Origin of the sequence: Mesorhizobium salmacidum (SeqCode) (assembly GCF_037179605.1) — a bacterium.
Classification (GTDB): Bacteria; Pseudomonadota; Alphaproteobacteria; order Rhizobiales; family Rhizobiaceae; genus Mesorhizobium; species Mesorhizobium salmacidum.
This window is the reverse complement of the sequence record NZ_JAPYKS010000014.1, coordinates 1-55,949: the sequence shown is the minus strand read 5'-3', so window position 1 is coordinate 55,949 and position 55,949 is coordinate 1. Positions and strand designations below refer to the sequence as shown.

Sequence of the window (55,949 nt, the reverse complement as noted above, 5' to 3'; positions counted from 1 at the left end):
GCCGCTGGTCGAGGAAATCCCGCGCGGGCCGGGCCAGCGCGAGGACCGCTACGTGCATCTCCTCGCTGGTCCGGTCGACGTCGCCGCTCTATCGGCGCACCGGAGTGCGCCGACTATCCCCGCCTCCGACCTGGAAGCGAGGATGGAGGCGCTGGAGCAGGAAGTCGCGGCCCTGCGTGCCCGGCTTGATGCGCTGGGCGGTTGAGGCCGCCAATACCAAATGTTGGCGGGACAGCGCCTCCTCTGTCCTGCCGGACATCTCCCCCAAGAGGGGGGATATTGGATGCCGCGACCGTTTTCGCCAATCTCCGCTGCAGAAACGCCGGCCCTGGGGCCGGCGTTTGTCATTTCAGGCCAGGCTCATCAGCCAAGCCTGGCGTCGAGCGAAACCTTGATCGCGCCGAGCGCCTGGGAAACCGGGCATTCGGCCTTGGCCTTCTCGGCCAATTCCTTGAATTTCGTAGCATCGATGCCGGGCACCTTGCCGACCAGCGTGATCGCGCTGCCGGTGATGCCTGTGCCTGGAACCAGCGTCACCACGGCCTTGGCGTCGAGTTCGGCCGCTGGCGTGCCGTTCTCGGCCAGGAAATGCGAGAGCTGCATGGCGTAGCAGCCGGCGTGCGCGGCGGCGATCAGTTCTTCCGGATTGGTGCCGGATTTGCCGCTTTCGTCCTCGAAGCGCGCCTTGAACGAATAGGGCGTGCCTTTCAGGGTTCCGCTCTGGGTGTCGAGCGTGCCCTTGCCCTCTTTCAGATTGCCTTTCCAGACGGCGTTTGCGGTGCGGTCCATGGAGTCCTCCTGGGTTGATTGGGTAAGCCTGTCGATCAGCGTCCGGTCAACTATAGCGCGGGCAGACGCGAAGGCCACTGCGCTCTTTCGACGAGGTGCCGGCTGAGGCGTTCGCATTTTATTTCTGAAAAAAATGTGCGTGCAAAAATGTCGAATTGCATCTGCCTCGGCCGTCCTGCGGGCGGCCACGGATTTCGTGGCGGATGGAGGTTCACATGAACAATCTATTTTCTGCTCACTGGACAAGCACCGGCCTCCAGGCAGGTGAACCAGAAATCGACTGGTTGCGGCAGCCGGCGTCCGGCTTTGGCCGGCTGCTTGTGGCGGTCGCCATCATCGGGGTCGGGGTGTGCTTCCTCGATCACGCGGCGGACAAAGGCCCGGCTGACAAGTTGATCGCCTCATCCTATGGTTTGTCACGATAAGGGAGATGGACATGCAGTACGTTTGCCTGGTCTACGGCGAAGAGAAAGATCTCCATGCCATGACGACAGAGCGGTTGGCCAAGCTCGACGCCGATTCGATGGCCCATGACCGGTCATTGGACCAACGCGGTATGCTGATTATCGCGCAGGCGCTGCAATCGGTGAAAACCTCGAAAACCGTCCGCAGACGCAAGGGCAAGAGACTTGTCACCGACGGCCCGTTCGCGGAAACCAAGGAGCAGTTGCTCGGGTTCGTCATGATCGAAGCGAAGGATCTCGACGAGGCGCTGGACATCGCCGGCGAGATTCCGCTGGCCGAAATCGGCACCGTCGAGGTGCGCGCGATCTACAACGTGCCGGGGTCATAACCCCTGTCATGCGTTGCGGTCACCTGGAACCCGAGGGCGTTCGATTGAGCGAACGTCCTGTTTTGCCGGGCTCAGCTCTTGCGTGTTGAAGCGAGCCACGAGTTCTCCTATCGTCGCCCAAGACTTTGGGGGGATTTGGACATGCCGTTCCTGATTGCTGTCCTTGGCGTGCTCGGAGCGGCGGCGCTTTGGTGGTACCGGATGAAGGCCATGAACGACGCCGCGCGCGAGGTCGCCGACGTCGTCGGGCGCGTGCAAGGCAACATCAGGCGCAAGAAGCTGCGTAAGCAGGCCGCACTCTCGCCGCTGACGGCGATCGATGATCCGGTGGTGGCCGCCGCGACGCTGATTGCATCTATCGTCTCCGAGAACGGTCCTATCCTGCCGCAGCGCGAGGCTGTCATCCGGTCGGTGATTTCCGAGATCGCCAACAAGAAGAAGACGGATGAGGCGGTGATCTATGCCAAGTGGGCGGCGTCGCAGATCGACGATGCCACTGTCGTGATCGACAAGCTGGCGCCATTCCTGCGCGAGCGTCTCGACGTCGCGGAACGAAACGATCTGCTGCAGATGGTGAACCGCGTCGCCCAGGGCGGCGAGCAGCGCCTGCAGATATCCGACCAGAGGATATTGCGCTTGCGCCAGAAGCTCGGCTTCGAGGTCAACTAGCCCGCGACAGGCGATCAGATCGCCTCGCCTTTCAATAGCCGCGGCGTGCCGGCCGAAAGCCCCGACGCCTGGCGGATGAAGAACTCCTTCAGCCGTGGCATGCGTTCGACGAGGCCGAGGCCGATGTCGCGAATGGTGCGCAGCGGGGTGATGTCGTTGGAAAACAGGCGGTTCAGCACATCGGTCGTGATGCCCATCTGCACCGTGTCGAAGCGGCGCCATTGCTGGTAGCGTTCCAGCACGTCGAGCGCGCCGATGTCCTGGCCGAGCCGGTCGGCTTCCACGATAACCTCGGCAAATGCGGCCACATCCTTGAAGCCGAGATTGAGGCCCTGTCCGGCGATCGGATGGATGCCGTGGGCGGCATCGCCGGCAAGCGCGATGCGCGGCGCGACGAAGGCGCGCGCGATAGTCAGGCCGAGCGGCCAGGCGCGCGGCTTGTCGGCGACGCGGATTTCTCCAAGCTTGAGGCCGAAGCGCTGTTCGAGTTCATGTTCGAAGACGAGATCGTCGCCTTCCACGAGTGCTTTCGCGTCTTCCGCCCGTTCGACCCAGACGATCGACGAACGGTTGGTGCCATCCTCGTCGGGTTTCAGCGGCAGCGTGGCGAAGGGGCCAGCGGGAAGGAAATGTTCTTCGGCGCGGCCATTGTGTGGGCGTTCATGTGCCACGGTGCAGACGATGCCGGACTGGCCGTATTCCCACTTGACCGTCTTGATGCCAGCCATGTCGCGCAGTTTCGAATTGACACCGTCGGCGGCAACCAGCAGCCGCGCCGTCAACGTGGCGCCGTCGGCCAGATGCACCGTGATGCCGGCGCCATTGGTCTCAAAACCTTGCACCGCCACGCCTTCGATGATGTCGACACCGAGCCTTTCGGCCTTGAGCCGCAAGGCGCCGTTCAACGCCCTGTTGGCGACCATGTGGGCGAAGGGTTCGCCCGGCGCCACCTCGCCGCCGAAGGTCAGGAAGACCGGGCGCACCGGATCGGCGCTGCGTGAATCGGTGATGATCATCTCGGTGATCGCCTGCGCCCGTGGCGCGATCTCGGCCCAGACGCCGAGCTGGTCGAGCATGCGGCAGGCGGCCGCGGCGATGGCCGAGGCGCGGCCATCCCTTTGCCAGGAACCGGCGGGCGCCGCATCGACCAGCGCCACGGCAAGGCCCGGTCGGGCCTGCTTCAGCGAGACGGCGGCGGCCAGGCCGACATAGCCGGCGCCGGCGACGAGGACATCGAGCCCGGATCTGGTCCTTGCGTCCGCCTTGCGTTCCATTGTCCTGGCTCCTTGCGCGCCGACCGGGGCCCTGCGCCCTTGACGGCTCGTTCTTCCTGTCGGAAACCGCCATAGCAATTTTGCGGCGAGGTCACAAAACATGACGGCGGCGATCGACGAGCTTCTGCGCATTCTCGACCTCGAGAGGCTGGAACACAATCTGTATCGTGGTCGCAGCCCCCAGGTGGAATGGCAGCGCGTGTTCGGCGGCCAGACGATCGCGCAGGCGCTGGTGGCGGCGCAGCGAACGGTCGAGCCGGACCGTTTCGTACATTCGCTGCATGGCTATTTCATGCGGCCGGGCGACATCAAGGTGCCGATCATCTACGAGGTCGACCGCATCCGCGACGGCGGTTCCTTCACCACGCGGCGCGTGCTGGCGATCCAGCACGGACAGGCGATCTTTTCGCTGGAAGCTTCGTTCCAGGTCGACGAGAAGGGGCTCGAGCACCAGTTCGCGCTGCCCGACGACGTGCCGCCGCCGGAAGGGTTGAAGACGCAGCGCGAGCTGCTCGAAACCGCCGACCGGGTGCCGGAGGCGGTGCGCCGCTTCTGGGCGCGCGAGCGGCCGCTCGAACTGCGGCCCGTCAATCTCCAGCACTATGAAAGCCGCGACAAGCTGCCGCCCCGGCAGAATGTCTGGATCCGCCTTGCCGGCCCGGTTCCCGACGACCGCGCGCTGCAGTCGGTGCTGCTCGCCTATCTCTCCGACATGACGCTGCTCGATACTTCGACCTTCGCGCACGGGCGCGGCCTTTTCGATCCCGACATCCAGGCCGCCAGCCTCGATCATTCGATGTGGTTCCACCGGCCGCATTCGCTCGACGGCTGGTTGCTCTATGCACAGGACAGTCCCTCCAGCTCTGGATCTCGCGGTTTCAGCCGCGGCACACTCTATGCCCGTGACGGCACGCTGATCGCTTCGATGGCCCAGGAAGGCCTGATCCGGCTCAAGCGTTGAGCATCGCGAGTCTTGTTTGAGCAAGATCCTTTCCGAAAGCCGGTTCCGTAGTTTGTAGTCATGCCCAAAGCCGGCAAAGTAGGCAATTTCGCAAAAATGCCTATTTTTTAATCAGATGGTGCGCCGCACACGCAGGCACCTGCCGGCCTCGGCCGCTCCCATCCCTTTGTTTACAATGGGTTAACACCCTGCTTCGGCAGTTGGCACGGAGCTTGAATCCTTGGGAGCACTCTCCGGCTCTTTGGGATCGGTGAAGGTGTGCAAACGCGGGGGACCCGCAACAGCAAAGGGTGAAACCTTATGAAAATCGTGATGGCAATCATCAAGCCGTTCAAGCTGGACGAGGTACGCGAAGCGCTTACCGCCGTCGGCATCCAGGGCCTGACCGTCACCGAAGTCAAAGGCTACGGGCGTCAGAAGGGACATACTGAAATCTATCGCGGGGCGGAATACGCGGTCTCCTTCCTGCCGAAGATCAAGATCGAAGTCGCGGTCCCGGCAGACATGGTCGACAAGGCCGTCGAAGCCATCACCGCCGCGGCCAAGACCGGCCAGATCGGCGACGGCAAGATCTTCGTCTTCGGCATCGACCAGGCGGTGCGCATCCGTACCGGCGAAACAGACACCGACGCGCTCTGAGCGGCGAATACGTATTCCAATGGAGAGTTCAATGAATATTCCTTCCACCTTGAAGACGACGGGAAGGGCGGCCCTGCTGGGCTCGCTCGCTCTTGCAGCGTTGGGCAGCGTCGCCGCCTTCGCGCAGGAAGCCGCACCCGCTGCCGCGGCTGCCGCGCCGGCCGCCACTCCGGCCCCGGTGCTCGATACCGGCAACACCGCCTGGATGCTGACCTCGACGGCGCTGGTGCTGATGATGACCATCCCGGGCCTGGCGCTGTTTTACGGCGGCATGGTGCGCAAGAAGAACGTACTCGCCACCATCATGCAGAGCTTCGCCATCACCTGCCTGGTGACGGTGCTGTGGTTCATGTTCGGCTATTCGCTGGCCTTTTCAGACGGCGGCGGCATGAATGCCTATCTCGGCGGCACTTCGAAATTCTTCCACCACGGCATCACCACGGCCAGCCTGTGGCTGCCGGGTGTGGCCAACATCCCTGAATTCGTCTTCTCGATGTTCCAGATGACCTTCGCCATCATCACGCCGGCGCTGATTGCCGGCGCCTTCGCCGAGCGCTTCAAGTTCTCGGCACTGCTGATCTTCATGGCGCTGTGGCTGCTGGTCGTCTACGTGCCGATCGCGCATTGGGTCTGGGGCGGCGGCTTCCTCGGTACGGCTGGCGTTCTCGACTTCGCCGGCGGCACGGTCGTCCACATCAATGCCGGTGTCGCGGGCCTCGTCTGCGCGCTGGTGCTCGGCAAGCGCGAAGGCTATGGCACCACCAACATGGCGCCGCATAACCTGGTCTATTCGGTCATCGGCGCATCGCTGCTGTGGGTCGGCTGGTTCGGCTTCAACGCCGGTTCGGAACTGGCGGCCGACGGCCTTGCCGGTGCCGCCATGCTCAACACCCAGGTTGCCACCGCCGCTGCGGCATTGGCCTGGATGTTCGCCGAATGGATCATCGCCAAGAAGCCTTCCGTGCTCGGCATCATCTCGGGCGCCGTCGCCGGCCTCGTCGCGGTGACGCCGGCTTCCGGCTTCGTCAACCCGACCGGTGCCTTCATCGTCGGTATCGTAGCTGGCGTCGTCTGCTACCTCTCGGCGGTCAAGGTGAAGCACATGTTCGGCTATGACGACTCGCTCGATGCCTTCGGCGTGCATGGCGTCGGCGGCGTGGTCGGCGCCCTGCTGACCGGCGTGCTTGCCGACCCGGCGATAAACAGCCTCTCGTCGGGCGCTTCGCTCGGCAAGCAGATCTACGGTGTCGCCGTCACCATTATTTGGACGGCGGTCGCCACCTTCGTCATCCTCTACGTCGTCAAGGCGCTGGTCGGCCTGCGTCCGTCGACCCAGGAAGAGGTCGAAGGCCTCGACATCTCCCAGCATGGCGAAGTGGTGCCGTAAGGCATCCTTGCCAAGGGACCGGCGGAAACCTCCTCCCGCCGGTCCCTTATCTCCACGCAACTCCGAACGGAAAACCGCGAAAGCACTTTTCCTGGAATTGTTTTGAAAAAGCATCCCGTCGTGACGCTCCCACAAGGAGTTCACGCCTTGAGGCCCGGATCGCTCCGGGCCTCTTTTTTGGCAATTCCTTCTGGTGAAGATCAACTTCGCGCAATCACGTTCGCGTGAAGCAGATTTTCGAGGAAACATCGACCAGCCTGTCTCCGAACTGTGGAGGCGACCGTCGTTCTGACGCTCGCGTTTTGAAACACAGGGAAGGAATTTTCTCATGAACCTCAAGAATATCTGCCTCGGGGCACTCGCGCTTTCCATGGTCAGCGGCTTTGCATTTGCCGGCGCACTGGACGAGCCGGACAACATGGCGCCGTTCTTCACCGATTCCAGCATGAAAACCATGAAGCCGATGGCGGAATTCAAGACAGCTTTCATGGCCATGCCGAAGGAGAAGCAGGAGGCCATGATGAAGGAATGCCAGGATGCGGCGATGAGCAAGCCGCACGCCGAGTTCTGCGCCAATGTGAAGATGCTCGGCGGCGCCAACAAGTAACACGCTGCCCGACCCGACGAATGGATGGCGGGCCAGGGCGCCCGCCATTTTCATATGGTGCGGACACTGGAGGTATCGATGTCAAAAGGACGGTCGCCGCAGCCTTATAGTTAATGCGCCCTTAACCTTCCCACGCCTAGTCTGGCATCCGAATCTGCCGGAGTGCGTCTGCGCTCGGGCCAGGCAATCACTGACGGGGAAGAGCATGCGTTCAGGGGCTTCAGCACCGCTCGCGCTGACCGATACGGGGCACGGCATCCAGGCATTCGCGCGGCGCCAGGTCGGCCGTCTGGTCGGCGCCGGCCTGTTCGCGTTCACCGCCTTCGCCGTCGCAAGCCTCGCGACCTGGAACGTCGCCGACCCGAGCTTCTCGCACGCAACCGCCAACATCGTCACCAACGCCATGGGTTATGCCGGCGCCGTCTTCTCCGACCTCGCCATGCAGTTCTTCGGCCTTGCCGCGGTCGCCGCGCTGGTTCCTGCCGTTATCTGGGGCTATCTCCTGTTTTCGGCGCGCGGCGTCGACAGGCTGCCCAAGCGCGGGCTGTTCTGGTTCGGTTTCGCGCTGCTCGCCGCCGCGATCGCGGGCTGTATCGTTCCGCCCAAGACCTGGCCGCTGCCCACCGGCCTCGGCGGCGTCTTCGGTGACATGGTGCTCAAGATTCCCGGTGTCCTCATCGGCGGATATCCGACCGGGCTGATCGCCAGCGTGCTCGCCATATTGCTGGCGGCACCCGCGCTCTGGCTGTTCGCCTATGGCGCGGCGCTGATCGGGCGCAAGAACGGCTTCGCCGTGATGGAAGAACCGGCCGCCGCGGACCCGCGCGAGGACGAGCTTCTGTTCGACAATGACGAGGACGAGGGCGACGAAGGCATACTGGCGCTCGGCGCGATCACCCATTGGTGGCTTTCGTTCCGCGCCTGGATGCATCGTCGCGCTGTGCGCCGCAGGCAGGAGCGCGACGAGTTCGAACCGGAGATGGAGCCGCGCGCCAGCGCCTGGCGCCGTGCCGCCGAACGAGTCGAGTCGGCCGAATTCGCCGAATCCCGCATGAGCCAGGACGGCCGCGCCCGTGTCGAGCCGGAATTCTTCGCCGCCATGGTCAACGACCGCGGTGTTTCCGTCGATCCGGCCGACGACGATGTCTTCGGCCGTGACGACGAGGACATGGATTTTGACGACGAGCCCGTCGCCCAGCGGCGTGCCCCGACGGCCAAGGTCCAGCAGTTCCGTTCCGATGCCGCCACCCGGGTCGAGGCGCCCGCGGCGCGACCCGTGCCGGGCGCCCGCGTCCAGCGCGAGGCGCAGACCTCGCTGATCGGCTCGGACACGTTCGAAATGCCGTCGCTGCATTTCCTGTCCGAACCGAAGAATGTCGCGCGCGACCCAAGTCTTTCCAAGGACGCGCTGGAACAGAACGCGCGCCTGCTCGAAGGCGTGCTTGAGGATTTCGGCGTCAAGGGCGAAATCATTGCCGTTCGCCCGGGTCCGGTGGTCACCCTCTACGAGCTCGAACCGGCGCCGGGCATCAAGTCGTCGCGGGTCATCGGCCTCTCCGACGACATCGCCCGCTCGATGAGCGCGATTGCCTGCCGCGTCGCCGTCGTACCGGGCCGCAACGCCATCGGCATCGAACTGCCAAACGCCAAGCGCGAGACCGTTTATCTCAGGGAGATCATGGCCAGCCGCGACTTCGAGACCACCAAGGCCAAGCTGGCGCTGGCGCTGGGCAAGACCATCAATGGCGAGGCGGTCATCGTCGACATCGCCAAGATGCCGCACGTGCTGGTCGCCGGCACCACCGGTTCGGGCAAGTCGGTCGCCATCAACACCATGATCCTCTCGCTGCTCTACCGGCTCACCCCGCAGGAATGCCGGCTGATCATGATCGACCCGAAAATGCTCGAACTCTCCGTCTATGACGGCATTCCGCATCTTTTGACGCCGGTCGTGACCGACCCGAAAAAGGCGGTGGTGGCGCTGAAATGGACCGTGCGCGAGATGGAGGACCGCTACCGAAAGATGTCCAAGGTCGGCGTGCGCAACATCGATGGTTTCAACGCGCGCGTGCAGCAGGCCGAGAAGAAGGGCGAAAAGATATCGCGCACCGTGCAGACCGGATTCGACCGCCAGACCGGCGAGGCGATCTACGAGACCGAGAATCTCGATCTCGAGCCGATGCCTTACATTGTCGTCATCATCGACGAAATGGCCGACCTGATGATGGTCGCCGGCAAGGACATCGAAGGCGCCGTCCAGCGCTTGGCGCAGATGGCGCGCGCCGCCGGCATCCATGTCATCATGGCGACGCAACGTCCCTCGGTCGACGTCATCACCGGCACCATCAAGGCCAATTTCCCGACCCGCATCTCCTTCCAGGTGACGTCGAAGATCGACAGCCGCACCATTTTGGGAGAGCAGGGCGCCGAGCAGCTGCTCGGCATGGGCGACATGCTCTACATGGCCGGCGGCGGCCGCATCCAGCGCGTGCACGGGCCGTTCGTCTCCGATGACGAGGTCGAAAAGATCGTCGGGCACCTGAAGCTGCAGGGCGTGCCGGAATATCTCGACGCCATCACCGAAGATGACGGCGAGGACGACGACGAGCCGTCCGGCAAGGGCGGTTCCGGCGGCGGAGGCGGTGGCAATTTCGAGGATTCCGATGATCCCTACGATCAGGCGGTGTCGGTGGTGCTGCGCGACGGCAAGGCCTCGACCAGCTACATCCAGCGGCGTCTGGGCATCGGCTACAATCGTGCCGCCTCGATCATCGAGAAGATGGAAAAGGAAGGCATTGTCGGTCCGGCCAACCATGCCGGAAAACGCGAAATCCTGGTGCCGACCGAGGACGACAAATTCTGACAGTGGAGAGTTCGCGGCAACTTCGAACCTTCTGGCGCGTTCAACCGGCTGAGCAGCGATCGCCTCGCCAAACTTCAGCCCAACTGGGGGTTCACGACAGCGACCAAATCAGGAATCAGACGAGAGTGACCGATATGAAACACGATCTTTCAGCGCTGAGCGATTTTGCCCCGACCCGCCGCCAGCTGCTTGGCCTCGGCCTGGTGTTCGCGGGTGCCGCCGCGCTCAACGTGGTGCCCGGATTCGAGCTGCTCGCCTCAGCGCAGGCGGCCGTGCCCGCGGCGGCGCAAAAGATCGCCGACCATTTCTCAGCGGTCAAATCGATGAGCGGCGAATTCGTCCAGTTCGGCCCCAAGGGCGAGCAGACCGGCGGCAAATTCTTCCTGGAACGGCCGGGCAAGATCCGCTTCAACTATGACGGGGCTTCGAATTTCCGGGTGATTTCCGACGGCAGATCGGTTGCCATCCTCAACAAGAGACTGAACACGTCGGATCTTTATCCGCTATCGAAGACGCCGCTGAAGCTGCTGCTCGACGACCGCATCGACCTCTCGGGCAACCGCGTCAAGAGCGTCAAGGAAGAAGACGACCTCACCACCATCCAGCTTTCCGACAAGTCGGTTTTCGGCAATGCGCGAATCACCATGATGTTCGACCCGAAAACCTATGATCTGCGGCAGTGGACGATTACCGACGCGCAGGGCAAGGACACGACGGTGATGATCTTCAACACCAAGGAAGGCGTCAGTTTCGCGCCCGACACCTTCGCCATCGACTATACGGCCAATCGCGAGCTGAACACCAAGACACGGTAGTCTTCGTCGCCTCGCTTGTTTTTCCGGCGTGTGGCTGGCAGTAGTTCGGCGATCTATCGCCGGACCTTGCCGCATGCCCTTTTCGATCGCCACCTGGAACATCAACTCCGTGCGCCTGCGCATGCCGATCATCGAACGCCTGCTCGATGAGTACGCGCCCGATGTGCTCTGCCTGCAGGAAACCAAGGTCCCGGACGAGCTCTTTCCCGAAAAGGCCTTTCGCAAGATCGGCTATCCCTACATCGCCTTCCATGGCCAGAAGGGCTATCACGGCGTGGCGACGGTGGCGCGGCGGCCGATCGAGGTGGTCGAGAGGCGCCGCTTCTGCGACATCGAGGACAGCCGGCATCTGTCGGTGACCGTGCGGGCCGGCGGCAAGACGATCCTGGTGCACAATTTCTACGTTCCGGCGGGTGGCGACGAACCGGACCCCGAGATCAACAGGAAGTTCAGGCACAAGCTCGATTTCGTCGCCGAGATGAACGCCATCCGGGCCGAACACGGCGAGGTGTCGGCCTCGGTGCTGGTCGGAGACCTCAACATCGCGCCGCTGGAGCATGACGTCTGGTCGCACAAGCAACTGCTCAACGTGGTCAGCCACACGCCAGTCGAGACCGAAAGCTTCGAGGCGATGCGGCTGGCCGGCGGCTGGGTCGACCTGATGCGGCTCAACGTGCCATCGGAACAGAAGCTTTATACCTGGTGGAGCTATCGCGCGCAGGATTGGGAGGCGTCCAATCGTGGCCGACGGCTCGACCATGTCTGGTCGTCGCCAAACCTGGTGCCTGATTTTGCCGGCTACGAAATCCTGAGGGCGGCGCGCGGTTGGGACCGGCCGTCGGACCATGTGCCGGTCATTGCCCGGTTCGACTTGGATTAGCGGAGTCGTCGATAAAAAGGCGTTCGTCGCGATCCTTCGCGCCAAGCATCGAGTTCTCTCGCGGCAACGGCCTCACCCCGAAAAGCGCGGGGCCAGTTCCTCGATGCGGCGGATCATGTCGTGGAATTCCTCGGAGATGCGCTGGTGGAGTTTCACCGCCAGTTCCGGATACTCCTCCAGGATGCGCCGGAACATCTTGCGGCTCAGCCTTATCACCTCCGAATCGATTTCGGCCGAGGCGCTGGTCAGCCGGTTGGTGTCGGCGATCAGCGCCAGTTCGCTGAGCATCGTGCCGGGACCGACTTTGCCGATCGGGATGCGCTCGCCATTCTGCTCGCGATAGAGCACGATACGCCCGCTGACCACGACATAGGCCGAATCGGCCACGTCGTCCTCGCGATAAAGCTTGTGGTCCGCCTGCACGAGAGTGGTCTCGGCTCCGAAGGCGAGCAGGCGCAGCTGTTCCTGCGTGAAGCCCTCGAAAAGCCTCACGGCGGACAGGATGCGGATGTCGTCATCCAGCGCCATCTAGCTTTGTCCCCGAACGGTCAGTCCAATCCCTCCTCTGCGGTACGGTCCCTGAATCCCCCTCCAACAGGATCGTACCCGAAAGCGGCCCCGCCCAGACCGCTCATTGGATAGTGCAATGTTTAAGGAACCAGCTTGTAGCCGCCGCTTTCTGTCACAAGAATTTCAGCATTGGAAGGATCGCGCTCGATCTTCTGGCGCAGACGGTAGACATGGGTTTCCAGCGTGTGCGTGGTGACGCCGGAATTGTATCCCCACACTTCCTCCAGCAGCACGTCACGCGTCACCACCTTCTGGTCGGCGCGATAGAGATATTTGATGATCGAGGCCTCCTTTTCCGTCAGCCGCACCTTGCCGCCGCGCGGGTCGATGAGCAGTTTCTGGCTGGGCTTGAAGGTATAGGGGCCGACCGAGAAGGTCGCGTCCTCGCTCTGCTCATGCTGGCGCAGCTGCGCCCGGATACGGGCAAGCAGCACCGCGAAGCGGAATGGCTTGGTGACATAGTCGTTGGCGCCGGCCTCGAGACCCAGAATCGTGTCCGAATCGGTGTCGTGGCCGGTCAGCATGATGATGGGCGCCTTGTAGCCGCCCTTGCGCAGGATCTTCACCGCCTCGCGGCCGTCCATGTCGGGCAAACCGACATCCATGATGAGCAGATCGATGAGCCCGCCACGCGCAGCGGTGACGCCTTTTGCCGCAGTGGATTCCTGCAGCACGTCGAATTCCTCATAGAGGGACAATTGCTCGACCAGTGTGCCGCGCAGGTCGTCATCGTCATCGACGATCAGGATGGTACGTGAGGTCATGGATCAATCCGTTGTTTTGAAAAGTGAATTCAGTTGACCGCTGCGTATTTATGCGGAAGCTTGCCGGCACAATAGCCGATCACAGTGATTTGTTCCGTGGCACGATCATACAAGAAAAAACGCGATCGCAATGCAGCCGGCGCAATTTTGGCAAAACGGCTGCGCGTGATGACCGTGCGGGCGAGGCCGGGCCACCCAAGCCAGGGCCTGCTGCAGGCCGGCAAAACGGTGTTTGCGTGCGCGCTGGGGCGTGGCGGCATCTCGTCCGGCAAGCGGGAAGGCGACGGCGCGACGCCGCTCGCTTCGATGCGCATCCTGGCGGGCTATTTCCGGGGGGATCAGTTTGCCGCCGGCCGCAGGACGCGGCTGGCGATGGCGCCGATCGGGCCGGATCTCGGCTGGTGCGAGGTCCCAGACGACCGCAATTACAACAGGCCGGTCAAGATGCCCTATGGCGCCAGCCACGAACGCATGCAGCGCGACGACCGGCTCTACGACGCCTGCCTGGTGCTCGACTGGAACATCGCGCCGCGCCGCCGCGGGCGCGGCAGCGCCATCTTCTTCCACCTGGCGCGTCCCGGCTTCACGCCGACGGAAGGTTGCGTGGCGGTCACCGCGCACACGATGGCGCGGCTTTTGCCGCTGCTGTCGGACCGGACGGTGGTGAGGGTGGTGAGATAGGGGAGTAGGGGAAGTCTTCAGGAGCAGCTGACACGCCCAAGCCGCATCATCAATGCTACTCCCTTATCCCTTCCTGTTTCGCTGCCAGCCGATGTCTAGAAGGCCCAGCCGGCCGGTCTCGCGGTCCATGGCGCGGGTGATGTCCTTGCGGGCGGCGCCGATATCGCGCAACTGGCGATCGGACAGATCCTCGACGTTCTGGTGGCCAAGATTGACCGCGACCCTGGCCTGCCGCAGCCAATCACGGACAGCCGACAGCCAGCCCGGCCGGGCGACGTATGCAGGGTGAAGAACGATGTGAGACATGATGGGATCCGTATTCTCCGGACATCAAATCCGGTTTGATGGTGTTTTGATGCCGTGATCATGCCGGATTGAAAAACAAGCGGGAAACGAGTAGTTCTTTTCTCATCATCAAGTTTTATTTGAGGATTGAGGCTCCATGGACCGCTTCGATCGGGCCGCGCGCTGATGGCAGCCCTCTTGCCTGGAACACGGGCGCTCAGGACGCTGGAGGCGGCGGCCCGGCACCTCAATTTCACCCGAGCCGCCGACGAGCTCGGCCTGACGCCCGCCGCCGTCAGCCACCAGATCAAGGAAATCGAGGATCAGCTCGGCATCGTGCTGTTCACCCGCACCAGCCGCACCATCCGGCTGACGGAAGCGGGCACGGTGCTGTACGAGGCGGCGACCGACACGCTCGACCTGCTTGGCCGGGCCGTGATGCGGGCGCGCAAATTGGCGCGCGGCACGGAATTCCTGAAGGTGACGCTGGACGCGCAGTTCGCGGCGAAATGGCTGATGCGGCGTGTCGAGAATTTCCGCAAGCAGCGGCCGGGCATCGAACTCAGGTTCGACATTGCCTATGGCTTGCGCGATTTCGATCTCGACGACGTCGATGTCGGAATCCGCTTCGGCGCCGGCAAATATCCAGGACTCTGCGCGCATCGCCTGTTCGACAACATCATTATTCCGGTGTGCAGTCCGGGCCTCCTGGCATCTGGGCCGCCCCTGCGCGAGCCGCGCGACCTGTTCAACCACACGCTTGCCCATATTGAATGGGCCCGCCAGGGCGTGACCTGGCCGAACTGGCGCATGTGGATGGCGGCGGCCGGCATCAACGATTTCGACGACAGCCGCACCGTCGTCTTCGGCACCTCCACGGATGCTGTCCAGGCGGCGCTCGACGGCAATGCCGTCGCGCTTGCCGATTTCGCCATGGTGGCGAACGACCTGTCCGAGGGCCGGCTTGTGCGGCCCTTCGAACTCAGCATCAGGGTTGCGCCGGAATTCGCCTATTTCCTGGTCTATCCCCAGGCCATGGCAGACGATCCCCGTATCGTCGCGTTCCGCGAATGGATCCTCGAGGAAGTTGCCAGGACGCGGACGGCGGACAAGGTCTAATCTCTTGTCTTATGCATTCCCTGGGGAAAGCGCTACGCGCTTTTCCCGGGAAAACCACGACGGGACTTTTTCTGGAATTGCTCCGCGCTCAGGACCGGGCGTTGTGGCCGAAGATCATCCTTGTGTATTTCTTCCATTTCCATTTCAGCTTCTTGTACAGAAGCGGGTGCTTTTTGCCGGCGACGGAAGTCTGGAAAGCGCCGTTTTCGCTGCCTTGCTCGACAATTGGCCGCTCGAACCACAGCATCTCAATGCCCAGTTTTTCGTCCATCTGCTCGATCTGGTGGTCGATCGCGGTGTATATTTTGTGCTGATCGATCCAGGCACAACGGGCTTCGGCGACCGGACGGGTGATGAGATAGGAATCCGCGCACCTGGCATGCAGTGCCGGGTAGAGCCTCTGACCCCTGCGCAATTTCCAGCTCGGCGTGTAGTAGTTGCTGCCATTGCCGAAATAGATGACGGCCTTGCGCATCGGGCTGCCGAGTTCGGCCAGCCCTTGCCGAAATTTGGCGACGAAGTCGCGCGCGAGGAAGACGTCATCCTCGAACACCAGGCAATAGGGCAGGTCGGTTTCGAGGAAGTCGCGCCAGATGCCGACATGCTTCAGCGCCAGCGAGACCTGCGCCGGGTGGACAAAATCGGGAGCGACCAATTCAGCACGAATCTCCGGGGTGATATCTGGCTTGTCCCAGTCCGTGTAAAAGTAGACGGGCACGCCGCGCCGCTCAAACTCGCGGACAATGTGGCGGCGGCGTTCGTCATAGCCATGCTTGACGTGGCAGATCCGGGTGAACACCAGGTCGCGGGGAAATCCGGATTCATCCGTCGTCGTCAAAGCGTTATCTCAGCTCGCCGCAGCGCCGAACCAGCCGATCACCGCGCCGATGATCAGCAGCACGCCCAGCCAATGACCGCCATCGATGAGGGTCAGGTCCCAGCCGAAATTCTCATAGCGATGATTGACCGACAGCGTCGTGGCGACGAAACCCAGCCAAAGCACGGAGCCGAAGATCAGGCCGGCGAGCCAGGTCGGCTCACCACCCGTCATCGCGCCGACGACCAGGGCCATGATGTAGGCCATCAGCAGCTCGGCGATGAAGGAGATGACGAAGGGCAGCGGCGATTTCTTCATCGTCGCCGGATCGAGCTTGACGGCCTTCAGCCAGGGCTTGCTCAACGCCATGTACCAGGCGGCGCCGAACAGCCATGCGACGACGGCGGCGGCAACCACCGCGATCCAGTTCACTGCTGAAAAATCCATGAGTTCCCCCTCCTGTGCGGCTTTATGGAAACGCCTGTTCGGCGATGGCGTCAAGCAGTCGCCACACGGTCGTGCGCTTGACTTCGGCATCCTCGAGCGCCCTTGTCACCGGCACCTGGTAGACGCCAAGCGGCTCCAGCCCCGATCGCGGCAGATAGGACCGGCCGGGATCGCCGATCAGGATGTCGGCGCCACGCCGTTTGAGCGCCGAAAACCACGGCATCAGCCGGTCGGCGAAGGGTTTGTCGTAGAAGACGTCGCCAGCCAGGATCACATCCCAGCCCGCATCGGTGCCGATACAGTCCATGCCGAGGAATTTGATCACGACGCCATTGGTGTCGCTGTTGAGCCGGATCGCGGTGGCGCAGAACGGGTCTATGTCGGCAGCGGTTATCTCGGCAGCCCCCGCCCTGGCGGCGGCGATGGCGACGAGCCCGGAGCCCGAGGCGAAGTCGAGCACGCGCTTGCCTCGTACTGTGTCGGGATTGTCGATGACGTAGCGGGCGAGGCCCTGGCCGCCGGCCCAGGCGAAAGCCCAGAAGGGTGGCGGCAGGCCGATCTCGACCAGTTCGTCCTCGGTCCGCTGCCAAAGATCATGCGCTTCGTCGGCGAGGTGGAGAAGAATCTCCGGTACATGCGGCGGTGCCATCAGCGCCGTGTTGTCGAGGATGAACTGCCTAGCGCTGTCGGGGGTGAGTGCCGTCACGGCGCAGGCGTCAGGCCGCCCATGCGGCAGACTTCCTTCCATTCGGCCGGGGTCACCGGCTGCACGGAAAGCCGTCCGAGCCGCACCAGCGCCATCTCGGCCAGTTTTGGATTGGCCTTGACTTCTTCCAGCGTCGGCGGGTTCGGCATGTCCCTGACAGCACGGATGTCGACACACTCCCAGCGCGGATCATCCGATGTGGTGTCGGGATGGGCCAGCGCGCAGACCTCGGCGATGCCGACCACGTTCAGCCCGTCGTTGGAATGGTAGAAGAAGCCGAGATCGCCGATCTGCATGGCCTTCATGTTGTTGCGGGCGGCGTAGTTGCGCACGCCGTCCCATTGCGTACCGGCCTTGCCCTTGGCCTTCAACGCCTCGAAGGAGAAAACCGAGGGTTCGGATTTGAACAGCCAGTAGTTCATTTTTCTCTCCTCCTTGCGGCCCGGTCGCGGGCGACCGGAAGTTAACTAGCCGCCGGCTTGTTGAACGTCCAGTTCCACTGGCGGATTTCGACGCTTTCGAACAGGCCGGCCCTGGCATAGGGGTCAGCGGCCGACAGGGCCTGTGCGCCTGCCAGATCGGGCGCCTCGACGACAACGAGGCTGCCGTTTGGCTTGCCGTCGGCGTCGAGGAACGGACCGGCAAAGGCCAGCTTCTTGTCGCTGTTCAGCCCTTCGAGGAAGGCGACATGCTCGGGCCGCGTGTCGAGGCGCACCTGCAGGCTTCCGGGCTTGTCCTTGCAAATCAGAGCAAACAGCATGGTCTTTCTCCTGGGTGGTTGGATCAGGGGATCAATCGTTGGTTTCGGTCTTCAGCGGCCGGGTCATCAGGGCCGTCACGGCCTGGCCGATGGTGATCCTGCCATCCAGTATGGCGGCCACGGCGGCGATGATCGGCGCATCGATGTTGCGCTCGGCGGCGATGCGGGCGGCGATCGCCGCGGTCGGCACGCCCTCGGCCAGCGGCAGTCCGGAAAGCGCCTTGCCTTGCCCGAGCGCCAGCCCATAGGCGAAATTGCGCGATTGCGTCGACGAGCAAGTGAGCAGCAGGTCGCCAAGGCCGGAAAGCCCCATCAGGGTTTCGGGCCTGGCGCCAAAGGCGGCACCGATGCGGCGCAGCTCGACGAAGCCGCGCGTGACCATGGCGGCCTGGGCGCTGGCGCCGAGCCCGGCACCGGTGACAGCGCCGGCGGCGATGGCGAAGACGTTCTTCAAGGCGCCGCCGATTTCGACGCCGATCAGGTCGTCGCTCGAATAGCAGCGCAGGTTTTCAGCCGAGAAACGGGCGGCAAGGTCGGCCGCTAGCGCCTCGTCGCCGGCAGCCACAACCACCGCCGTCGGCAGACCGCGGGCGACGTCGCTGGCGAAGCTTGGCCCCGACAGGGCGGCGACCGGGTTTCGCGGCAGGATTTCCGCAGCGATTGCCGACAGCAAGGCGCCTGTGTCGCGCTCGATGCCCTTGGCGCAAAGCACGAGTGGAATGCCAGCCGGCATATGATCCTTCGCGGCCGCCAGCGTCGCCCGCAACGCTTGCGCAGGCGTCACCGCCAGCACGCAATCGACCCCGGCAAGCGCTGCGGCGATGTCGCTCGTCGCGTCTATACCGGACGCGATGGCAATGTCCGGGAGATAGCGCGGGTTCTCGCCACGACCGATCGAGGCCACGGTTTCAGGGTCACGCGCGAACAGCCGTACCGAGTGGCCGGCGCGCAGCATGGCCAGTGCCAGCGCCGTGCCCCAAGCGCCGCCGCCGAGCACGGCGACACGCCAGCCGCTTTTGCCGGGGTCCGCGCTCTTCTTGGCTTGACCGGTCATGCCTTGGCTCCGCGCCGGCCGGAGCCGACCATTGGCGTCGAGACGCTATCCAGCGGCCAGCGCGAGCGTGGCACGAAATCGAAGCCGTTCTCCTGCGCCATGCCTTCGCGCAGCCGCTCGATGCCGGCCCAGGCGATCATCGCGGCATTGTCGGTGCACAATTTCAGCGGCGGCGCGACGAAGGTGAAACCATTCTCGGTACATAGCCGCTCCAGCGTCGCCTTGATGGCGCGGTTGGCGGCGACGCCGCCGGCGACGACCAGCGCCGGGTTTTTGGTGCCAGGGAATGTCTTGCGAAAGCGTGCCAGGGCGCGAGAGACGCGGTCGGCCAGCGCATCGGCGACCGCCGCCTGGAACGAGGCGCAGATGTCGGCGACATCCTGGTCGCTCAAGGGCTCGATCGCGGTTGCCGCCTGGCGCACGGCGGTCTTCAAACCGGAAAAGGAGAAATCGGACTGTGCCGAGCCTTTCATCGGCCGCGGGAACGCAAAGCGCGAGGCATTGCCCGACAGCGCCGCCTTTTCGACATTGGGACCGCCGGGATAGGGCAGGCCGAGCATTTTGGCGGTCTTGTCAAAGGCTTCGCCGAGCGCGTCGTCGATGGTGGTGGCCCAGCGCTGGTAGTCGCCGACGCCGCGCACGGCGAGGATCTGCGTGTGACCGCCGGAGACCAGCAGCAAGAGATAGGGGAATTCCAGGCTGTCGGTCAGCCGCGCCGTCAAGGCGTGGCCTTCGAGGTGATTGACGGCGATCAGCGGCTTGCCGGCCGCCGCCGCGATAGCCTTGGCCGTCATCAGGCCGACGATCAGTCCGCCGACGAGGCCCGGCCCGGCGGTCGCGGCGATCGCGTCGATATCGGCAAGCGCCACGCCCGAATCGGCGAGTGCCGCCTCGACGATGCCGTCCAGCGCCTCGACATGCGCGCGCGCGGCGATCTCCGGCACGACACCGCCGAAGGCGGCATGCTCCTCGATCTGGGAGAGCACGATATTGGACAGGATTTTCGGCGCGGCATCGCCCTCCAGCGCCACGACGCTGGCGGCGGTCTCGTCGCAACTCGTCTCAATGCCCAGAACGCGGATCAATTCGTCGCTAACCCAAGAGATTGTTTATGAGGCTATTCCCCATTAGGAAAAGGCCGGCAAGACCTCGATTTCGCTCGGGGGTTATCACGGACCGCGCGCCATGCAAACTTTGAAAATCGGAACACGGAAAATCGGAACACGCGGCAGCCCGCTGGCGCTCGCCCAGGCGCATGAGACGCGCGTGCGGCTGATGAAAGCGCATGGCCTTCCCGAGCAGGCGTTTGAAGTGGTGCCCATCTCGACCAGCGGCGACCGTATTCAGGACCGGCCACTGTCGGAGGCCGGCGGCAAGGGCCTGTTCACCAAGGAAATCGAGGAAGCGCTGCTCGATGGTCGTATAGACATCGCCGTGCATTCGTCGAAGGACATGCCGACGGTGCTTCCTGACGGACTGGAGCTCTCCACTTTCCTGCCGCGCGAAGACGCGCGCGATGCTTTCATAGGCAAGGGGGTCAAGCGGATCGCCGATCTGCCGCATGGCGCCAAGGTCGGATCGTCGTCGCTCCGTCGCCAGGCGCTGATCCGCCGGATGCGGCCGGATTTCGAGGTGGTGATGTTCCGCGGCAATGTGCAGACGAGGCTGCGCAAGCTGGACGAGGGCATCGCCGAGGGCACCATCCTCGCCTATGCCGGGCTGAAGCGGCTCGGGCTCGAAGGCGTGATCACCGACCTGATGCCGCTGGAGGATTTTCCGCCGGCGCCGGGACAAGGCGCGATCGGCATCGAAACGCGCGTCGGCGACAGTGATATCGAGAATATGCTTGCGGCGATCCATCACGCGCCGACCGGCCAGGCCTTGGCCTGCGAGCGTGCGTTTCTCGCCGCGCTCGACGGCTCGTGCCGCACACCGATCGCCGGCCATGCGAAGGTATCAGGCGGGAAACTGTCCTTTGCCGGGCTGATCATCTCGCCCGACGGCACGGAGTGGCATGATGTCCGGCTGGAAGGCAAAGCCGCGGACGCAGCGGAAATTGGGGCTGATGCCGCACGGACAGTTCGCGCCAGGGCCGGCGAAAAGTTCTTCGACGGTTGGCTCTGAAAATGCTCCGCGTCCTGGTCACCAGACCGGAGCCGGGTGCGTCGCGCACGGCGCGAAAGCTGGAAGAGATGGGTTTTGAGCCTATTCTCCTGCCATTGACGGAGACGATGGCATTGCCGGTCGATGCCAAGGCGGTTTCGGACGACGTGGCCGCCGTGGCCATCACCAGCGCCAATGCGGTGCGCCATGCCCCTGGAGATCTGATGGCGGTGCTGTCCAACCTGCCTTGCCATGCTGTCGGCAAGAGGACAGCGGAGGCGGCGCGCAAAGCAGGCTTTCTCTCGGTCAGCGAGGGGCCTGGCGATGCCGAGGCGCTGGCCGACGGCCTGGGAATAGCGTTTTCCGGTAAAGCGATCGTCTACCTCTGCGGGCGCGTGCGGTTTGCGGCCTTCGAACAGAAGTTGGAAGCTGCTCATGTCCAGGTCCATGCCGTCGAGACTTATGACACGATTGCGGTGAGCTATTCGGACGAAGCGATTCTTCCGCTGATATCAGGCCAATCCGTCGATGCGGTGCTGCTCTATTCGGCCAAGGCCGCTGTCGCGATGCAGGTCCTGGCCAGCCGGCCTGCCCTGCAAAAGGTCTTTGAAAAGACGCGGGTTTTTGTCCTTTCCGCGCGCATCGCCGCCGCCTTCGGCGACAGTGCCGGCAAAGCAATCCGCGTGGCCGCACGATCCGACGAGGAGGCGCTGCTGGCACTATTGCGGGCACGGCCCTGACCCGCGTCATCACACCGCCCCTTTTCACCGCTTGGTGATGTGCTAGACCCTTTCTGAACCATCACGCGCCGCCGGGCGTTGAGACGAAGCGAATTTTGCGGAGCCCATGCATGGTCAAGACGCCGAAGATGCGACACTCGAAAGGCCGCCGCGAGCCGGTGACCATCGACCTCGATCCGGGCGCCGTCTCACGCATCGTCGACGGGGATGCCGCCAAGGATATCGCCCAGACGGACGAGGCGAAGGCCGAGGAAGCAGCGAACGCCTCGCGGCCAGAGCCCCCGGAAGAGCCGGTGCATGCCGATCAAGCGGATCTCGAACCCTGGGAGCATGGCGATGCCACCGCCGGGCAGTCTGGCACGGATTCGCCACCGCATGCCGACGCCAAAGCCGCAGAGCCGGAAATATCCTATCCCGGTTCGGATACTCCCGCCAACCGCCCCAAGGCTTCCGACTATAATTTTGAGGATGCAACCGCCAAAACAGCCGAGACCAAGACGGCTTCCGGAAAAGCCGACGCAAGGAGCGAATCGATGACAGTGCCGCCGAAGCGGGGCGGCCTCAACGGCATCGCCGCCGGCATCATCGGTGGCGTCATCGCGCTGGTCGGTGCCGGCGGCCTGCAATTTGCCGGCCTACTCGGCGCGCCGGGATCCGCTCCCGGTGCCTCGCTCGCTGGTGTCAATGGCGAGATCGCCTCGCTGAAGAGCGAAATCGCGGACATGAGGGAAGCCGGCAACAACAATGGTGCGTCGGCCAAGGTGGATGCCCTGTCGTCGGGGCTCGACCAGGTCAAGAGCGATGTCGCGGCATTGAAATCGGCGGTCGAACAGGGCGGCGCCGGCGACAATGCCGGGCTCGCAGCACTTGGCGACAAGGTCAAGCAGATCGAAACCACGGTGGCGGCCCTCGGCAAGGCCGGCAGCACGGCACCGGTCGATCTTGGTCCGCTCAACGAAAAAATGGCGGGTCTCGATGCTCTGGTGAAGTCGACGGGCGAGGCGGCGAAGGCGCAGGAAGGCCGGCTGGCCGCGCTCGAACAGTCGGTGTCGCAGCTTTCCGGCAAGGTCGATGCACAGGCATCGCAGCCGAAGGTCGCGCTCGCCATCGCGGCTTCGGCGCTGAAGGCCGCGCTCGATCGTGGCGCGCCGTTTTCGGCCGAACTCGATACGCTGGCCGCGATTTCGCCTGATGCGCCGCAGCTCGCGACATTGCGCCCCTATGCCGAAAAAGGCGTGCCGACCCGCACCGAGATCGCCTCGCAGATGGATGCGGCCGCCAATGCCATGGTGGCAGCGGCCACGCCGGTCGACCAGAATGCCGGCTTCCTGCAGAACCTGATGTCGAGCGCCGAATCGCTGGTCAAGGTCCGGCCGATCGGCGCCGTCGAAGGCGCCGGCGCACCGGAAACCGTGGCGCGCATGGAGGTTGCGGTCACTCAGGGCGACTATGCCAAGGCACTCAGCGAATACGACACGTTGCCGCAAGCCGTGAAGGCGGCGGGCGCCGACTTTGCCGGCAAGCTGAAAGCCCGCATCGAGGTCGAAACCCAGGTCGACGCGCTGATCTCCGGCGCGATGAAGGCATGAGGGCAACACGATGATCCGCCTGCTCGCCTTCCTCATCGTCGTCTTCGCGCTCGGGCTGGGCTTTGCCTGGCTGGCCGACCGGCCGGGCGACATGGTCGTCACCTTCAACGGCTACCAGTACCAGGTGAGCCTGATGGTGGCGGCGGTGGCCGTCGTTGCCGTCGTTGCGGCGGTGATGATCGTCTGGTGGCTCATCAAGTCGCTGTGGAACAGCCCCTACACCATCTCGCGCTATTTCCGCGTGCGCCGCCGTGACCGTGGCTATCAGGCGCTGTCGACCGGCATGATCGCCGCCGGCGCCGGCGACGGGGCGCTGGCCCGCAAGAAGACCAAGGAAGCGGCCAAGCTGATCCGCTCCGACCAGGAGCCGCTAATCCATCTGCTCGAGGCGCAGGCATCGCTGCTCGAAGGCGATCATGAAGGCGCGCGCCAAAAGTTCGAGAGCATGCTCGACGACCCCGAAATGCGGCTGCTTGGCCTGCGAGGGCTTTACCTGGAGGCTGAGCGGCTGGGCGACCGCAACGCAGCCCGGCACTATGCCGGCCGCGCCGCCGCCGTGGCGCCGCAACTGGCCTGGGCAGCCGAATCGACGTTGGAGGAGCTGACCGCGCGCGGCGACTGGGACGGGGCGCTGAAACTGGTCGATGCGCAGAAGTCGACGCGGCAAATCGAACGCGACGCCGCCAACCGCCGCCGCGCCGTGCTGTTGACCGCCAAGGCGCAGTCGCTCGCCGATAGCGATCCCGCGGCTGCCAGGACAGCGGCGATCGAGGCTAACAGACTGCAGCCGGATTTCGCCCCCGCCGCCGTTGCCGCCGCCGCGGCGCTGTTCAAGCAGAACGACGTGCGCAAGGGCTCGAAGATCCTTGAAGCAGCATGGAAGGCCGAGCCGCATCCCGAAATCGCGGAGATCTATACCCATGCAAGGCCGGGTGACGCCGTGGTTGATCGGCTCAACCGGGCAAAGAAGCTGCAGGAGATGAAGAAGAACCACGCCGAATCGTCGATGACGGTGGCGCGTGCCGCGCTCGACGCGCAGGATTTGTCGACCGCCAGGCGCGAGGCCGAAGCCGCGATCCGCATGGATCGCCGCGAGGGTGCCTATCTGCTCCTTGCCGATATCGAGGAGGCCGAGACCGGCGACCAGGGCAAGGTGCGGCAGCTTCTCTCCAAGGCGGTTCGGGCCCCGCGCGATCCGGCCTGGGTGGCCGACGGCGTCGTCTCCGAGCGCTGGGCGCCGGTATCGCCGGTCACCGGCCGTCTCGACGCCTTCGAATGGCGCGCGCCGATGGAGCGGCTTGGCCAACTGATCGACAGCCGCGATGAGCCGGATGCCCCGGTAGTGGCCATCGAGGCGCCGGGCAGGCCGGAGAAGCCGGTCGACGTGATCGATCATGCCGCCTCGGGCAACGAGGCGACGGGCAAGGACGCCGAAAGCCGCGAGGATCATGTCACCCCGGTCACGGCCGCCGCCTTTGCCGCGGTGCCGGCCGATGCCGAAGCCGTCGAGCCGGCGGAAGAACTGGCGCGCCTGCCGGACGATCCAGGCGTCGATCCGGACGACGAGGCGGAAAAGTCGCCACGCCGGTTTCGGCTGTTTTGATTTTGGGCCGGCCATCGGGCCGTTTGGGAATGAATTGATGTTCGAGCGCGTTCTGTCGTTTCTCAGGGATTTGCCGGCTGGCTCCGCCAGCCATACCAGCACGGACGACCCGCGCATCGCGGCCTCGGCGCTGCTCTACCATGTGATGAATGCCGACGGCGTTCGCCAGGATGTCGAGTGGGAGCGGTTCAAGGCGGTGCTGGCGCAGAGCTATTCGATCAAAGGTGCCGAACTCGAGGCGCTGGCCGCCGCAGGCGAGCGCGCCGACAACGAGGCGATCGACCTCTACGCCTTCACCAGCGTGCTCAAGCGCCATCTCGACGCGGAGGGGCGCAAGGCCTTCATCGGCCTGATGTGGGAGATCGTCTATGCCGATGGCGAGCTGCATGAGCTCGAGGACAATACGGTGTGGCGGGTCGCCGAGCTGATCGGCGTCGAGCGCCACGACCGGATCGAGGCGCGCCGCAAGGCCGCGGCGCAGGCACCCGGCGCCACCGGAACATCAAGCGACGAATAGGATTTTCGCCTTTCCATGCCGCCCAGAACGAGCCCGAAGCCAAAGATCCTGATCATTCTACATCAGGAGAATTCGAGCCCCGGACGCGTCGGCCACATGTTGCTGGAAGAAGGCTTCGATCTCGACATCCGCCGCCCGCCGCTCGGCGACGCCCTGCCCGAAACACTGGATGGTCATGCCGGCGCGGTGGTGTTCGGCGGGCCGATGAGCGCCAATGACGAGGACGAATTCGTCCGCCGCGAGACCAACTGGCTGGAAATCCCGCTCAGGGAAAACCGGCCGCTGCTCGGCATCTGTCTTGGCGCGCAGATGCTGGCCAATCATCTCGGCGGCAAGGTCGAGGGCCACGGCGAAGGGCTGGTCGAGATCGGCTGGTATCCGCTGAAGGCGACCGAAGCCGGCAAGAAACTGATGCACTGGCCCGAAATGGTCTACCAGTTCCATCGCGAGGGCTTTTCGCTGCCGAGCGACGCGATGCTGCTGGCCACGAACGAGACCTATCCCAACCAGGCTTTCCGCTACGGCGACAATGCCTGGGGCATCCAGTTCCATGGCGAACTCACCCGGGTGATGATGCAGCGCTGGCTGGTGCGCGGCGCCCACCGCTTCGAGCTGCCCGGCGCCCAGCCTGGCCGCGACCATCTCGGCGGCCGGCTGATCTGGGACATACATTTGAGGCGCTGGCTGGACGAGTTCTTGCGCATGATTTTTGGCGGACCGGTGGCGCGGTAGAGTCGAACCGGTGGTCGGAATGGCCAAATCCGGCCGACTTCAGACCGGCGGCTTTCGGCGCGTGAAAACTAGAGCAATTCCAGGAAAAGTGCGTAGCGGTTTTCCGTCCGGAATGCGTGAAAACAAAGAGTTAGAGCGGTTCGGCGATTCCAATAAACACTGAACCGCTCTAGTCCGAAAAGCTCACGCTCACGCCGCGTTGCCGAAAATAAGCCTGCATCAACTTGCGGCCCGAGCGGTTGTTCTGCGCCAATTTTGTGGGATCGAACACCGCCTGTTTTATCCCTTCTCGTGCCAGCGCTGCCTTGAGCGTCGCGATATGTGCGTCGATGTCGGCATTGTCCGCCCGAAGAGACGCATAGATACTTTCGGTCGCCTCGGCCACAGTCGGTTCGCTCACAGGTGTTGTCCTTTGGTTGGTTGGGCGGGCGGCTTAGAGCGGTTTAGCGATCGGCAGTATCGCTGAACCGCTCTAACTCTTTGTTTTTACGCGATTCCGGACGGAAAACCGCTGCGCACTTTTCCTGGAATTGCTCTAGCACAGATTCGCGGCCCCGCCGATACCGATGAAGCCGTCAGTTTCGTCCTTTGAGGTGCCGCACCTTGCGCAGCGCCGGGAATAGATAGGCCCACAAGCCAGCAACCGCGACGGCGCCGACGCCGCCGATGACGACCGCCGGAACCGTGCCGATCAGCGCCGCCATGGTGCCGGCGCGGAATTCGCCGACCTCGTTGGAGGCGCCGACGAAGACCTGGTTGACGGCGTTGACGCGGCCGCGCACTTCGTCCGGCGTCCACAGCTGGATCAGCGTTTCCCTGATGTAGACGCTGAACATGTCGGTGGCGCCGAGGAAGACGAGCGCCGCGATCGACAGCCAGGTGAGGGTCGACAGACCGAAGAGCACGGTGAAGGCGCCGAACGCCGCCACGAAGCTCAGCATGATCTTGCCGGCGTGGTCGCGGATCGGATGCCCGGCGAGCCATACCGCGACGCAGATGGCGCCGAAGCCCGGCGCCGAGCGCAGCAGGCCGAGGCCCCAGGGGCCGAGTTGCAGAATGTCGCGCGCATAGACCGGCAGCAGTGCCGAGGCGCCGGACAAAAGCACTGCGAACAGATCGAGCGAGATGGCGCCGAGCACGATCTTCTCGCTCCAGATGTAGCGGAAGCCGGCAAATAGTGTTTCCATCGTCGGCTTATCGGTGGCGCTTTGCTGGGCGGGTTTGGGAATGGTGAAGATCAGCAGACCGGCCACCAGCATCAGCACAGAGGCGACGGCGTATGCGGCTTCGGCCGAGACGCCATAGAGCAGGCCGCCGGCGACCGGACCGACAATCGTGGCCGTCTGCCAGGCGGAGGAGTTCCAGGCAATCGCATTGCCGAAATCTTCCGGTGGCACCAGATTGGCGAACAGCGACGACGAGGCCGGTCCGTAAAAGGCGCGCGCCATGCCGAATAGCGCCAGAACGACGAAGATCGGCAGCGGACTGACGAGGCCGCGCAGCGTGAAGTACAGGAGAACGAGCGCACAGGCTGCCTCGACCACCGTTGCCAGCGCCATGATCAGCCGGCGACCGAAGCGGTCGGCGACGACGCCAGTGACCAGCACCAGCAACAGCGAAGGCAGGAACTGGACGATGCCGACAATGCCGAGATCGAACGGATCGCGCGTCAGGTCATAGATCTGCCAGCCGACGGCGACGGAAACGATCATGGTCGCGAAGGTGGTGAGAAAGCGCGCCGTCCAATAGCTGAGGAAGGCTTTGTGCCGGAAAGCGGCGTAACGCTGCTCCGGTAAAGTTTGTTCAGGTATCATGAAGGTAGGGCCCCGGTTGCTTTGGCATCGGCTGGCGGGGCACTTCCCGGATGGGCGCTGTTCCGGCCAATGGAACTTGGTAAAATTCGGCGCGGATATGCGTCAAAAACAGGCTTGGAGCAAGAGACTTTCGATCCGCGTCGTCGATCGCACGCGGAAGTTACTGCCGTAGCGCGGCCGAAATCGCGTTCAATCCGCCTCTCAATTGGGCCTCCGTCGGCCAGCCGAAGCCGACGCGGAAGAAGCGCTTTTCCATCTCGAACCAGTGGCCGGGCCCGACATAGGTGCCGTGGTCTTCCAACAGCCTGATATAGAACCGGTCTAGGTCGAAGCCGGACTCGACATCGAGGCGCGGGAAACCGACGACACCGCCCTCAGGCCGTACCCAGTCGACCAGCGGCTCGCGGTCGATCCAGGCCTGGACGATGTCGCGGCGCTTGGCCATTTCGGGAAGCAGCTTTGCCAGAAACGCGTCCCGGCGATCCAGCATGCCAAGCGCAATGCCTTCGTCGATGACGCTGCCGCAGATGCCGATCTGCTCCTTGGCGGCGAGGAATTTTTCCTGGAGGGCTGCATCCCTGGTGATCAGCCAGCCGATGCGGATGCCGGGAATGCCGAAGGCTTTTGACAGCGACGAGACGCTGATGGCCTTTTTGCTCAGGGAGGCCGCCACTGGCAGGCGCTTGTCATAGGAAAGATCGCGGTAGGTTTCGTCGACCAGCAAATGACAGCCACTGGCCTCGGCGAGCGCGACCAGCGCGTCGAGATCGGCGCGGCTCATCATGGTCCCGGTCGGGTTGTGCGGGCAAGTAACGCTGATCAGCCGGGTGTTCGGCCGCATCGCTGCCTTGATGCGCTCGACGTCGATGGCAAAGCCTTCCTCGAATGCCAGGTCGACGAAGCTGATGGCGCAGCCGATCGCCCTCGGGGTTTCAATGTTGGTGGCGTAGTTGGGCCTGATGACGACGAGGTGATCGCTTGCCGACAGCAGCGAGGTCGAGATGATGAACAGCGCGCCGGCGGCACCCGCTGTGACCAGCACATCGTCGGGCGCGATGCCGGCATCCTGCGCGGCGATCAGGTCGCGCAACGCCTTGTCGCCGCGGTGCTCGCCGTAAAAGAGCGTCAGGTCGGGCAGCGAGAGGCCGATGTCGGAGAGCTTCTGGTCGGTAATCGAGCTTTCGGAGAGATTGTAGCGGATACGCTCATAGCCGTACTCCTCCGGGGCTTCTCTCTCGATCACCATCCTGGTGTAGTTCATCGCTTCCCCTCCGGAGCGGTTCACCGTTTCACGGAAACGGCAAGAGCTCCATCCCCTTTGTCTAGACGCAATTCCGGACGGAAAACCGTTTCACACTTTTCCTGGAATTGCTCAAAGCTTGTCTGGTTCATCCAAGCCACAAAAGCATGAAGCCTGCCAAGGCGGAATCGCCGGCAGGCTTCAGACAAAACATTGGCTCAGATGAAACCGCTCAGGCCGAAACCTTGGCCTTCCTGCCCTTCGACTTGGCAGGCGCCGGCGCGACGGCCTTGCGGCCGAGCCCGATCGACTTCGCCAGTTCCGAGCGCGAAGCGGCGTAGTTGGGTGCGACCATCGGATAGTCCGACGGCAAGCCCCATTTGGCGCGGTAGGCGTCCGGCGTCAGGCCGAAATGCACGCCGATATGACGCTTCAGCGATTTGAACTTCTTGCCGTCTTCGAGGCAGATGATGAAATCCGGGGTCACCGACTTCTTCGGGTTGACGGCGGGGACCAGCGGTGCCGCCACCGGAGCGACCGGCTGGCCGAGCCCGCTGATCGAGGCGCTGACGCTGGCGATCAGTTCGGGAAGGCCGGACGCAGGCAGGCGGTTCTTCTCGACATAGGCCGATACGATATGGGCCGTCAGTTCGAGAAGGTCGAGGGTTTTGCTGGCGTGGCTGTTTTCGTCGGTCAATCTATTTTCCTCCATCCATGGCGCATGACCTCGAAAATGGGGCCGTTTTCAAAAGGGATGATGCGCAAAATTAAAGTGCGTCGTCTTTGTGCGCCGCGCGCGACGCGATGTAGTGGGGCTGACTTCCTAGTCGGCAAATCTGCACAATGCAATCTATCGGCGCGACATCACACGCCATTTTGAACAACTATACTAAACTGTAATAATATCAGACGATCAGGGCCTTGTCGCGCCACAGACGAAATCCGCCTTCGAAAGCGCGTGTGTTGTCACCGCGCCTGGAGTTGGGGGGCAATTCGTCGAGCTTGTCGACATTGCCGCCGCCGATGACGACATAGTCTGGCTGCAGGGCGGCGTGCAGCCGGTTGACGACGTCGAAGACATAGCCGCGCCACTTCTTCTTGCCGCGCTTTACCAGGCCGCGTTCGCCGACATAGTCCTCGAAACTCTGGCCTTTTCTGTAGGGGAGATGGGCGAGTTCCATCGGCTGGCCGACATTGTCGAGGACCATCGCCGCACCGAGGCCGGTTCCGAGCCCCAGGAACAGCATGCGCCCGCCCTCATAGCTGCCGAGGGCCTGCATCAGCGCATCATTGACCACCTTGACCGGCTTGCCGAACTCAGCGGCGAAGTCGAAGCCGGCCCAGCCCTTGCCGAGATTCATGGGGTCAAGCACCGGCTTGTTGTGGCGCACAGGGCCCGGATAGCCCATCGAGATGACGTCGTAGGAAAGGCCCTCGGCGAGCTTCTTCACCTTGCCGATCATCTGCCGTGGCGTCAGGTCAGGCCCGGAATCCGCCCGGCGCTCGGTGCCGCCGTCGCTGGTCAGGATCTTGAGGTGCGACCCGCCAATATCGATCGAAAGGACGACCTGCCCGGTGTACGACGCAGCCTTCTCAGCCACCTTGGCCATCCTGTCCTCTCCGTTCATGCCACCGGATCAATCCAGCCATTGGGCGGCCCGAAGCCGGCCATGGCGTCCGCCGGTCCCCACGTCTTCGGCTCGTAAAGATGCGGCGGCGTGGTGTCGCCGAGCACCGGACCGACGATGCGCCAGGCCAGTTCGGCGGCGTCCTGGCGGGTGAAGAGCTGGCCATTGCCGTTCATGGCGTCGCCGATAAGCCGTTCATAGGGCGGCATGTCGCCCTTCGAATCGTCGAGCGCGGTCAGTTCCACCTGCTCGCCGGTCATGTCGTCGCCGGGCGCCTTGCGCTGGGCGCCGATGGCGATCGTCACCTGCGGGTCGATGCGAAAACGGACGTAATTCTGGTCGGTGGGCTTGATCGGATCGAAGACGTCGAGCGGCGGCCGCTTCAGCCGCACCACCACCTCGGTGACATGCACCGGCATGTTCTTGCCGGCGCGGATGAAGAACGGCACGTCCTGCCAGCGCCAGGTGTCGACGAAGAAGCGCACCGCCGCGAAGGTCTCGACCGGCGAGTTCGGCGCCACGCCGGGCTCGGCGAGATAGCCGGTGAACTGGCCGCGCACGACATCGTCTTTCGTCAATGTCCGGATGGCGCGCAGCACCTGCACCTTCTCGTCGATCAGGTCGTCGGCGGAGCGGCCGACCGGCGGCTCCATGGCCAGGAGCAGCAGGATGTTGAGCAGATGGTTCTCGATGACGTCGCGGATAGCGCCGACATCGTCGTAGAAGCGGCCACGGCCTTCGACGCCGAAGTCCTCGGCCATGGTGATCTGCACGCTCTCGACGTAATTGCGGTTCCAGATCGGCTCGAGCAGGGCGTTGGCGAAGCGGAAATAGAGCAGGTTCTGGATCGCTTCCTTGCCGAGATAGTGGTCGATGCGGAAGATCGACTGTTCGTCGAACACGAGGTGCAGCACGCGGTTCAGCCAGCGCGCCGACTGCAGATCGTGGCCGAAGGGCTTTTCCACCATCAGCCGCGCGCCATGCGCGGTGCCCGACTGCTCCAGGCCTTGCACGACTGTCTCGAACATGGACGGCGGCACCGCCATGTAGTGCAGCGGCCGCTGGGCGCTGCCGAGTGCCGTCTTCAGCTTCTCGAACGTGGCCGGATCGCGATAGTCGCCGCTGACATAGCGCAGCAGCGACGCCAGCTTGGCGAACACCTTCTCATCGATGGCGCCGAGCGCGCTGACGATGCCGTCGCGAGCCCGGTCCTGCAATTGCCTCAAATCCCAGGCATCGAAGGCGACGCCGATCACCGGTTCGGTAAGCGTGCCCTTGGCGATCATCTGGTAAAGCGCTGGAAATATCTTCTTGTGGGCGAGGTCGCCGGTCGCTCCGAAGAGCACCAGCGTGTCGGACCGTTCCTGGCTCATGCCTGCGTCTCCCCTGCCGCCGTCACTTGCCGTCCTTCGGCTTTTCGATGTGACCGCCGAAGGCATAACGCATGGCGGACAACAGCTTGTCGGCGAATTCGGATTCGCCTTGCGAGGAGAAACGATCGAACAGGGCCGAGGACAGCACCGGCGCCGGCACGCCGGTGTCGATCGCCGCCTTCAGCGTCCAGCGTCCCTCGCCGGAATCCGAGACCCGGCCGCCGAATTGCGCCAGACCCGGATCGCTCTTCAGCGCGCCGGCGGTGAGATCGAGCAGCCAGGAGCCGATGACGCTGCCATGTCGCCACACCTCGGCCACCTGCGGCAGGTCGACGTCGAACCGGTAGTATTGCGGGTTTTCCAGCGGGCTGGTCTCGGCGTCCGCCATACGCTGCCGCTTGCCGGCATTGGCCGACTTCAGGATGTTCATGCCTTCGGCATAGGCGGCCATGACGCCATATTCGATGCCGTTGTGCACCATCTTGACGAAGTGGCCGGCGCCGCTCGGTCCGCAATGCAGGTAGCCATAGGGCGCGGTGCCGGCGGTCTTGTCCGGGGTGGGCGCGCCGGCATCGGCGCCAGGCGCCAGCGTGGCAAAGACCGAATCGAGGTGCTGCACCGCCACGTCGGGGCCGCCGATCATCAGGCAGTAGCCGCGTTCCAGGCCCCAGACACCGCCGCTGGTGCCGACATCGACAAGGTGGATGCCCTTGGCGGCCAGTTTCGCGGCCTGATCGACAGCGTCGTGATAGTAGGAATTTCCGCCGTCGATGACGATGTCGCCAGGCTCCATCAGCGCCGCGACCTGATCGATGATCTTGCCGGTGATCGCCGCCGGCAGCATCAGCCAGACGCAGCGAGGCTTGGCGAGCTTGCCGACGAATTCCGCCATCGAGGCTGCTCCGGACGCGCCGTCGCTCACCAGCGCCGCGACGCTGGCCGGATTGATGTCGTAGACGACGCATTCGTGGCCGTCGCGCATCAAGCGCCGCACCATGTTGGCGCCCATCCGGCCCAGTCCCATCATTCCGATCTGCATGGCTTCGTCCTGTTTCCTAGAGATTTGCTGGGTTTGTCGAGGAAGGATCTACTGGCTGTCCTGAGCGCCTGACATGACGGAGAAGTCGACATTCTCCCAATCGCCGGTTCCGGGCCAGAAAAAAGTGAAGATCAGCGTGCTTCCGCCGGGGAGGATGGCCGTGGGCAGATCGACAAGGTGGATGCCGAAAGCGTTCTCCCCCGTCTGGCTGTCGTGGGCGGTTGCCCAACTGTCGGTGCTCCAGTGGACAGTGGCTGCTGCCAGCAATTCGATACGCAGCGTCTTGCCGGCCGGCAGCGCGCGGATCTTGTTGTTGAAGCGCCATGTCCTGAATGGCGAAACGGTGTTGTCCTCGATGTAGCGCCTCACGCCTTGCGGCGGCATGTCGAAGACGGCGCCGTCGCGCAGCGAGCGCAACAGCTTGATATGTTCGGAATGCGCCCAGACCAGCGGCATGGCGCTGCCTGATGGCTTGCCATACAACAGTTCGCGCTCGGGAATATCGGCGCCGTCCCAGACCTGTTCGGGCAGCAGGCCGCCGGGTCCGGCCGACCGTTCCAGCGCATCGAGCAGGCGGGCCGCCTTGTCCTTGCGCCCAGCCGCCAGCTCGTAATGGGCGCGTTCGCCGGCGAGCAGCGGCCACGGCCGGCCCTGGCCGGTGCCGTCGAAGGGCGAGCCATCCTCGTGTTCACCATAGCCGTCGCTGTTGTAGCGGTACCAGAGCGGTCCTTGCGGCAGCTCGCAGCGCAACTGCGCGTCGATGGCCTTGACGGTGTCGACGATGCGCGGATCGTCGGCGGCCCTCAGGCCAAAGCGCACCAGGGCCAGTGCGTCCGGGCTGACGATTTCTTCGACCGGCCGTTCCGTGTCGCCGGGCGGCCGGTTCTTGATCGGGACATAGCCATCCTTCGGCGAACCGGCATCGGCGCTGTCGGGCGGCGCGATGCGGACGTAGTAGCCGCCGACGCCCACGGCCCTGCAGATGGCGGTGCCGGTGACATAAGTCCAGCGCTCGACCTGGTCGTTCCAGCAGTCGGCGGTCTCGCGCAGATAGCTTGCCGCGTCCCGCTTGCCGCAGGCATCGAGCAGGTCGGCGCCGGCAAGCAGTGCCGCAATCTCGACGGCCAGCGTGAACGGGCTGTAGCCGGCGTCTTCTTCCCAGCGGTCCTCGCCGGTGACGGGACCATTGCGCACGACATAGGACGCCGCGCGCTCAATCATCGGCAGGAAGGCCCTGAGCCTGTCAGTCGGCAGATGGCCAGCGCGATGCAGGGCATCGGCCAGCAGCATGGGGAAGGCGCATTCGTCCATCTGGATGCCGGGCCAATAGGCGGAGCCGTCGAGCCAGGCGTTCTGCGGCCAATGGCCGTCCGGCTGTTGGATGGAGCGGAGGTATTCCAGGATCTGCAGTGCCGAAGCGGCATCGCCGGCGGCGAGATAGCCGCCCGCCGTTTCGACCAGGTCGCGCGGCCAGACCAGGTGATAGCCGCCGAGATCGTCGTCACCTTTGTCGAACCCCCACGGAATCGACAGGCTGGCCACCGCCGCGCCCGGCATGGCCGATGACCGGTGGGTGGCCAGCATCGCGGTGGAGACGCGGTAGCTGTTTACTCCCGGCACCCCGGGCGTCCGGTCGCGGTCCAGTGGCAGCAGCCCCGCCTGCCATTTGCGCCATTTTTCGACATAGGATTTCGCCGCCGGTTCAAAACCCCGTTTCAGGCTGGCGAAGGCGTTTTCGGCCGCTTCGTCTGGAGTCGCGCCAAAACCCAACGCCAACACGGCTTTTGTGTTGACGGCGGTGAAACCGATCTCGCCGGTCAGCGCTACATTGCCGTCCTCGGCGCGCCGCCAAGCCGGATCGAGCTTGCCGGCATGGTTCAGTTGCTGCCAACCGTCGGAGAAGCCGACATAGCCGGCCGAACAATCCCGCCAGGGCAGCGACGAGGCCAGCGCCAGGCAGGTGCCGCGCCCCGAGGCAAACAGGACAGGCTTTCCCTGGTACTCGCCGACCCAGGCGGTGTTGCCCATGCCGGCATTGACCAGATGCGGCGCCAGAAGCGCGTAGACGCGGTAGTCGGCGACGGAGCCCTTCAGCGGGTTGAAGGTGATCTCCTGCAGCAAGGTCGGGCGCGCCGGATCGGCCAGAATGCGCTTCTCGATCCGGTAGGCGCCGTCATCGGCCGTGTTGGCCAGCCTGTAGGCGGGCACGCCGTCCTCGAACGGCTCGATGCCGTGCGCGGCATCCCGCTTCTCCTCGGAGAAATATCCATCCCTGCGGGTGACGATCAGGCCGAGGTCGCGCGTGCAAGCGCTGTCGACGCGCGGATAGTACACCTCGTTCAGGATGCCGTGGCTGATGGTGAACCAGACGCGACTGGACGGCGAAAGCGCCGATCCGACGCCGCTCTTGGCACTAGAGGTCCAGCGCGCGGGAATTCCCGGTGCGCCCGGCGGCACAGTCGGCGTCATGCTTGTTCGCTCTCCTGGCCCGTATGCCTAGCCATCAACCGGAGCCATTTCAATCAGCGCACCGCAAGTTGATCGCCGGCGTACATCGGATTGCGGTTGACAGCCCGCCGGCCTTCTGCACTTTTGTCTGACAATAGATAAAAAACAGGATCGCAACCGCGAAATCGTCGACAACCAAACTGATCAGCAACTCTCGGGAGGAGTATCACATGAAGAAGCTATTGGTTCTCAGCACGCTTGCGGCGGTGCTCGCAGCAGGTACGGCTTTGGCCGACACCAGCGGCAAGAAGATCGCGTTCTCCAACAATTACGCCGGCAATTCGTGGCGGCAGGCGATGCTCGACAGCTACGGCATCGTCACCAAGAAGGCGGTCGACGACAAGATCGTCGGCGCGGCCGATGTCTTCACCACCGCCGACAAGGAGGTGCCGACCCAGGCCGCTCAGGTGCAGAACCTGATCCTGCAGGGCTATGACGCCATCGTCATCAACGCCGCCTCGCCGGATGCGCTCAACGGCGCCATCAAGCAGGCCTGCGACGCTGGGATCACCGTCGTTTCCTTCGACGGCACCGTAACCGAGCCTTGCGCCTACCGCGTCGTCGTCGACTTCAAGGACATGGGCAAGCAGGAAGTCGAGCATATGGCCAAGTTCCAGCCCAAGGGCGGCAATCTGCTTGAAATCCGAGGCCTGGCCGGCACTTCGATCGACGACGCCATCCATGCCGGTATCCTCGAGGGCGTTGCCGCCCATCCCGAGTTCAAGATCGTCGGCTCGGTCACCGGTGACTGGGACCAGACCACGGCGCAGAAGGCGGTGGCGACCATCCTGCCGTCGCTGCCCGACATCGTCGGCATCGTCGACCAGGGCGGCGACGGCTATGGCGCCGCGCAAGCCTTCGCCGCCGCCAACAAGCCGCGCCCGACCATCATCATGGGCAACCGGCAGGACGAATTGAAGTGGTGGAAGGAACAGAAGGACAAGGACGGCTACCAGACCTGGTCGGCCTCGATCGCGCCTGGCGTGTCGACGCTCGCCTTCTGGGTGGCGCAGCAGGTGCTCGATGGCCGCAAGGACATCCCGCACGATCTGCTGGTGCCGTATCTCGCCTTCACCCAGGACGATTTCGAGGCGGCCCTGCCGAAGATCAAGGAGGGCGGTGTCGCCACCCACGAATACACGCAGGAAGATGCCATCGCGGCGATCAAAGCCAATATCAAGTGAAAGTCGCACACGCGTTGCCGCGCGCACCACTGAACGGATATCGTTGAGCATGGCTGCAGGCAATACGGACGTCATCAGACTGAGCGGCGCCGAAAAACAATTCGGCGCCGCCAATATTGACATCGTAAGACTTGACGGTGCCGAAAAGCATTTCGGCGCCGTCAGGGCGCTGGGCGGGGTGGATTTCCATGTCGGATCCGGCGAATGCGTCGGCCTCGTCGGCCATAACGGCGCCGGCAAGTCGACGCTGATGCACATGGTGGCCGGCACCTCGACGCCCGACAGCGGGACGATCGGGGTGCATGGCGGTATCGAAGAGAACTACTCGGTGTCGCGAGCGCAGCAGCTCGGCATACGCTGCGTGTTCCAGGAGCTCTCGCTCTGTCCCAATCTCAGCGTCGCCGAAAACACGCGCATCAACCATGCTTCGCTCTCCGGCTTCGGCTGGCGGCGCAGGGCGGCCGAGCTGATCGCCGCCAAGCTCGATGAGATCTTCCCGGACCATGGCATCTCGGCCTGGGACATTGTCGGCGATCTCTCGATCGGCCGGCGCCAGATGGTCGAGGTGGCGCGCGCCTTCACGGTGACACAGGACCGGCTCGACCTGGTCATCCTCGACGAGCCGACCTCGTCGCTCGACGCGCACACGGCCGGCCAGCTGCTGGCTTTCGTGCGCCGCTTCGTCGCCGGCGGCAAAAGCTGCATCCTTATCTCGCACGTGCTGGGTGAAGTGTTGCGGAACGCCGACCGCATCGTCGTGATGCGCGACGGCAAGGTGGTGGCGTCGGACGCGGCTGGTGCCTTCGATCGCGACCGGCTGGTGACGGTGATGGGCGGAGCCGAGGCGCGCGAGAAGATCGCCGCACAGGCGGCTGCCGCCAAGCCAGGCGCCAGTCCGCTGCGCGTCCGGGCGCGGCCCGCCGGGCAGACTGACGGCAAGGACCTTGTCGCCCGCGCGGGCGAGATCATCGGCCTTGCCGGGCTGGCCGGGCACGGACAGACCGACTTGCTGCTGCGGATCTTTAATGCCGCCGCGCGCGCCAAGGCCGGCATCGAGGTCACGGCGCCGGTGGCGCTGGTGGCGGGCGACCGCCAGTCGGACGGTATTTTTCCGCAATGGTCGATTGCGCAGAATATCGGCATCCGCTCGCTGGCGCGTCTGCGCAACGGGTTGCTGATCTCGCCGCGGCGCGAGGCGGAGCTCGCCGATGCCTGGAAGAAGAAGATCGGCATCCGCACGCCTGACATGAACAACAACATCTTCTCGCTGTCGGGCGGCAACCAGCAGAAGGCCCTGTTTGCCCGCGCACTGGGCTCCGATGCCGAAATCGTGCTGATGGACGATCCGATGCGCGGCGTCGACATCGGCACGAAGCTGGAGGTCTACGACCTCGTGCGCGAAGAAGCGGGTCGCGGCCGCACCTTCCTCTGGTACACGACCGAAACCGAAGAGCTCGACAATTGCGACCACATCTATGTCTTCAAGAACGGCCGCATCGTCGCCAATTTGACGCGCGACGAGCTGACCGAGGAGAAGATCATCCAGTCCTCCTTCGGCGATGCGGCCTGAAATGACGGCGACGCCAATTGACAATGGCTTCAAGGGGTCGGCGGCACGCAATGCGGCGGCGCGGGCGCGGCTGTTGCGTGGCCTGCTGCCGGCGCTGTCGCTGGCGCTGGTGTTGGCGGCAATCGCCTGGCTCAACCCGCGCGCCATCAGCTATTTCGGCTTCAGCCTGATGCTGAACCTGGCGATTCCGATCGCGCTGGCGACGATCGCGCAGATGTTCGTCATCGCCGGCAACGAGCTCGACCTCTCGATCGGCACCTTTGTCGGCTTTGTCGGCTGCGTCACCGCGACCTGGCTGAAGGACGCACCGCTCATCGGCGTCCTCATTCTCGTCGGATCGATCGGCATTTATGCGCTGCTCGGCGCGCTGATCCACATGCGCAACCTGCCCTCGATCGTGGTGACGCTCGGCATGAGTTTCGTCTGGCAGGGGCTGGCCATCCTCGTCCTGCCCAAACCCGGCGGCAAGGCGCCGGACTGGCTGCTGGCGATCATGTCCTTCAAGCCGCCCTTCATTCCGTTTCCGATCATCGCCGCGCTGCTGATCGCCGCGGTCGTGCATTTTGGTTTGATGCGCACCTCCTACGGCGTGATCCTGCGCGGCTCCGGCGGCAATCCGGCGGCGCTGCGACGCGCCGGCTGGTCGCTGCTCAAGACCAAGATCGTGCTGTTCGCGCTGGCCGGTCTTTTCGGCGTGCTGTCGGGCATGGCGCTGATCGGCATCACCACCTCGGCGGATGCGAATATCGGCAATGGCTACACGCTGCTGGCCATCGCCGGCGTCATCCTCGGCGGCGGCGAGTTCGTCGGCGGCCGGGTCTCGCCGATCGGTGCTGTCATCGGCGCGCTGACGCTGGCGCTGGCCGCCTCGCCGCTGCTCACCTTCATGCACATTCCGCCCGACTGGCAGGTGGCCGCCAACGGCGCCATCCTGATCATCGTGCTGGCGGCGCGCGTGCTGATCAGCCGCAGGGAAAGGTGAGCGATGGCTTCGCTGAAAAAGCTGCTCACAAAACCGTGGATCTGGTCGTTTGTCGGTGCGCTGCTGGTGTGGCTGGCGACGATCGCCTTCACCGGCGGCTATGGCGGCGGCGGCATGGTCACGGCCGCATTGTCGCTTGCCGTGTTCACCGTCATCGTCGGCGTCGGCCAGATGTTCGTCATCACGCTCGGGCCCGGCAATGTCGACCTGTCGCTGCCGGCCAATATCGGCTTGGCAAGCGCGGTTGCCATGAAGGTGATGGGCGGCAGCGATGCCATGATCGTGGTCGGACTGCTGGCGGCGCTCGCCTGTGGTGCCGCGATCGGCGTCATCAACTATCTGCTGATCTGGGCGCTGCGCATCCCGCCGATCATCGCGACGCTGTCGGCGAGCTTCATCATCCAGTCGGTCGACATCAGCTATGGGCGCGGGCTGCAGATCAAGCCGCCGCCCGGCTTCGCCGATTTCACCAACTGGCAGGTGCTCGGCATTCCCGTGCTGGCGATCCTCACCGTGCTGTTCACCATGGGTGCGGCCATCGCCTTGCAGCGCATGATCTACGGCCGCTCGGTGCTGGCGATCGGCCAGAACATCCGTGCCGCTTGGCTGGCCGGCGTCAAGGTCGGGCGCATCCGCTTCCTCACCTACACGCTTTCGGGGGCGCTCGGCGGCATCGACGGCGCGCTGCTCGCCGGCTATTTCCGCGGCGCCAATGTCGATATCGGCAACGAATATTTGCTCGCTTCGATCGCTGTCGTCGTCATCGGCGGCACGTCGGTGGCCGGCGGCAAGGCCAATGTGCCCGGCGTCTGGGGCGCGGCGCTGTTCCTGGTGCTGCTGCTCACCATGCTCAACACATTCGGGGTCAGCGCCGGCGTGCGGTTGCTGCTGACGGGGCTGATCATCGTTGGGGTGATCACGGCGGCGGGTGGCGAGAAGGCGGTGCGCTGACTGCAACGTCTAGGGCGCGACCTCAGCCTGTCGGGCCAACAATTGGACCAGCCGGTTCCCATTCGCAGCGTGGCCTAGTAAACCGGTCCGCGATCTCAGTCGGTCTCGGAGGCTCCGCTTGTCCAGTTCTGTCAGTGTCGCGAATGAGGGTGGCGTCGCCATCCTCACCATCGACAATCCGCCAGTCAACGCGCTGAGTTTTCACGTCCGCGAGCCACTAACGCAGGCGCTGATCGCTTTGCAGGAGGAGGCATCGGTCGTGGCGATCGTCATTGCCTGCGCCGGCCGGACCTTCGTTGCCGGCGCCGACATCACCGAATTCGGCAGGCCGGTGCAGCAGCCTGACCTGCGTGCCATCGTGGCGGCGCTCGAAGCCATCGCCAAGCCAACGGTGGCCGCCATTCACGGCACAGCGTTCGGCGGCGGGCTGGAACTGGTGCTAGGCTGCCATTTCCGCGTTGCCGATCAAGGCGCAAAACTCGGCCTGCCCGAAGTGAAGCTCGGCCTCCTGCCGGGCGGCGGTGGCACGGTGCGGCTGCCGCGTCTTGTTGGTGCCGTGAAGGCCCTGAGGATGATCGGTTCCGGCACACCGATCGGCGCGGACGAGGCGCACGGGGCCGGCCTGGTCGACGCCGTCTTCGCGGGCGATCTGACCACCCACGCCGTGAATTTCGCCCGCGAAATGGCCCGCAAGGGTGGTCCGTTCACGCCGGTGCGTGATCGCGATGAGGGACTTAGGGAAACCGATCTGGCGGCCTTCGATGCCGAGGCGGCGGATTTGGCTGGGAAGGCGCGGGGCCTGGAAGCGCCGATCGCCTGCGCTCAGGCGGTGCGCAATGCCGTCACGCTGCCCTTCGACGAGGCGCTGGCGGCGGAGCGGGCGCTGTTCGTCAAGCTCGTCGCCAGCGACCAGTCGCGCGCGCAGCGGCATCTGTTCTTCGCAGAACGCGAGGCGGCCAAGCTTCCCGGCAATGTCGTCAAACGCAGGATCGCCCGCGTCGGCGTTATCGGCGCCGGCACGATGGGCGGCGGCATCGCCATGGCTTTCGCGAATGGCGGCTTTCCCGTCACCTTGCTGGAAACCAGCCAGGAAGCGTTGCAGCGGGGGCTGGCGACGGTCGAGAAGAATTACGCCGTCTCCGTCGCGCGCCGCTCCTTGAGCGAAGACGCCAAGCGGCAGCGGCTCGGTCAGTTCAAAGGCTCGATCGACCATGCCGATCTCGCGGATTGCGACCTGATTGTCGAGGCGGCGTTCGAGGACATGGCAGTCAAGAAAGAAATCTTCGGCAAGCTCGACGCGGTGGCCAGGCCGGGCGCTATCCTTGCCACCAACACCTCCTATCTCGACATCGACGAGATCGCCGCCTCGACCTCGCGGCGGCAGGATGTGCTCGGGCTGCATTTCTTCTCGCCGGCCAACGTCATGAAGCTGCTGGAGATCGTGCGCGCCGAAAAGACCGCGCCGGATGCGCTGGCGACCGTGGTCGATCTGGCGAGGCGGATCGGCAAGGTGGCTGTCGTCGTCGGCGTCTGCCACGGTTTCGTCGGCAACCGCATGCTGGCGGCGCGTGGCTCGGAATTGGAAGCGCTGCTGCTGGAGGGCGCGATCCCCAACCGGATCGACAAGGCATTCATCGATTTCGGCTGGCCGATGGGGCCGTTCCAGATGGGCGACCTGGCCGGCCTCGACATCGGCTGGCGCAACCGCAAGGCGCGCGGCCTGACGGCCGTCATCGCCGACACGCTGTGCGAACAGGGCCGTTTCGGCCAGAAAAGCGGTCGTGGCTTCTATCTCTACGAGAACGGTTCGCGCACGCCGGTACCCGATCCCGAGGTCGAGGCGCTGATCCGTGACAAGGCCGCCGAGAAGGGCATCGCGCCGCGCACGATCAGCGCCGACGAGATCATCGAACGCACGCTCTATCCCCTGGTCAACGAGGGGGCGAAGATACTGGAGGAAGGGATTGCTGCCCGCGCCTCCGACATCGACGTCGTCTGGGTCAATGGCTACGGCTTTCCCGTCGGCAAGGGCGGTCCGATGTTCTGGGCCGGCCTGGAAGGCGGGGCCAGGATCGTCGAGCGGCTCGAATATTGGCACGAGCGGACCGGCAAGGATGTTTTCAAGCCAGCGCCTTTGCTCAAGCGGATGGCCGAGACCGGCTCCTGGGAAACCGGGTCAACAGCCGGGATCCGAGGGTAGTCAGCGGCCTGCGGGAATCATCGGATCCGCGCGTCGATGATCTCGACGAAGCGGGCGAAAAGGCCGGCCTGCGACTTGATCTTGAGCTTGCGGTAGATGTTGCGGCGATGGACCTTCACGGTTCCCGGCACGATGCGCATGGCCCTGGCGATCGACTCGGTGGAGTGTCCCTGCAGCACCAGATCGACGACGTGTTTTTCGCGCGGCGTCAGCGACAGGCTTTTCCAGATATGGGCGCGGTCGAACTCGTTGACCGCGGCTATTTCCTCGTCCTGCTTCGTCTCGGCCGGCTCGTCGGCGGGAAGGGCAGGCCAGCGCAATCGGATGAAGCTGATCACGGTCGGCGCCATGTCGCGCAGCAGCCTGGCATCGGCGGTGCCGAACGGGCCGGAAGCGCTGAGCCGCATCAGCGACAGCACCAGCGCGTCCTTGCCCGGCAGCGGCACGAAGAAGCCGACTTCCTCGGCTAGCCTGGTCTGGCTGTAGTAGGAGCGGAAATATTCGCTGGCGTAGAAACGATCAGGCGCGAGTTCCCGCATGCGCCAGAACCCTTCCTTGCGCTCGACCGCCGCGTGATGGAACGGGTCGAGCAGGTAGGGCCCTTCCTGATAGAGCGCGACGAAGACGTGGCTTTCGACCGGTGTGAACGTCTCGAACAGCAGCGACGGGCGCGCGGCGCCGCGATAGCCGAAGATCACGCAGTGGTCGAAGCCGACATGCTGCCGCAGCCAGTCGACCATCGCCTGGCCGAAAAGGTCGCCGCTCGTCTCCCGCGTCGCCGCGACAAGGGTGGCGAGCCGGCTGTATTCGTCACTGCGGGATCCACTCAATCCATACCCCCTCAAATGAGAAAATAGATCAGATATACCACCTGCGAGGTATATACTAGCTGCCATTGGCTCTGGTAGCGTCTTGAAATCACATCGTCCTGTCGCTGGAGCCCGCAGCCTTGACCGCAGTGCCCGACATCGAATTTCGCGGCGTCACCAAGCGCTATGGCGCGGTGACCGCGGTCAGCGGCATCGATCTTGCCGTGCCACCGTCCGCCTTCGTTGCCCTGCTTGGACCGTCCGGCTGCGGCAAGACGACTTGCCTGCGCATGATCGGTGGCTTCGAGCAGCCGAGCGAAGGCCAGGTGTTCATCCGCGGCCAGGACATGGCCGGCACGCCGCCCTACCGGCGGCCGGTCAATATGGTGTTCCAGCAATATGCGCTGTTCCCGCATCTCGACGTGGAAGCCAACGTTTCCTATGGCCTGCGCCAGGCAAGGCCACGGCTGTCGTCGCGCGAGATCGGCCGGCGGTCCGGCGAAGCGCTCGAAATGGTGCGGCTCGCCGGCTATGGCGGCCGCAAGATCCACGAACTGTCCGGCGGCCAGCAGCAGCGTGTCGCGCTGGCGCGCGCGCTGGTCAACAAGCCGGCGGTGTTGTTGCTCGATGAGCCGCTGGCGGCGCTCGACAAAAAGCTACGCACCGACATGCAGATCGAGCTGCAGAACCTGCAGCGCGAGATCGGCATCACCTTCGTGCTGGTCACCCACGACCAGGAGGAAGCGCTGTCGATGAGCGATTTCGTCTGCGTCATGAATGGCGGGCGCATCGTCCAGCTCGGCCAGCCGAGCGAGATCTATGACGAGCCGGCCGACCTGTTCGTGGCCGATTTCGTCGGCAAGACCAATCTGCTTCCCGGCAAGGTTGCCGGTCATGCGGGTGACCTTGTCAGCGTGGCGCTGGCGGACGGCACCGTCATTGCGGCGCGCAAGCGCACTGCCCTGCAGCAGGGCGAGGCCGTCTCGATCAGCCTGCGTCCTGAATCACTCAGCCTTGGTGCGCCGACAAGCGGTCCGCTCAAGGGCGTCGTCCGCAACCGGATTTTCCTGGGCTCGACGGCGGAATACGCGATCGAGGTCCAGGGCATCGGCACTTTGCTCGCCAAGACTGATCACCTGATCGGCCAAGGCAATCTCTTCAAGCCGGGCGAACCCGTCGCCATCGGCTATGCCTCCGGAACGCCGCTGGCGTTTCCGGAAACCAAGAACAACGGGACCAACCAGAGGGTAAACAAACATGTCGAAATCATATCGTGACGGACTGCCGATAAGCCCCGAGAATTTCGTCGACCAACTGATGCGCCTGAAGCGTGGCTCAATCGGCCGCCGCGACTTCCTCGGCCTCACCGGACTCGGCATCGCGACGGCGGTGATGGCGCGCGAGATCGGCATCATGCCGACGCCGGCTTTCGCCGCCGAAAGCCTTGGTGACCGTATGTCGATCGCCACCTGGCCGAACTACCATGACCCGCAGACCTTCGAAAACTTCAAGAAGGACACCGGCGTCGCCGTCGAGGTCAACGTGTTCGGCTCCAACGAGGAGATGCTGGCCAAGCTGCAGGCCGGGGCCTCGGGCTGGAGCCTGTTCGTGCCGACCAATTATACGATCTCGACCTACAAGAAGCTCGGCATCATCGAGCCGCTGGAGATGGCGAAGCTGCCGAATTTCGACGGCACCCAGGAAGATCCGCGCTTCACCTCCGAGGGTACCATCGATGGCACTATTTACGCCGTGCCGAAGAACTGGGGCACGACGGGTTTTGCCGTCAACACCAAGAAGCTCACCAAGCCGATGACGAGCTGGAAGGAATTCTGGGATACCGCCATGGCCGAGGGCGACGGCCGCACCATGGTGCATGACTACCAGCTCACGACTATCGGCAATGCGCTGAAATATTACGGCTATTCGTTCAATTCGCTGAAACAGGACGAGCTCGCCAAGGCGGAGGAGTTGCTGCTGAAGGTCAAGCCGCACCTGTTCGCCGTATCGTCCGACTACCAGCCGGGCATGCGCGCGGGCGACGCCTGGATGACGATGTGCTGGACCAATGACGGCGCGCAGCTGCATCGCGACATTCCCGAGATCGCCTATGTGCTTGGCAAGGAAGGCGGCGAGATCTGGACCGATTTCTATGCCATCCCGAAGGATGCGCCGAACAAGCCCGCCGGCTATGCGTTGCTCAACTATCTGATGAACCCGCAGGTCGCGGTGAAGGAGCACCTGGCCAATGGCGCGCCTTCGACCGATGCGCGGGTCAACAAGCTGCTGCCCAAGGAGGTGCTCGACAATCCGATCCTCTATCCGGCGGCGGACCTGTTAACGCCGCTCGAATTCGGCGCGGCGGCGACGCTGACCGATCCGGGCCGCGCCGAGCTGATGGCGCGCTTCAAATCGGCTTGAGACTGGCCAGGACAAAGACAATCGACCGGCGGGCCCATGTCCGCCGGTACCGAGGCGGTTTTTCAAATGCACGGCAACAGATTTCGGCATAATTTCCTGACTGCCTTGCTGCTCGCGCCGGCGACAGTATGGCTGGTGGTGTTCCTGGTGCTGCCGTTCATCGCCATCGCCGTGTTCAGCGTCGGTGAGCGGGCGCCCGAGGGCGGCTATCAGGCGGCCTTCACGCTGGCGCAATACGCCAATCTTCCGGCGCGGGCGACCGCGTTCTGGAACACGATGGTGCTGGCGCCGGTGGGTGCGCTTGCCTGCCTGCTCGTTGCCTATCCGGTCGCCTATTACCTCGCCTTGCAGGCGCCGCAGCGCTGGCGGCTGATCCTGCTCGCGCTGGTCGTCATTCCATTCTGGACGAGCCTTTTGATGCGGACCTATGCCTGGATGTACATTCTGGGCGGACGCGGCATACCGGCGCTGCTCGCTTTTGCAGGCATCGAGGATGTCAGGCTGATCAACACGCCGGGCGCCGTCCTGCTCGGCATCGTCTACGGCTATCTGCCGCTGATGATCCTGCCGATCTATGTCAGCCTCGAGCGGCTCGACCGAAGGCTGCTGGAAGCCTCCGCCGATCTCGGCGCGACGCCATTATCGACCTTTCTGGGCGTGACCCTGAAATTGTCACTGCCGGGCGTGATGACCGGCTTCTCGCTGGTCATGATCCTGCTGCTTGGCGAATATTTGATCCCGACGCTGCTTGGCGGCGGCAAGGTGTTCTTCATCGGCAATGCGCTGGTCGATCTGTTCCTGCAGTCGCGCAATTGGCCATTCGGGTCGGCCATCGCGATCACGCTGGTGCTGGTTTCGGTGGTGGTGCTGATTGCCGCCAACCGCATCTCGACCCGGGTCTCGGGCGCCCGCAGGGTGGACCTGATCTGATGCGCGCCTTCGTCATTGCCGTCTTCGCCTTCCTCTATTTGCCGATCGTGCTGGTCGTGCTGTTCTCCTTCAATGCCGGCCACCATGCCAGCGAGTTCACCGGCTTCTCCGTGCAATGGTATGGCAAGGCGCTGTCCAACCCGTTCCTGGTCGAGGCGCTGAAGAACAGCCTGTTCATTGCCAGCACCAGCGCCCTGCTCGCGGCGGTGTTCGGCACTGCGGCAGCCCTCGGCCTGGCGCGTGTCGGCATCAGAACCCGCGCCGTCTTCGACGGGCTGCTCGGCGCGGCGATCGTCGTTCCCGGCGTCGTCATCGGCATCTCGACGCTGGTCGCGCTTGTCCAGCTGTTCGCGGTCGTCAATCCGTTCCTCGCCTCAGTCTGGCCCGGCGACCAACCGCCGCGCCTGTCGCTCGGCTACGGCTCGATCATCGCCGCGCATGGCCTGTTCTCGATGGCGCTGGTGGCGATGATCGTCGGCACGCGGCTGGGCAGCCTCGACCGCAATCTGGTCGAAGCGTCGAGCGACCTCTACGCCACGCCGCTGACGACGTTCCGCTCGATCGTCCTGCCGCAGATCATGCCGGCGGTGGTCGCCGGTTTTCTACTCGCCTTCACCTTCTCCTTCGACGATTTCATCGTCGCCTTCTTCGTCGCCGGCGCGCAGACGACGTTGCCGATCTATGTCTTCGCCTCCATCCGGCGCGGCGTGACGCCGGAGATCAACGCCGTCGCGACCATCGTGCTCGTCGCTTCCGTCCTGCTCGTGGTGCTTGCCCAATGGCAGCTGCGCCAGCGCAGGCCATCAAACTGAAAGCCGCTCCATGATCCTCAAAGACCGCATTGCCGTGGTGACCGGCGCCGGCTCCGGCATCGGACGTGCTGGCGCCATGATCATGGGCAGGGAAGGCGCCATGGTCGTCATCGCCGACAAGGATGCGGCCAACGGTGAGGCAACGGCGTCAGACATTCGGGCATTGGGCGGCCGGGCCGAGGCCATCGCCACCGATGTCGGCGAGGACGCGGCTGTTGAGCAACTCATAACCGGCACGCTGGAAAAGCATGGGCGCATCGACATCCTGCACAATCATGCCGGCATCCAGGTCGGCGGCACGCTGACCGAGGTCGAGACCGACGGCATGGATGCCTCCTGGCGGGTCAATGTGCGGGCGCAATTCCTGGCGGCCCGGATCGTCATGCCGTCGATGATCGCGCAAGGGGGCGGCGTCATCCTCAACACGGCTTCGAATTCGGGCGTCTTCTACGACCGCGAGATGATCGCCTATGCGACGTCGAAACATGCCGTGGTGGCGATGACCAGGCAGATGTCGCTCGACTATGCCCGGCACAATGTGCGCGTCAACGCGCTCTGCCCGGGCTGGGTCGACACGCCCTTCAACGAACCGTTCATCGCCCAGATGGGCGGACGCGCGGCGATCGAAACCTATGTCCGCACCAAAATCCCGATGGGGCGCTGGGCCGTGGCCGAAGAGATCGCCGAGGCGATCCTGTTTCTCGTGTCGGACCGATCGTCCTTCATGACCGGCCAGGCGCTGGTGATCGACGGCGGTGAAAGCATTGGCTGAGACCTCTGCTTTTATCTATCGACCTACCTATTTCAGCCCCCTTTTTCCTGCGGTTTCGCGTGGCGCCGGACGGCACAAGACCAAGGTCTGGCTGGCATGGGACTTCAGTGCCATTGCAAGTCAAAGGCAGTGAATTCCGTTGCTTTTCAGTGTCTTACGTTTCCGGCTTGGCGCCCGCTCTCGGATTGCGACCGCGTTTGTTTAAAGTTTACCGGGTACAATTAGCGATTTCTCATACGCAGATGGTTTAGCGGTGGGCGAGAACGCGATTCCCGAGGAGATTACCATGACAAACCGGAAAACTCTGTTCGCGGCGCTGGCCGCATTGGCGCTTCTGGCGTCTCCGGCGCTCGCCGGCAATGGGCATGGCAACGGCGGCGGCAATGCTGGAGGCAATGGCGGCGGCAACGGCAATTCCGGGGGCAACGGCAATAGCGGCACCCACGGGAATAGTGGCGGCAACAGCGGCGCTTCGCACGGCAAGTCGTCGTCGGCACCGGGACGGGCAGCCAAGACGGAAACGGACATCACGGCCAGCACCACGGTCGATACAGAAGTCTCGTCGAAGCAGAAGAACATCCACGCCAAACTCGGCCGGCTGAACTCGCTGCAGCGCAACATCAACGCCTATATGAACTCCAAGAGCAAGAAGTTCGGTGCCATTCAGGCATTCGTGACCCAATCGGCGAAAGCCAAGAATGCACAGGCTGCGGCTGCGGCGGCCGCCACCACGGCTGCCGCTGCCCAGGCCCAGCTGGATGCGCTGAATTCGCAGCTGAGCGCACTGACGTCGCTGTCGCAGGCCGAGATCGACGCTATGACACCCGAACAGCAGGCGGCCCTGCCTGGGCAGATATCGGCCTTGCAGGCCGATGTCACAGCTCAGCAGGCTGTGGTCGCCGCCGATAATGCGGCTGCCGACGAAGCCGCGGCCGCGGCAACCGCGGCAGCGGTCGGCACCGATGACGCATCGCTCGACGCGGCGCTGACGGACATGGCCAACAAGCCTGTCGACGCCGAGGTCACGGCCTGGGCCCAAGGCGTCCTTGCCGGCAAGATCGACCAGACGGCGGCCAAGCTTCAAGCGGGAACGACGCCGTAGCGGATCGTCACTGAAAAGGCGGTAGCCAGTCAAAGACGATGCCGCTGGGCTTCGCCCGGCGGCATTGTTTTTCCTGCTCGCGCGCCCTGGTCGAAGCGATCGATGCATAAGAGCACAACAGCCGCGTGGAGTTGCCGGGCGCCATTCTTCATACGTGTTTGCGGCCGCCGGTCTCGCGGAACCAGCTGTCGGGATAGGGATACCACCAGTCCTGGATTGCCGGCCTGTGGTCGATGATGACCATCTTGGAACGGCGGAAGGCATCGAGACCCTGGCGCCCGAGTTCGCGGCCGAGGCCGGAAGCCTTCCAGCCGCCGAAGGGCAGGGCGTCATTGTCGATCAAGGGGTTGTTGACCCAGACCATACCGGCCTCGAGCCGTTCGGCCGCCTCATGCGCTTCGGCGAGATCCGTGGTGAACACCGAAGCGCCAAGCCCGAACGGGCTGTCATTGGCGAGCCGGATAGCCTCGTCGAAATCCTTCACCCGGCAGATCGCGGCGACCGGGCCCGAAACACTCTTCGCGCACGATCGCCATATCCGGCGTGACGCCGGCCAGGATGGTCGGTTCGTAGAACCAGCCGGTATTGTGCGCCGGTGGAATGCGGCCGCCGGTGACGGCCTTGGCCCCGTGGGCAATGGCATCGTCGACCGTCGTGCGCTGGGAAGCCGACACCGGTTATGTCCTGGCGATCGACCTCGCCGCGCAGCCGGCGATGTCAGCCGAATTGCCCGCCGCCGAGGAAGACGAGCTTGCCGAAGCCATCCTGCGCGACCGGTCGGCGCGGCGCCTGGACCAGACAGTGACCGTCGCCGGGCTGATGCGGCGCTACGGTGCTGAGCGGAAGACGGTATTAAAATCTCTGAATAGACTGACCGAAGAAAACTTTCTCGATCGCGCACCCGGTCAATCCTGGCTGTTCCGCCGTGCGCCGGACGATCCGGGGGTGCAAGGCGAAAGCTACGAGTTCCGGCTTTTGCTGGAGCCGGCGGCGATTCTGACGCCGGGGTTCCGGCTGGACGGCGCGCGCCGCGATGTTGCGCCAGGCCATGGAGGCGCTTTCGGCGCTGCCCGACGCCGCGTTCGACACCGGCGAATTCCAGCGGCTCGACATCGATTTCCACGGCATGAGCGCCGAGGGCTGCGCCAACCGTTCGTCGCCGACGCGCTGGCCGATCACCTCAGGCTGCGCCGGCTGCCGGGCATCTATGCCGGCGTCAACGTCTTCCGGCTGAAGCAATCGCTGCGCGAGCACCTGAACATACTCGACCATCTCGAAAGCCGGCAGTATGAAGTGGCTGCCGATCTGCTTCGCATCCACCTGCGGCTCTCCCGCAGCCAGCGACCGCAAGCTGCCAGCCGCGGCGCCCCCGCGCTGTTCGGCATCATCAGCCGGCCGGATTGAAGAGGATTAATTGACGCGTAAAGCGAGACCGACCATCGCGCTGTTTCCCGAAGCCAGTTCCGGGGCGGCGTTGAATTGCGTCGGCATCGCGCAGGCGCTACGCGCGAAGGGCGCGCGGCCGGTTTTCATCTGCCATGCGGGGTTTTCCGGCGTCTTTGCCGACTACGGTTTCCAGGAATACCAGCTGCCGACCGAAGAGCCGCTGAGCGACAGCGAGCGCCAGAGCTACTGGCAGGCCTTCGTGCGCCGGCACCTGCCGCATTTCAAGCTGAGCCCGATCGACCAGATCGAAACCTACGTCGCGCCGACCTGGCAGGCGATCGTCGACACGGCGGTCAATGCCGAGGCGCCGCTGCGCCAATTGCTGGCGCGGCTGAAGCCCGACGCCGTGGTGCTCGACAATGTCATCATGTTCCCGGCGATAGCCGCAGCCGGCTGCCCGTGGGTGCGCGTCGTTTCCTGCGCCGAGACGGAGCTGCCGGACGCCGAAGTGCCGCCCTATCTGTCCGGGCTTGCCGCCGATGATCCGCAACGCGAGGCCTTCGAGGCCCGCTATCTCCAGGCTTCGGCTCCGGCGCATGACCGCTTCAACCGTTTTCGCGCGGATTGCGCCGTGGCGCCGCTGCCCAAGGGCCTGTTCCTGGAAGCCTCGCCCGATCTCAATCTGCTCCTGACGCCTTCGATCGTGCGGCGCGAACGCGCCGAGCCGCTCGACCCCGAGCGCTTCGTCTATCTCGAAGGCTGCGTGCGTTCGGAAGGGCCCTTCGAGGTGCCGGTTTTCCCGCGCAATGGCGGGCCGCTGGTCTATGTCAGCTTCGGCAGTCTCGGCGCGATGGATGTCGGCCTGATCGAGCGCATGCTTGCCGTCTTCGACCGGCTGCCGGCGCGCTTCATCGTCAATGTCGGCGGCTTGCGTGACGCCTATCGGGCGGTGCCCGACAATGTCTATCTCGACGCTTGGTTTCCGCAGCCCTCGGTGGTGGCGAAGTCGGACCTGTTCATCCACCACGGCGGCAACAACAGCTTTTGCGAAGCGCTGCGTTTCGGTGTGCCGTCGCTGATCATGCCCTATTGCTGGGACGGACATGACAATGCGCAACGCGCCGGAGAGACCGGCGTCGGCGACCATATCGGCCGTGACGGCTGGACCGAAGGAGGATTGGAGAGAGCCATTCTCGGCCTGCTGGCCGATGACGCCATGCGCGCCCGCCTCAGGAACAATGCAGCCGAGATGGCGCTGAAACCCGGAACGGACGTGGCCGCGCAAGCCATACTCTCGCTGATACGGACATGAACGAAATGCTCGATAAGAACACGAATACCGCAATCAACGACCCCAAGTCCTGGCTCACGCAGCACGGCATCAACGACGTCGAGTGCCTGGTGCCCGACATGAATGGCGTGCTGCGCGGCAAGGCGCTGCCGACGGCCAAATTCCTCAAGGCGCTGGAAGACCGCGCGCTCTATTTGCCGAGCAGCGCATTCCTGGTCAGCATCGATGGCCGCTATTCCGGCTCTATCGACGAGGGTTTTGCCTATTCGGACCCGGACATGCGCATGGTGCCCGATGTCTCGACGCTGTGCCTGGCGCCGGGCGCTGGCGCTGGCAAGGCCTACGTCTTTGCCGACGCCTTCCACATGGACGGCAGGCCGTGGATGGCCTCGCCGCGCCATGTGCTGCGCGCCGTGCTCGATCTCTACCGCCAGCGCGGCTGGCGCGCGGTGGTGGCGCCGGAGCTCGAATTCTACCTCACCGCGCGCAATCCCGATCCGGACAGACCGCTGACCGCCCCGCTCGGCGCCAATGGCCGCGCCGAGGGCGTGCAGCATCCCTATGACATGGCGGCGCTCGAGGAGTTCGAGCCCGTGATCCGGCGTATCTATGCCCATTCAGCGGCGGCCGGCCTGCCGCTCGACACGCTGATCCATGAATCGGGCACGGCGCAGCTGGAGATCAACCTGCTGCATGGCGACGCGCTGCCGCTGGCCGACCAGGTGCTTTTGTTCAAACGGTTTACGCGCCAGGCCGCGCAGCAGTGCGGCATGCATGCGACCTTCATGGCCAAGCCGATCGCGGCCCAGGCCGGCAGTTCGATGCACCTGCACATGTCCGTCGTCGACGAGGCCGGCAACGCGCTTTTCGCCAGCAGCGACGATGCCGACACCGCGATGTTCGGCCATTTCATCGGCGGCCTGCAGAAATATATTCCCGAAATCATGCCACTGTTCGCGCCCAACGTGAACTCGTTCCGCCGCATCCGGCCCAACCACAGCGCGCCGGCCAACATCGAGTGGTCGCATGACAACCGTTCCTGCGGGCTGCGCGTGCCGGCGGGAGGGCGCGCCGTAAGGCGGATCGAGAACCGTCTGCCGGGTGCGGATTGCAATCCCTATCTGGCGATCGCCGGTTCGCTGCTTGCCGGCTATCTGGGCGTCGAGCAGAAGCTTTCGCGATCGGCCGAGGCGTCGGGCAATGCCTACAAGATCAGGAGCACGCTGCCGAAGACCATGGAGGAAGCGCTCGACCGCTTCACGGCTTGCGATCCGGTGCGGGAACTGCTGGGTGAGGACTTCTTCCAGACCTATCTGCGCGTCAAGAGTGTCGAGCTCGACCTGTTCCAGAGCGTGGTGACGAGCTGGGAGCGCGACCACCTGTTGCTGAAGGTGTGATCATGGCATCTTCAACGGGTTTCAATTCCGGTCTCGATATCGGCAAATCCTACTACGTCGCCACCGCCAATCCGGCACCGGACCATCCGGCGCTCGCCGGCGATGTCGATGCCGACCTGGTCGTCGTCGGCGGCGGCTGCACTGGCCTGTCGGCCGCCCTTCACGCCGCCGAGCGCGGCCTCAAGGTGGTGCTGCTCGAAGGCGGCAGGATCGGTTGGGGTGCGTCGGGGCGCAATGGCGGCCAGATGATCCCCGGCCTGCGCAAGGGCGCCAAGGGTCTGGTCAAGCTCTATGGCCCGGAACGGGCCAAGGTGCTGTTCGACCTCGCCTTCGAGGCGCGCGGACTGGTGCTCGACATCATCGAGCGCCATGCCATCGATTGTGATCTCAGGCTGACCGGCCATCTGGTCGGTGCGGTCAACGGCTCCGACCTCAGGGATCTGGAAGAAGAGGCCAGGTGCCTCGAGAGCGTGATGAAATTCCGCGACGTCGAGATTCTCTCGGCGGTGGACGCGCGGGCCAAGGTCGACACGCCTTATCATGGCGCCATGTATGAGCCGCTCGGTGGTCACATGCATCCCTTGAACTACACGCTCGGGCTTGCCCGCGCGGCCGTCGCGGCCGGCGTCACCATCCACGAGAATTCGGTGGCCGTGAAGCTGGAGCGGCAGCCGTCGATCCGGGTTTCGACGGCAAAGGGATCGGTCCGTGCCAGACATGTCGTGCTGGCGGGCGATGCGCTGCTCAACGGGCTGGAGCCGCGCGTCAACAGCCGCATCATGCCGGTCGGCAACTACATCGTCGCCACTGAGCCGCTGGAGGGCGCTCGCAACGTCATCCCCGCCAATGTCGCGGTGTCCGACACACGCTTCGTCGTCAACTATTACCGCATGTCGGCGGATGGACGCCTGCTGTTCGGCGGCGGCGAACGCTACACACCGTCACCGCCGGCCGATATTGCCGGCTTCGTGCGACCGCACATGGAAAGCACCTTCCCGCAGCTGAAGGGATGCCGCATCGACCACGCCTGGGGCGGACTGGTGTCGGTGACAACGTCGCGGCTGCCGCATGTCGGGCACTATGGTGAGGTCTATTTCGCGCATGGCTATTCCGGCAAGGGCGTCATCCTGTCGACGCTGTCGGGCAAGCTGCTCGCCGAAGCGATCACCGGCGATGCCTCGCGGCTCGACCTGTTCTCGACGCTGACGCCGATGCCGTTCCCAGGTGGGACGGCCTTGCGCGGGCCGCTCTATGTGCTGGGAATGCTGTGGTACGCGATGCGGGATAGGCTCAAGCATTGAGGGGCGCTGTCCCGCCGACGTCGGGAAGTCCAACAAGGCCTCTCAGACCAAAAAGAAATCCTGCTAGAAGATACCACATACGGTACTTTTGTTCGCAATGTGAACTTTGTTGAATCCTGAGGGCCGCTGCGATGGTCAAGTTCCTGCCGCTCAAACAGGCCGTGGCCGAGAACCTCAGCAATGGCGACACGGTTGCCTTCGAAGGCTTCACCCATCTGATCCCGACGGCGGCGGCGCATGAGGCGATCCGCCAGGGGTTTCGCGAGCTGACCCTGATCCGCATGACGCCCGACCTGATCTACGACCAGATGATCGGCATGGGGATGGCGAAAAAAATCGTCTTCTCCTATGTCGGCAACCCCGGCGTCGGCCTTCTGCGGCGAGCCCGCGATGCGATCGAGAACGGTTTTCCCCGGTCGATCGAGATTGAGGAACACAGCCACGCCGGGATGGCCAACGCCTATGAAGCGGGTGCGGCCGGACTGCCCTGTGCCGTGTTTCGCGGCTATCGCGGTGCGGGGCTGGCTGACGTCAATCCCAACATCAGGTCGGTCACCTGTCCGTTCACCGGCGAGGTGCTGGCGGCGGTCCCTTCGATCCGGCCCGATGTTACCTTCATCCATGCGCAGAAGGCCGACAGGAAAGGCAATGTGCTGGTCGAAGGCATCATCGGCATCCAGAAGGAAGCCGTGCTGGCGGCCAAACGCGCCGTGGTCACGGTGGAGGAAGTCGTCGACAATTTCGACGACCTGCACCCCAATTTGACCGTGCTGCCGCGCTGGACGATTTCGGCGATCTCGGTCGTGCCCGGCGGCTCGCATCCATCCTATGCGCACGGCTACTATGTCAGGGACAATGCCGCCTATCTCGAATGGGATGAGATCGCCGCTGACCGCGAGAAATTCCAGGCGTGGATGCAGGCGAATGTCATCGAAAGAACCACCGATGATTTCGCGGCCCGCGTCGAACATCTGAGGAAAGCGGCATGAGCCAGCTCGCCTTTGCCCCCAACGAGATGATGACGATCGCCGCCAGCCGTGCGTTGAAGAACGACGATGTCTGTTTCGTCGGCATC

56 protein-coding genes and 2 pseudogenes (1 of these 58 running past the window's edge) are annotated in these 55,949 nt (G+C 64.2%); 36 read left to right on the top strand and 22 right to left on the bottom strand.

Annotated elements, in window-relative coordinates:
* Positions 1 to 205: the final stretch of a YceH family protein gene (locus tag O7A60_RS19410; protein ID WP_337107609.1), read on the top strand. Its footprint begins 425 nt before the window's first position; only the last 205 of its 630 coding nucleotides appear in the window; the start codon falls outside the window, past its left edge; the stop codon is at positions 203 to 205.
* 158 nt (positions 206 to 363) lie between these two features.
* Here O7A60_RS19410 and O7A60_RS19405 read toward each other — a convergent pair whose 3' ends face one another.
* On the bottom strand, positions 364 to 789 hold the full coding sequence (locus O7A60_RS19405) for an OsmC family protein (RefSeq protein WP_337107608.1): 426 nt from the start codon (positions 787 to 789) through the stop codon (positions 364 to 366).
* Between the two features lie 215 nt (positions 790 to 1,004).
* Between O7A60_RS19405 and O7A60_RS19400 the strand changes: the two genes are divergently transcribed.
* From O7A60_RS19400 to O7A60_RS19390, 3 genes are all read left to right on the top strand, one after another.
* Entirely contained in the window at positions 1,005 to 1,214 is a 210-nt protein-coding gene (locus tag O7A60_RS19400) for a hypothetical protein (RefSeq protein WP_337107607.1), read from the top strand.
* An 11-nt stretch (positions 1,215 to 1,225) separates the two neighbouring features.
* Positions 1,226 to 1,582 (top strand): YciI family protein, encoded by a 357-nt coding sequence (locus O7A60_RS19395; RefSeq protein ID WP_337107606.1) that lies wholly within the window; start codon positions 1,226 to 1,228, stop codon positions 1,580 to 1,582.
* 141 nt (positions 1,583 to 1,723) lie between these two features.
* The gene (locus tag O7A60_RS19390) at positions 1,724 to 2,251 is read left to right on the top strand and encodes a hypothetical protein (RefSeq protein ID WP_027145522.1); all 528 of its coding nucleotides are present in this window, start codon (positions 1,724 to 1,726) and stop codon (positions 2,249 to 2,251) included.
* 14 nt (positions 2,252 to 2,265) lie between these two features.
* Here the strand turns inward: O7A60_RS19390 and O7A60_RS19385 are convergent, their stop codons facing one another.
* A complete protein-coding gene (locus tag O7A60_RS19385; RefSeq protein WP_337107605.1) occupies positions 2,266 to 3,525 on the bottom strand; it encodes a ubiquinone biosynthesis hydroxylase in 1,260 nt (419 codons plus the stop codon).
* A gap of 100 nt (positions 3,526 to 3,625) precedes the next feature.
* On the opposite strand from O7A60_RS19385, the gene tesB reads away from it, so the two are divergent.
* The 7 genes from tesB (at position 3,626) to O7A60_RS19350 (ending at position 11,677) form a co-directional block, all read left to right on the top strand.
* Complete coding sequence (tesB, locus tag O7A60_RS19380; RefSeq protein WP_140510201.1) at positions 3,626 to 4,486, top strand: acyl-CoA thioesterase II; 861 nt, start codon at positions 3,626 to 3,628, stop codon at positions 4,484 to 4,486.
* 300 nt (positions 4,487 to 4,786) lie between these two features.
* A complete protein-coding gene (locus O7A60_RS19375; protein ID WP_027145519.1) occupies positions 4,787 to 5,125 on the top strand; it encodes a P-II family nitrogen regulator in 339 nt (112 codons plus the stop codon).
* Positions 5,126 to 5,156: 31 nt separating this feature from the next.
* Complete coding sequence (locus O7A60_RS19370) at positions 5,157 to 6,512, top strand: ammonium transporter (RefSeq protein ID WP_337107604.1); 1,356 nt, start codon at positions 5,157 to 5,159, stop codon at positions 6,510 to 6,512.
* A gap of 328 nt (positions 6,513 to 6,840) precedes the next feature.
* Positions 6,841 to 7,119: a hypothetical protein gene (locus O7A60_RS19365; RefSeq protein ID WP_027145517.1), complete on the top strand. Its 279-nt coding sequence runs from the start codon at positions 6,841 to 6,843 to the stop codon at positions 7,117 to 7,119.
* A 205-nt stretch (positions 7,120 to 7,324) separates the two neighbouring features.
* The gene (locus O7A60_RS19360; protein WP_337107603.1) at positions 7,325 to 9,982 is read left to right on the top strand and encodes a DNA translocase FtsK; all 2,658 of its coding nucleotides are present in this window, start codon (positions 7,325 to 7,327) and stop codon (positions 9,980 to 9,982) included.
* Between the two features lie 134 nt (positions 9,983 to 10,116).
* Entirely contained in the window at positions 10,117 to 10,797 is a 681-nt protein-coding gene (locus tag O7A60_RS19355; RefSeq protein WP_337107709.1) for an outer membrane lipoprotein carrier protein LolA, read from the top strand.
* A 73-nt stretch (positions 10,798 to 10,870) separates the two neighbouring features.
* Positions 10,871 to 11,677: an exodeoxyribonuclease III gene (locus O7A60_RS19350; protein WP_337107602.1), complete on the top strand. Its 807-nt coding sequence runs from the start codon at positions 10,871 to 10,873 to the stop codon at positions 11,675 to 11,677.
* Positions 11,678 to 11,749: 72 nt separating this feature from the next.
* Here O7A60_RS19350 and O7A60_RS19345 read toward each other — a convergent pair whose 3' ends face one another.
* Both O7A60_RS19345 and O7A60_RS19340 read right to left on the bottom strand, forming a co-directional pair.
* Entirely contained in the window at positions 11,750 to 12,205 is a 456-nt protein-coding gene (locus O7A60_RS19345; protein WP_337107601.1) for a Crp/Fnr family transcriptional regulator, read from the bottom strand.
* 122 nt (positions 12,206 to 12,327) lie between these two features.
* Complete coding sequence (locus O7A60_RS19340) at positions 12,328 to 13,011, bottom strand: response regulator transcription factor (protein ID WP_027145512.1); 684 nt, start codon at positions 13,009 to 13,011, stop codon at positions 12,328 to 12,330.
* Positions 13,012 to 13,095: 84 nt separating this feature from the next.
* Here O7A60_RS19340 and O7A60_RS19335 point away from each other — a divergent pair, with 84 nt between their 5' ends.
* Positions 13,096 to 13,692 carry a L,D-transpeptidase family protein gene (locus O7A60_RS19335; RefSeq protein WP_337107600.1) on the top strand — a complete coding sequence of 199 codons (597 nt, stop codon included), beginning with the start codon at positions 13,096 to 13,098 and terminating at the stop codon, positions 13,690 to 13,692.
* Between the two features lie 63 nt (positions 13,693 to 13,755).
* On the opposite strand, the gene O7A60_RS19330 is transcribed toward O7A60_RS19335, so the two are convergent.
* Entirely contained in the window at positions 13,756 to 13,998 is a 243-nt protein-coding gene (locus O7A60_RS19330) for a hypothetical protein (RefSeq protein WP_337107599.1), read from the bottom strand.
* A gap of 165 nt (positions 13,999 to 14,163) precedes the next feature.
* On the opposite strand from O7A60_RS19330, the gene gcvA reads away from it, so the two are divergent.
* Complete coding sequence (gene gcvA / locus O7A60_RS19325) at positions 14,164 to 15,096, top strand: transcriptional regulator GcvA (RefSeq protein WP_140510213.1); 933 nt, start codon at positions 14,164 to 14,166, stop codon at positions 15,094 to 15,096.
* 88 nt (positions 15,097 to 15,184) lie between these two features.
* On the opposite strand, the gene O7A60_RS19320 is transcribed toward gcvA, so the two are convergent.
* From O7A60_RS19320 to tsaD, 7 genes are read right to left on the bottom strand one after another with little or no spacing between them, the layout of a single operon-like run.
* Positions 15,185 to 15,934, bottom strand: a complete 750-nt coding sequence (locus tag O7A60_RS19320; protein ID WP_337107598.1) for a glycosyltransferase family 25 protein — start codon at positions 15,932 to 15,934, stop codon at positions 15,185 to 15,187.
* 9 nt (positions 15,935 to 15,943) lie between these two features.
* Positions 15,944 to 16,360, bottom strand: a complete 417-nt coding sequence (locus O7A60_RS19315; RefSeq protein WP_337107597.1) for a DUF1761 domain-containing protein — start codon at positions 16,358 to 16,360, stop codon at positions 15,944 to 15,946.
* A 22-nt stretch (positions 16,361 to 16,382) separates the two neighbouring features.
* A complete protein-coding gene (locus O7A60_RS19310) occupies positions 16,383 to 17,108 on the bottom strand; it encodes a class I SAM-dependent methyltransferase (RefSeq protein ID WP_337107596.1) in 726 nt (241 codons plus the stop codon).
* The gene (locus O7A60_RS19305; protein ID WP_337107595.1) at positions 17,063 to 17,488 is read right to left on the bottom strand and encodes an EVE domain-containing protein; all 426 of its coding nucleotides are present in this window, start codon (positions 17,486 to 17,488) and stop codon (positions 17,063 to 17,065) included. Before O7A60_RS19305 ends, O7A60_RS19310 begins: the two co-directional genes overlap by 46 nt.
* A gap of 41 nt (positions 17,489 to 17,529) precedes the next feature.
* Positions 17,530 to 17,826 carry a YciI-like protein gene (locus tag O7A60_RS19300; protein ID WP_337107594.1) on the bottom strand — a complete coding sequence of 99 codons (297 nt, stop codon included), beginning with the start codon at positions 17,824 to 17,826 and terminating at the stop codon, positions 17,530 to 17,532.
* A 31-nt stretch (positions 17,827 to 17,857) separates the two neighbouring features.
* On the bottom strand, positions 17,858 to 18,880 hold the full coding sequence (locus tag O7A60_RS19295; RefSeq protein WP_337107593.1) for an NAD(P)H-dependent glycerol-3-phosphate dehydrogenase: 1,023 nt from the start codon (positions 18,878 to 18,880) through the stop codon (positions 17,858 to 17,860).
* A complete protein-coding gene (gene tsaD, locus O7A60_RS19290) occupies positions 18,877 to 19,962 on the bottom strand; it encodes a tRNA (adenosine(37)-N6)-threonylcarbamoyltransferase complex transferase subunit TsaD (protein ID WP_337107708.1) in 1,086 nt (361 codons plus the stop codon). The genes O7A60_RS19295 and tsaD overlap by 4 nt, the downstream gene beginning before the upstream one ends.
* 103 nt (positions 19,963 to 20,065) lie before the next feature.
* On the opposite strand from tsaD, the gene hemC reads away from it, so the two are divergent.
* From hemC to O7A60_RS19260, 6 genes are all read left to right on the top strand, one after another.
* The gene (hemC, locus tag O7A60_RS19285) at positions 20,066 to 21,004 is read left to right on the top strand and encodes a hydroxymethylbilane synthase (RefSeq protein ID WP_337107592.1); all 939 of its coding nucleotides are present in this window, start codon (positions 20,066 to 20,068) and stop codon (positions 21,002 to 21,004) included.
* Positions 21,005 to 21,006: 2 nt separating this feature from the next.
* Positions 21,007 to 21,723, top strand: coding sequence for a uroporphyrinogen-III synthase (locus O7A60_RS19280; protein WP_337107591.1), 717 nt, complete (start codon positions 21,007 to 21,009; stop codon positions 21,721 to 21,723).
* 110 nt (positions 21,724 to 21,833) lie between these two features.
* Positions 21,834 to 23,312 (top strand): COG4223 family protein, encoded by a 1,479-nt coding sequence (locus O7A60_RS19275; protein ID WP_337107590.1) that lies wholly within the window; start codon positions 21,834 to 21,836, stop codon positions 23,310 to 23,312.
* 10 nt (positions 23,313 to 23,322) lie between these two features.
* Positions 23,323 to 24,915, top strand: a complete 1,593-nt coding sequence (locus O7A60_RS19270) for a heme biosynthesis protein HemY (protein ID WP_337107589.1) — start codon at positions 23,323 to 23,325, stop codon at positions 24,913 to 24,915.
* Between the two features lie 37 nt (positions 24,916 to 24,952).
* Complete coding sequence (locus O7A60_RS19265; protein WP_337107588.1) at positions 24,953 to 25,432, top strand: tellurite resistance TerB family protein; 480 nt, start codon at positions 24,953 to 24,955, stop codon at positions 25,430 to 25,432.
* Between the two features lie 15 nt (positions 25,433 to 25,447).
* Positions 25,448 to 26,164 carry a glutamine amidotransferase gene (locus tag O7A60_RS19260; protein WP_337107587.1) on the top strand — a complete coding sequence of 239 codons (717 nt, stop codon included), beginning with the start codon at positions 25,448 to 25,450 and terminating at the stop codon, positions 26,162 to 26,164.
* A 169-nt stretch (positions 26,165 to 26,333) separates the two neighbouring features.
* On the opposite strand, the gene O7A60_RS19255 is transcribed toward O7A60_RS19260, so the two are convergent.
* The 8 genes from O7A60_RS19255 to O7A60_RS19220 form a co-directional block, all read right to left on the bottom strand.
* Complete coding sequence (locus tag O7A60_RS19255) at positions 26,334 to 26,564, bottom strand: hypothetical protein (protein WP_027144593.1); 231 nt, start codon at positions 26,562 to 26,564, stop codon at positions 26,334 to 26,336.
* A 175-nt stretch (positions 26,565 to 26,739) separates the two neighbouring features.
* Positions 26,740 to 27,978, bottom strand: coding sequence for an MFS transporter (locus O7A60_RS19250; protein ID WP_337107586.1), 1,239 nt, complete (start codon positions 27,976 to 27,978; stop codon positions 26,740 to 26,742).
* Positions 27,979 to 28,138: 160 nt separating this feature from the next.
* Positions 28,139 to 29,239 (bottom strand): aminotransferase class I/II-fold pyridoxal phosphate-dependent enzyme, encoded by a 1,101-nt coding sequence (locus O7A60_RS19245; RefSeq protein WP_337107585.1) that lies wholly within the window; start codon positions 29,237 to 29,239, stop codon positions 28,139 to 28,141.
* A gap of 211 nt (positions 29,240 to 29,450) precedes the next feature.
* A complete protein-coding gene (locus tag O7A60_RS19240) occupies positions 29,451 to 29,915 on the bottom strand; it encodes a Ros/MucR family transcriptional regulator (RefSeq protein WP_027144591.1) in 465 nt (154 codons plus the stop codon).
* A gap of 208 nt (positions 29,916 to 30,123) precedes the next feature.
* Complete coding sequence (locus O7A60_RS19235) at positions 30,124 to 30,828, bottom strand: ROK family protein (protein ID WP_337107584.1); 705 nt, start codon at positions 30,826 to 30,828, stop codon at positions 30,124 to 30,126.
* Positions 30,829 to 30,842: 14 nt separating this feature from the next.
* Entirely contained in the window at positions 30,843 to 32,219 is a 1,377-nt protein-coding gene (zwf, locus tag O7A60_RS19230; RefSeq protein ID WP_140510242.1) for a glucose-6-phosphate dehydrogenase, read from the bottom strand.
* Between the two features lie 22 nt (positions 32,220 to 32,241).
* Positions 32,242 to 33,258, bottom strand: coding sequence for a phosphogluconate dehydrogenase (NAD(+)-dependent, decarboxylating) (gene gnd, locus O7A60_RS19225; protein WP_337107583.1), 1,017 nt, complete (start codon positions 33,256 to 33,258; stop codon positions 32,242 to 32,244).
* A gap of 48 nt (positions 33,259 to 33,306) precedes the next feature.
* Positions 33,307 to 35,727 (bottom strand): glucan 1,4-alpha-glucosidase, encoded by a 2,421-nt coding sequence (locus O7A60_RS19220; RefSeq protein ID WP_337107582.1) that lies wholly within the window; start codon positions 35,725 to 35,727, stop codon positions 33,307 to 33,309.
* A gap of 209 nt (positions 35,728 to 35,936) precedes the next feature.
* On the opposite strand from O7A60_RS19220, the gene O7A60_RS19215 reads away from it, so the two are divergent.
* The 5 genes from O7A60_RS19215 to O7A60_RS19195 all read left to right on the top strand — a co-directional run bounded on the left by O7A60_RS19215 (position 35,937) and on the right by O7A60_RS19195 (position 42,653).
* The gene (locus O7A60_RS19215; RefSeq protein WP_027144586.1) at positions 35,937 to 36,950 is read left to right on the top strand and encodes an ABC transporter substrate-binding protein; all 1,014 of its coding nucleotides are present in this window, start codon (positions 35,937 to 35,939) and stop codon (positions 36,948 to 36,950) included.
* 49 nt (positions 36,951 to 36,999) lie between these two features.
* A complete protein-coding gene (locus tag O7A60_RS19210) occupies positions 37,000 to 38,520 on the top strand; it encodes a sugar ABC transporter ATP-binding protein (protein WP_337107581.1) in 1,521 nt (506 codons plus the stop codon).
* Between the two features lies 1 nt (position 38,521).
* The gene (locus O7A60_RS19205) at positions 38,522 to 39,502 is read left to right on the top strand and encodes an ABC transporter permease (RefSeq protein ID WP_337107580.1); all 981 of its coding nucleotides are present in this window, start codon (positions 38,522 to 38,524) and stop codon (positions 39,500 to 39,502) included.
* A 3-nt stretch (positions 39,503 to 39,505) separates the two neighbouring features.
* The gene (locus tag O7A60_RS19200; protein ID WP_337107579.1) at positions 39,506 to 40,453 is read left to right on the top strand and encodes an ABC transporter permease; all 948 of its coding nucleotides are present in this window, start codon (positions 39,506 to 39,508) and stop codon (positions 40,451 to 40,453) included.
* A 118-nt stretch (positions 40,454 to 40,571) separates the two neighbouring features.
* Positions 40,572 to 42,653, top strand: coding sequence for a 3-hydroxyacyl-CoA dehydrogenase NAD-binding domain-containing protein (locus tag O7A60_RS19195; protein WP_337107578.1), 2,082 nt, complete (start codon positions 40,572 to 40,574; stop codon positions 42,651 to 42,653).
* A gap of 17 nt (positions 42,654 to 42,670) precedes the next feature.
* Here O7A60_RS19195 and O7A60_RS19190 read toward each other — a convergent pair whose 3' ends face one another.
* A complete protein-coding gene (locus O7A60_RS19190) occupies positions 42,671 to 43,483 on the bottom strand; it encodes a response regulator transcription factor (protein ID WP_337107577.1) in 813 nt (270 codons plus the stop codon).
* A gap of 119 nt (positions 43,484 to 43,602) precedes the next feature.
* Here O7A60_RS19190 and O7A60_RS19185 point away from each other — a divergent pair, with 119 nt between their 5' ends.
* The 6 genes from O7A60_RS19185 to O7A60_RS19160 all read left to right on the top strand — a co-directional run bounded on the left by O7A60_RS19185 (position 43,603) and on the right by O7A60_RS19160 (position 49,499).
* Complete coding sequence (locus O7A60_RS19185; RefSeq protein WP_337107576.1) at positions 43,603 to 44,739, top strand: ABC transporter ATP-binding protein; 1,137 nt, start codon at positions 43,603 to 43,605, stop codon at positions 44,737 to 44,739.
* Positions 44,720 to 45,883, top strand: a complete 1,164-nt coding sequence (locus tag O7A60_RS19180; protein WP_337107575.1) for an ABC transporter substrate-binding protein — start codon at positions 44,720 to 44,722, stop codon at positions 45,881 to 45,883. Before O7A60_RS19185 ends, O7A60_RS19180 begins: the two co-directional genes overlap by 20 nt.
* 66 nt (positions 45,884 to 45,949) lie before the next feature.
* Positions 45,950 to 46,813, top strand: a complete 864-nt coding sequence (locus tag O7A60_RS19175) for an ABC transporter permease (protein ID WP_337107574.1) — start codon at positions 45,950 to 45,952, stop codon at positions 46,811 to 46,813.
* Positions 46,813 to 47,625: an ABC transporter permease gene (locus O7A60_RS19170; protein ID WP_337107573.1), complete on the top strand. Its 813-nt coding sequence runs from the start codon at positions 46,813 to 46,815 to the stop codon at positions 47,623 to 47,625. The genes O7A60_RS19175 and O7A60_RS19170 overlap by 1 nt, the downstream gene beginning before the upstream one ends.
* Positions 47,626 to 47,635: 10 nt before the next feature.
* Positions 47,636 to 48,397, top strand: a complete 762-nt coding sequence (locus O7A60_RS19165; RefSeq protein ID WP_337107572.1) for an SDR family NAD(P)-dependent oxidoreductase — start codon at positions 47,636 to 47,638, stop codon at positions 48,395 to 48,397.
* A gap of 286 nt (positions 48,398 to 48,683) precedes the next feature.
* Positions 48,684 to 49,499, top strand: a complete 816-nt coding sequence (locus O7A60_RS19160) for a hypothetical protein (protein WP_027144575.1) — start codon at positions 48,684 to 48,686, stop codon at positions 49,497 to 49,499.
* A 148-nt stretch (positions 49,500 to 49,647) separates the two neighbouring features.
* On the opposite strand, the pseudogene O7A60_RS19155 reads toward O7A60_RS19160, so the two are convergent.
* Positions 49,648 to 50,149 (bottom strand): annotated as a pseudogene (locus O7A60_RS19155) (aldehyde dehydrogenase family protein); the annotation flags it as partial.
* A gap of 4 nt (positions 50,150 to 50,153) precedes the next feature.
* Here O7A60_RS19155 and O7A60_RS19150 point away from each other — a divergent pair.
* The 6 genes and pseudogenes from O7A60_RS19150 to O7A60_RS19125 all read left to right on the top strand — a co-directional run.
* Entirely contained in the window at positions 50,154 to 50,903 is a 750-nt protein-coding gene (locus tag O7A60_RS19150; protein WP_337107571.1) for a GntR family transcriptional regulator, read from the top strand.
* A 10-nt stretch (positions 50,904 to 50,913) separates the two neighbouring features.
* Complete coding sequence (locus O7A60_RS19145; protein ID WP_337107570.1) at positions 50,914 to 52,197, top strand: glycosyltransferase; 1,284 nt, start codon at positions 50,914 to 50,916, stop codon at positions 52,195 to 52,197.
* Between the two features lie 5 nt (positions 52,198 to 52,202).
* Positions 52,203 to 53,573: a glutamine synthetase family protein gene (locus O7A60_RS19140; protein ID WP_337107707.1), complete on the top strand. Its 1,371-nt coding sequence runs from the start codon at positions 52,203 to 52,205 to the stop codon at positions 53,571 to 53,573.
* A 2-nt stretch (positions 53,574 to 53,575) separates the two neighbouring features.
* Entirely contained in the window at positions 53,576 to 54,874 is a 1,299-nt protein-coding gene (locus O7A60_RS19135; protein WP_337107569.1) for an NAD(P)/FAD-dependent oxidoreductase, read from the top strand.
* Between the two features lie 131 nt (positions 54,875 to 55,005).
* Entirely contained in the window at positions 55,006 to 55,863 is an 858-nt protein-coding gene (locus tag O7A60_RS19130) for a CoA transferase subunit A (RefSeq protein ID WP_337107568.1), read from the top strand.
* Positions 55,860 to 55,949: pseudogene (locus O7A60_RS19125) on the top strand (CoA-transferase subunit beta); the annotation flags it as partial. The gene O7A60_RS19130 and the pseudogene O7A60_RS19125, both read left to right, overlap by 4 nt.

Bases quoted from the DNA above. Each gene is read 5' to 3' on its own strand.
- O7A60_RS19405 (WP_337107608.1), bottom strand. From the start codon at position 789: ATGGACCGCACCGCAAACGCCGTCTGGAAAGGCAATCTGAAAGAGGGC.
- O7A60_RS19400 (WP_337107607.1), top strand. From the start codon at position 1,005: ATGAACAATCTATTTTCTGCTCACTGGACAAGCACCGGCCTCCAGGCA.
- O7A60_RS19395 (WP_337107606.1), top strand. From the start codon at position 1,226: ATGCAGTACGTTTGCCTGGTCTACGGCGAAGAGAAAGATCTCCATGCC.
- O7A60_RS19390 (WP_027145522.1), top strand. From the start codon at position 1,724: ATGCCGTTCCTGATTGCTGTCCTTGGCGTGCTCGGAGCGGCGGCGCTT.
- O7A60_RS19385 (WP_337107605.1), bottom strand. From the start codon at position 3,525: ATGGAACGCAAGGCGGACGCAAGGACCAGATCCGGGCTCGATGTCCTC.
- tesB (WP_140510201.1), top strand. From the start codon at position 3,626: ATGACGGCGGCGATCGACGAGCTTCTGCGCATTCTCGACCTCGAGAGG.
- O7A60_RS19375 (WP_027145519.1), top strand. From the start codon at position 4,787: ATGAAAATCGTGATGGCAATCATCAAGCCGTTCAAGCTGGACGAGGTA.
- O7A60_RS19370 (WP_337107604.1), top strand. From the start codon at position 5,157: ATGAATATTCCTTCCACCTTGAAGACGACGGGAAGGGCGGCCCTGCTG.
- O7A60_RS19365 (WP_027145517.1), top strand. From the start codon at position 6,841: ATGAACCTCAAGAATATCTGCCTCGGGGCACTCGCGCTTTCCATGGTC.
- O7A60_RS19360 (WP_337107603.1), top strand. From the start codon at position 7,325: ATGCGTTCAGGGGCTTCAGCACCGCTCGCGCTGACCGATACGGGGCAC.
- O7A60_RS19355 (WP_337107709.1), top strand. From the start codon at position 10,117: ATGAAACACGATCTTTCAGCGCTGAGCGATTTTGCCCCGACCCGCCGC.
- O7A60_RS19350 (WP_337107602.1), top strand. From the start codon at position 10,871: ATGCCCTTTTCGATCGCCACCTGGAACATCAACTCCGTGCGCCTGCGC.
- O7A60_RS19345 (WP_337107601.1), bottom strand. From the start codon at position 12,205: ATGGCGCTGGATGACGACATCCGCATCCTGTCCGCCGTGAGGCTTTTC.
- O7A60_RS19340 (WP_027145512.1), bottom strand. From the start codon at position 13,011: ATGACCTCACGTACCATCCTGATCGTCGATGACGATGACGACCTGCGC.
- O7A60_RS19330 (WP_337107599.1), bottom strand. From the start codon at position 13,998: ATGTCTCACATCGTTCTTCACCCTGCATACGTCGCCCGGCCGGGCTGG.
- gcvA (WP_140510213.1), top strand. From the start codon at position 14,164: ATGGCAGCCCTCTTGCCTGGAACACGGGCGCTCAGGACGCTGGAGGCG.
- O7A60_RS19315 (WP_337107597.1), bottom strand. From the start codon at position 16,360: ATGGATTTTTCAGCAGTGAACTGGATCGCGGTGGTTGCCGCCGCCGTC.
- O7A60_RS19310 (WP_337107596.1), bottom strand. From the start codon at position 17,108: ATGGAAGGAAGTCTGCCGCATGGGCGGCCTGACGCCTGCGCCGTGACG.
- O7A60_RS19305 (WP_337107595.1), bottom strand. From the start codon at position 17,488: ATGAACTACTGGCTGTTCAAATCCGAACCCTCGGTTTTCTCCTTCGAG.
- O7A60_RS19300 (WP_337107594.1), bottom strand. From the start codon at position 17,826: ATGCTGTTTGCTCTGATTTGCAAGGACAAGCCCGGAAGCCTGCAGGTG.
- O7A60_RS19295 (WP_337107593.1), bottom strand. From the start codon at position 18,880: ATGACCGGTCAAGCCAAGAAGAGCGCGGACCCCGGCAAAAGCGGCTGG.
- hemC (WP_337107592.1), top strand. From the start codon at position 20,066: ATGCAAACTTTGAAAATCGGAACACGGAAAATCGGAACACGCGGCAGC.
- O7A60_RS19280 (WP_337107591.1), top strand. From the start codon at position 21,007: ATGCTCCGCGTCCTGGTCACCAGACCGGAGCCGGGTGCGTCGCGCACG.
- O7A60_RS19275 (WP_337107590.1), top strand. From the start codon at position 21,834: ATGGTCAAGACGCCGAAGATGCGACACTCGAAAGGCCGCCGCGAGCCG.
- O7A60_RS19270 (WP_337107589.1), top strand. From the start codon at position 23,323: ATGATCCGCCTGCTCGCCTTCCTCATCGTCGTCTTCGCGCTCGGGCTG.
- O7A60_RS19265 (WP_337107588.1), top strand. From the start codon at position 24,953: ATGTTCGAGCGCGTTCTGTCGTTTCTCAGGGATTTGCCGGCTGGCTCC.
- O7A60_RS19260 (WP_337107587.1), top strand. From the start codon at position 25,448: ATGCCGCCCAGAACGAGCCCGAAGCCAAAGATCCTGATCATTCTACAT.
- O7A60_RS19250 (WP_337107586.1), bottom strand. From the start codon at position 27,978: ATGATACCTGAACAAACTTTACCGGAGCAGCGTTACGCCGCTTTCCGG.
- O7A60_RS19245 (WP_337107585.1), bottom strand. From the start codon at position 29,239: ATGAACTACACCAGGATGGTGATCGAGAGAGAAGCCCCGGAGGAGTAC.
- O7A60_RS19235 (WP_337107584.1), bottom strand. From the start codon at position 30,828: ATGGCCAAGGTGGCTGAGAAGGCTGCGTCGTACACCGGGCAGGTCGTC.
- zwf (WP_140510242.1), bottom strand. From the start codon at position 32,219: ATGAGCCAGGAACGGTCCGACACGCTGGTGCTCTTCGGAGCGACCGGC.
- gnd (WP_337107583.1), bottom strand. From the start codon at position 33,258: ATGCAGATCGGAATGATGGGACTGGGCCGGATGGGCGCCAACATGGTG.
- O7A60_RS19220 (WP_337107582.1), bottom strand. From the start codon at position 35,727: ATGACGCCGACTGTGCCGCCGGGCGCACCGGGAATTCCCGCGCGCTGG.
- O7A60_RS19215 (WP_027144586.1), top strand. From the start codon at position 35,937: ATGAAGAAGCTATTGGTTCTCAGCACGCTTGCGGCGGTGCTCGCAGCA.
- O7A60_RS19210 (WP_337107581.1), top strand. From the start codon at position 37,000: ATGGCTGCAGGCAATACGGACGTCATCAGACTGAGCGGCGCCGAAAAA.
- O7A60_RS19205 (WP_337107580.1), top strand. From the start codon at position 38,522: ATGACGGCGACGCCAATTGACAATGGCTTCAAGGGGTCGGCGGCACGC.
- O7A60_RS19200 (WP_337107579.1), top strand. From the start codon at position 39,506: ATGGCTTCGCTGAAAAAGCTGCTCACAAAACCGTGGATCTGGTCGTTT.
- O7A60_RS19180 (WP_337107575.1), top strand. From the start codon at position 44,720: ATGTCGAAATCATATCGTGACGGACTGCCGATAAGCCCCGAGAATTTC.
- O7A60_RS19175 (WP_337107574.1), top strand. From the start codon at position 45,950: ATGCACGGCAACAGATTTCGGCATAATTTCCTGACTGCCTTGCTGCTC.
- O7A60_RS19170 (WP_337107573.1), top strand. From the start codon at position 46,813: ATGCGCGCCTTCGTCATTGCCGTCTTCGCCTTCCTCTATTTGCCGATC.
- O7A60_RS19165 (WP_337107572.1), top strand. From the start codon at position 47,636: ATGATCCTCAAAGACCGCATTGCCGTGGTGACCGGCGCCGGCTCCGGC.
- O7A60_RS19160 (WP_027144575.1), top strand. From the start codon at position 48,684: ATGACAAACCGGAAAACTCTGTTCGCGGCGCTGGCCGCATTGGCGCTT.
- O7A60_RS19140 (WP_337107707.1), top strand. From the start codon at position 52,203: ATGCTCGATAAGAACACGAATACCGCAATCAACGACCCCAAGTCCTGG.
- O7A60_RS19135 (WP_337107569.1), top strand. From the start codon at position 53,576: ATGGCATCTTCAACGGGTTTCAATTCCGGTCTCGATATCGGCAAATCC.
- O7A60_RS19130 (WP_337107568.1), top strand. From the start codon at position 55,006: ATGGTCAAGTTCCTGCCGCTCAAACAGGCCGTGGCCGAGAACCTCAGC.